Annotated in this window: 38 protein-coding genes, 1 tRNA gene, 1 pseudogene and 1 riboswitch; of the genes and pseudogenes, 15 read left to right on the forward strand and 25 right to left on the reverse strand. The window is 60.9% G+C overall.

Going from position 1 to position 41,920, the window contains the following annotated elements:
• The coding region (locus tag JKL48_RS20240) for a T9SS type A sorting domain-containing protein (protein WP_201986737.1) at positions 1–1,215 on the forward strand (1,215 nt) is incomplete at its 5' end.
• A gap of 61 nt (positions 1,216–1,276) precedes the next feature.
• On the opposite strand, the gene sdaAA is transcribed toward JKL48_RS20240, so the two are convergent.
• The 3 genes from sdaAA to JKL48_RS20255 all read right to left on the reverse strand — a co-directional run bounded on the left by sdaAA (position 1,277) and on the right by JKL48_RS20255 (position 3,551).
• On the reverse strand, positions 1,277–2,179 hold the full coding sequence (gene sdaAA, locus JKL48_RS20245) for an L-serine ammonia-lyase, iron-sulfur-dependent, subunit alpha (protein WP_201986739.1): 903 nt from the start codon (positions 2,177–2,179) through the stop codon (positions 1,277–1,279).
• Positions 2,180–2,451: 272 nt separating this feature from the next.
• Positions 2,452–2,907: a peptide-methionine (R)-S-oxide reductase MsrB gene (gene msrB, locus JKL48_RS20250; RefSeq protein ID WP_201986741.1), complete on the reverse strand. Its 456-nt coding sequence runs from the start codon at positions 2,905–2,907 to the stop codon at positions 2,452–2,454.
• 104 nt (positions 2,908–3,011) lie between these two features.
• Complete coding sequence (locus JKL48_RS20255; protein ID WP_201986744.1) at positions 3,012–3,551, reverse strand: RBBP9/YdeN family alpha/beta hydrolase; 540 nt, start codon at positions 3,549–3,551, stop codon at positions 3,012–3,014.
• 35 nt (positions 3,552–3,586) lie between these two features.
• Between JKL48_RS20255 and JKL48_RS20260 the strand changes: the two genes are divergently transcribed.
• On the forward strand, positions 3,587–5,113 hold the full coding sequence (locus JKL48_RS20260) for an NAD(P)H-hydrate dehydratase (protein WP_201986746.1): 1,527 nt from the start codon (positions 3,587–3,589) through the stop codon (positions 5,111–5,113).
• A gap of 20 nt (positions 5,114–5,133) precedes the next feature.
• Here the strand turns inward: JKL48_RS20260 and JKL48_RS20265 are convergent, their stop codons facing one another.
• The 4 genes from JKL48_RS20265 to pafA all read right to left on the reverse strand — a co-directional run bounded on the left by JKL48_RS20265 (position 5,134) and on the right by pafA (position 9,280).
• On the reverse strand, positions 5,134–6,009 hold the full coding sequence (locus JKL48_RS20265) for a UbiA prenyltransferase family protein (RefSeq protein WP_201986748.1): 876 nt from the start codon (positions 6,007–6,009) through the stop codon (positions 5,134–5,136).
• A gap of 39 nt (positions 6,010–6,048) precedes the next feature.
• Positions 6,049–6,732, reverse strand: a complete 684-nt coding sequence (locus tag JKL48_RS20270) for a DUF6766 family protein (protein WP_201986750.1) — start codon at positions 6,730–6,732, stop codon at positions 6,049–6,051.
• Between the two features lie 80 nt (positions 6,733–6,812).
• A complete protein-coding gene (locus tag JKL48_RS20275; protein WP_201986752.1) occupies positions 6,813–7,370 on the reverse strand; it encodes an inorganic diphosphatase in 558 nt (185 codons plus the stop codon).
• A gap of 194 nt (positions 7,371–7,564) precedes the next feature.
• Positions 7,565–9,280, reverse strand: coding sequence for an alkaline phosphatase PafA (gene pafA, locus JKL48_RS20280; protein ID WP_236668946.1), 1,716 nt, complete (start codon positions 9,278–9,280; stop codon positions 7,565–7,567).
• 170 nt (positions 9,281–9,450) lie between these two features.
• Here pafA and JKL48_RS20285 point away from each other — a divergent pair, with 170 nt between their 5' ends.
• The gene (locus tag JKL48_RS20285; RefSeq protein WP_201986754.1) at positions 9,451–10,143 is read left to right on the forward strand and encodes an HAD family hydrolase; all 693 of its coding nucleotides are present in this window, start codon (positions 9,451–9,453) and stop codon (positions 10,141–10,143) included.
• On the opposite strand, the gene JKL48_RS20290 is transcribed toward JKL48_RS20285, so the two are convergent.
• Both JKL48_RS20290 and JKL48_RS20295 read right to left on the reverse strand, forming a co-directional pair.
• Entirely contained in the window at positions 10,080–10,586 is a 507-nt protein-coding gene (locus JKL48_RS20290; protein WP_201986756.1) for a hypothetical protein, read from the reverse strand. The two genes, JKL48_RS20285 and JKL48_RS20290, sit on opposite strands and share 64 nt — an antisense overlap.
• On the reverse strand, positions 10,583–10,945 hold the full coding sequence (locus JKL48_RS20295; RefSeq protein WP_201986759.1) for a hypothetical protein: 363 nt from the start codon (positions 10,943–10,945) through the stop codon (positions 10,583–10,585). Before JKL48_RS20295 ends, JKL48_RS20290 begins: the two co-directional genes overlap by 4 nt.
• Positions 10,946–11,178: 233 nt before the next feature.
• On the opposite strand from JKL48_RS20295, the gene JKL48_RS20300 reads away from it, so the two are divergent.
• The 3 genes from JKL48_RS20300 (at position 11,179) to JKL48_RS20310 (ending at position 17,207) form a co-directional block, all read left to right on the forward strand.
• On the forward strand, positions 11,179–12,264 hold the full coding sequence (locus JKL48_RS20300; RefSeq protein ID WP_201986761.1) for an efflux RND transporter periplasmic adaptor subunit: 1,086 nt from the start codon (positions 11,179–11,181) through the stop codon (positions 12,262–12,264).
• 157 nt (positions 12,265–12,421) lie between these two features.
• Positions 12,422–15,613 carry an efflux RND transporter permease subunit gene (locus tag JKL48_RS20305; protein ID WP_201986764.1) on the forward strand — a complete coding sequence of 1,064 codons (3,192 nt, stop codon included), beginning with the start codon at positions 12,422–12,424 and terminating at the stop codon, positions 15,611–15,613.
• 145 nt (positions 15,614–15,758) lie between these two features.
• Positions 15,759–17,207: a TolC family protein gene (locus JKL48_RS20310; protein WP_201986766.1), complete on the forward strand. Its 1,449-nt coding sequence runs from the start codon at positions 15,759–15,761 to the stop codon at positions 17,205–17,207.
• Positions 17,208–17,329: 122 nt separating this feature from the next.
• Here JKL48_RS20310 and JKL48_RS23300 read toward each other — a convergent pair whose 3' ends face one another.
• The 3 genes and pseudogenes from JKL48_RS23300 to JKL48_RS20320 all read right to left on the reverse strand — a co-directional run bounded on the left by JKL48_RS23300 (position 17,330) and on the right by JKL48_RS20320 (position 18,407).
• A complete protein-coding gene (locus JKL48_RS23300; RefSeq protein ID WP_236668950.1) occupies positions 17,330–17,575 on the reverse strand; it encodes a GDCCVxC domain-containing (seleno)protein in 246 nt (81 codons plus the stop codon).
• Positions 17,576–17,596: 21 nt separating this feature from the next.
• Positions 17,597–18,022: pseudogene (locus tag JKL48_RS23835) on the reverse strand (MerC domain-containing protein); the annotation flags it as partial.
• Positions 18,023–18,146: 124 nt separating this feature from the next.
• Positions 18,147–18,407: a GNAT family N-acetyltransferase gene (locus JKL48_RS20320; RefSeq protein ID WP_236668947.1), complete on the reverse strand. Its 261-nt coding sequence runs from the start codon at positions 18,405–18,407 to the stop codon at positions 18,147–18,149.
• A gap of 67 nt (positions 18,408–18,474) precedes the next feature.
• Between JKL48_RS20320 and JKL48_RS20325 the strand changes: the two genes are divergently transcribed.
• Positions 18,475–19,296, forward strand: coding sequence for an IS982 family transposase (locus JKL48_RS20325; protein ID WP_201986770.1), 822 nt, complete (start codon positions 18,475–18,477; stop codon positions 19,294–19,296).
• 280 nt (positions 19,297–19,576) lie between these two features.
• Here JKL48_RS20325 and JKL48_RS20330 read toward each other — a convergent pair.
• Positions 19,577–19,649 (reverse strand) — tRNA-Gly (locus tag JKL48_RS20330).
• Positions 19,650–19,741: 92 nt separating this feature from the next.
• Here JKL48_RS20330 and JKL48_RS20335 point away from each other — a divergent pair.
• The 3 genes from JKL48_RS20335 to JKL48_RS20345 are packed head-to-tail and all read left to right on the forward strand — an operon-like array spanning position 19,742 to position 21,668.
• Entirely contained in the window at positions 19,742–20,011 is a 270-nt protein-coding gene (locus JKL48_RS20335) for a hypothetical protein (protein WP_201986773.1), read from the forward strand.
• Between the two features lie 29 nt (positions 20,012–20,040).
• Positions 20,041–20,586: a GNAT family N-acetyltransferase gene (locus JKL48_RS20340; protein ID WP_201986774.1), complete on the forward strand. Its 546-nt coding sequence runs from the start codon at positions 20,041–20,043 to the stop codon at positions 20,584–20,586.
• Between the two features lie 17 nt (positions 20,587–20,603).
• Positions 20,604–21,668 carry an alpha/beta hydrolase family protein gene (locus JKL48_RS20345; RefSeq protein WP_201986776.1) on the forward strand — a complete coding sequence of 355 codons (1,065 nt, stop codon included), beginning with the start codon at positions 20,604–20,606 and terminating at the stop codon, positions 21,666–21,668.
• A 275-nt stretch (positions 21,669–21,943) separates the two neighbouring features.
• On the opposite strand, the gene JKL48_RS20350 is transcribed toward JKL48_RS20345, so the two are convergent.
• Positions 21,944–24,268, reverse strand: coding sequence for a B12-binding domain-containing radical SAM protein (locus tag JKL48_RS20350; RefSeq protein ID WP_201986778.1), 2,325 nt, complete (start codon positions 24,266–24,268; stop codon positions 21,944–21,946).
• 136 nt (positions 24,269–24,404) lie between these two features.
• Positions 24,405–26,075: a hypothetical protein gene (locus JKL48_RS20355; RefSeq protein WP_236668948.1), complete on the reverse strand. Its 1,671-nt coding sequence runs from the start codon at positions 26,073–26,075 to the stop codon at positions 24,405–24,407.
• Positions 26,076–26,290: 215 nt separating this feature from the next.
• On the opposite strand from JKL48_RS20355, the gene JKL48_RS20360 reads away from it, so the two are divergent.
• The gene (locus JKL48_RS20360) at positions 26,291–26,644 is read left to right on the forward strand and encodes a four-helix bundle copper-binding protein (RefSeq protein WP_236668949.1); all 354 of its coding nucleotides are present in this window, start codon (positions 26,291–26,293) and stop codon (positions 26,642–26,644) included.
• A 91-nt stretch (positions 26,645–26,735) separates the two neighbouring features.
• On the opposite strand, the gene JKL48_RS20365 is transcribed toward JKL48_RS20360, so the two are convergent.
• The 3 genes from JKL48_RS20365 to JKL48_RS20375 are packed head-to-tail and all read right to left on the reverse strand — an operon-like array spanning position 26,736 to position 28,327.
• Positions 26,736–27,305 carry a helix-turn-helix domain-containing protein gene (locus tag JKL48_RS20365; RefSeq protein WP_201986780.1) on the reverse strand — a complete coding sequence of 190 codons (570 nt, stop codon included), beginning with the start codon at positions 27,303–27,305 and terminating at the stop codon, positions 26,736–26,738.
• Positions 27,306–27,310: 5 nt separating this feature from the next.
• Positions 27,311–27,670 (reverse strand): hypothetical protein, encoded by a 360-nt coding sequence (locus tag JKL48_RS20370; protein WP_201986782.1) that lies wholly within the window; start codon positions 27,668–27,670, stop codon positions 27,311–27,313.
• Between the two features lie 54 nt (positions 27,671–27,724).
• Positions 27,725–28,327 (reverse strand): thioredoxin family protein, encoded by a 603-nt coding sequence (locus tag JKL48_RS20375; RefSeq protein WP_201986784.1) that lies wholly within the window; start codon positions 28,325–28,327, stop codon positions 27,725–27,727.
• 304 nt (positions 28,328–28,631) lie between these two features.
• On the opposite strand from JKL48_RS20375, the gene JKL48_RS20380 reads away from it, so the two are divergent.
• Both JKL48_RS20380 and JKL48_RS20385 read left to right on the forward strand, forming a co-directional pair.
• Positions 28,632–29,468 (forward strand): glycosyltransferase family 25 protein, encoded by an 837-nt coding sequence (locus JKL48_RS20380; protein ID WP_201986786.1) that lies wholly within the window; start codon positions 28,632–28,634, stop codon positions 29,466–29,468.
• 63 nt (positions 29,469–29,531) lie between these two features.
• A complete protein-coding gene (locus tag JKL48_RS20385) occupies positions 29,532–30,632 on the forward strand; it encodes a glycosyltransferase family 61 protein (protein ID WP_201986788.1) in 1,101 nt (366 codons plus the stop codon).
• 141 nt (positions 30,633–30,773) lie between these two features.
• Here the strand turns inward: JKL48_RS20385 and JKL48_RS20390 are convergent, their stop codons facing one another.
• On the reverse strand, positions 30,774–31,859 hold the full coding sequence (locus tag JKL48_RS20390; RefSeq protein ID WP_201986790.1) for an acyltransferase family protein: 1,086 nt from the start codon (positions 31,857–31,859) through the stop codon (positions 30,774–30,776).
• 181 nt (positions 31,860–32,040) lie between these two features.
• Entirely contained in the window at positions 32,041–33,060 is a 1,020-nt protein-coding gene (locus JKL48_RS20395) for a glycosyltransferase family 2 protein (RefSeq protein ID WP_201986792.1), read from the reverse strand.
• Positions 33,061–33,959: 899 nt separating this feature from the next.
• Here JKL48_RS20395 and JKL48_RS20400 point away from each other — a divergent pair.
• Entirely contained in the window at positions 33,960–34,232 is a 273-nt protein-coding gene (locus JKL48_RS20400) for a hypothetical protein (RefSeq protein ID WP_201986794.1), read from the forward strand.
• A 91-nt stretch (positions 34,233–34,323) separates the two neighbouring features.
• Here JKL48_RS20400 and JKL48_RS20405 read toward each other — a convergent pair whose 3' ends face one another.
• The 5 genes from JKL48_RS20405 to JKL48_RS20425 form a co-directional block, all read right to left on the reverse strand.
• A complete protein-coding gene (locus JKL48_RS20405; RefSeq protein ID WP_201986796.1) occupies positions 34,324–35,388 on the reverse strand; it encodes a YncE family protein in 1,065 nt (354 codons plus the stop codon).
• Positions 35,389–35,493: 105 nt separating this feature from the next.
• Entirely contained in the window at positions 35,494–37,479 is a 1,986-nt protein-coding gene (locus JKL48_RS20410; protein WP_201986799.1) for a TonB-dependent receptor, read from the reverse strand.
• 160 nt (positions 37,480–37,639) lie between these two features.
• Positions 37,640–37,854: riboswitch (cobalamin riboswitch) on the reverse strand.
• 279 nt (positions 37,855–38,133) lie between these two features.
• Entirely contained in the window at positions 38,134–38,451 is a 318-nt protein-coding gene (locus JKL48_RS23450) for a hypothetical protein (protein ID WP_317191977.1), read from the reverse strand.
• Between the two features lie 26 nt (positions 38,452–38,477).
• On the reverse strand, positions 38,478–38,696 hold the full coding sequence (locus tag JKL48_RS20420) for a carboxypeptidase-like regulatory domain-containing protein (RefSeq protein ID WP_201986801.1): 219 nt from the start codon (positions 38,694–38,696) through the stop codon (positions 38,478–38,480).
• Between the two features lie 284 nt (positions 38,697–38,980).
• A complete protein-coding gene (locus tag JKL48_RS20425) occupies positions 38,981–40,342 on the reverse strand; it encodes an Nramp family divalent metal transporter (protein ID WP_394368873.1) in 1,362 nt (453 codons plus the stop codon).
• Positions 40,343–40,574: 232 nt separating this feature from the next.
• On the opposite strand from JKL48_RS20425, the gene JKL48_RS20430 reads away from it, so the two are divergent.
• Positions 40,575–41,561: a cation diffusion facilitator family transporter gene (locus JKL48_RS20430; RefSeq protein ID WP_201986803.1), complete on the forward strand. Its 987-nt coding sequence runs from the start codon at positions 40,575–40,577 to the stop codon at positions 41,559–41,561.
• Positions 41,562–41,920 lie beyond the last annotated feature (359 nt).

Consider the following 41,920-nt stretch of genomic DNA (forward strand, 5'->3'; position numbering starts at 1 on the left):
AGCGGCACCACCAACCCCAGCGTGGTGCTGGGCGCGGGGGCTTCGGCCGGCACGTTTAGCTCGACCACGGGCCTGACGCTGAACGCCACGACGGGCGCCATTACGCTGGCTTCGTCCACGCCCGGCACCTACACCGTGACCAACACGGTGACGGGCGCGTGCGGCAGTTCGGCCACCACCACGGTGACCATCACAGCGGCGCCGGTAGCCAGCTTCAGCTACGGCACTGCTGCTACTTACTGCGTGAGCGGCACCACCAACCCCAGCGTGGTGCTGGGCGCGGGGGCTTCGGCCGGCACGTTTAGCTCGACCACGGGCCTGACCATTAACGCCACGACCGGCGCCATTACGCTGGCTTCGTCCACGCCCGGCACCTACACCGTGACCAACACGGTGGCAGCCGCCAACGGCTGCGCCGCCGTCACGGCCACTTCGACCGTGACCATCACGGCAGCGCCGGTGGCCGCCTTCACCTACCCGGCCACGACCATCTGCGCCGGGCAAACCGCCACGGTGACGCCCACGCTCGGCGCGGGCGCCACGGCCGGCACGTTTACTTCCACCACGGGCCTGACCATTAACGCCACGACCGGCGTTATCTCGCCCTCGACCTCCACGGCCGGCACCTACACCGTGACCAACACCATCGCGGCCGCCAACGGCTGCGCTGCGGTCACGGCCACGGCCACGGTCACCATCAACGCCCTGCCCGCCACCCCGACCGTCACCGTGAGCTACCCCGCCCCCGGCACGGCCCTGCTCACCAGCAGCGTGGCTCCGGCCGGCACCACCTACCAGTGGTACCTGGGCGGCACCACGCCCATTCCTGGCGCGACTGGCCAGACCTACACGGCCAACGGCGCCACAGCTCCGGGGTCCTACACCGTGCGCTTTACCAACACGGCTACCGGTTGTCAGTCGGCGGCTTCTGCCCCTGCAACGGTAACGGCCTCGGCTAAGCCGCTGGCCGGCGCGTCGTTGCGCCTGTTCCCCAACCCGACCACAGACGGCAAGCTCACGCTCCAGCTCAGCGGCTACACCAACGCCGTGCAGCTGACCGTGTTCGACGCCCTGGGCCGGGTTGTGCTCACCAAACAGGTGGCCGCCGGGCAGACCGAAACCCAGCTCGACCTCTCGGGCCAGGCGACCGGCGTCTACCTCATGCGCGCCACCTCCAACGGCGGAACGGATATCCGCCGCATCGTGCGCGAGTAGCGCTTGCCCACTAAAAAGCCCCGCTGGCGATGCCAGCGGGGCTTTTTGTTTTTAGGATAGTTTAGACTTCCGTGTCGGGCAAAATATTCACGTCCTGCACCAGCACCAGGTTCTCGATTTCCTTGCCGCGCTTGGTGGCGGCCAGGCCGCCGAGGGCCGTTTCCTTGTAGCGGGTTTCCATGGACTGGCCCACTTCGCCGAGGGCGGCCACGCACTGGTCAACGGGAATCACCGGGTCGATGCCCGCAATGGCAATCTGGGCCGAGCTGAAGGCGATGGCGGCGGCTGAGGCGTTGCGCACCACGCAGGGTACCTCCACCAGCCCGGCCACGGGGTCGCATATCAGCCCCAGCATGCACTGAATGGTGACGGCCACGGCGGCAAACACCTGCTCCACGGGCCCGCCCAGGCAGTACACAATGGCGCCGCTGCCCATGGCCGCCGCCGAGCCGGTTTCGGCCTGGCAGCCGCCCACGGCGCCGGCCAGGGAAGCATTCTGCTCGATGATGAGGGCGATGCCGGCCGCCACGAGCAGGCCTTCCAGAACCTGGCGGTCGGTTAACTTGTGCAAGTCCTGAAGCGTGACCAGCACGCCGGGCAGGATGCCGGAGGCGCCGGCCGTGGGCGCGGCCACCACGCGGCCCATGCAGGAGTTCACCTCCTTGGCCCCCAGGGCGCGGGTGATGAGTTGCTTGAACTCGGGCGAGAGGACGGTGACGGGGGAGGCGGCAATTTTCTTGGCCCCGTTGTTTATCATGCCCGAGCGCGAGGTCATGTCGCCGGTCAGGCCTTCCTTCACGGCGTCGCGCATCACGTCGTAGGCCCGTTGCAGGCCGGCCCAGATTTCGTCCTCGGTACGGCCCTTCTGCTCAATTTCGTAGTCGAGCACGGGTTGGTGAAGCGGCTGGCCGGTGCTGGCGCAGTGCGCTTGCCAGGAGGCAAAATCGGTGAAGAGGAGCGACATGGTGGGTGGGAAGGAGACGACGGGGAAGAGTAAACGTAAAGCCCCGGCCAAAGGTGTCTTTGACCAGGGCTTAAAGCTACGGGATTGCAGAACGAGTACCCCGAATTTCCAATTCGGCCCGTGCAGCTTAGAGCGGTTTCGGGGTCGCTATATAGTAGCGCGAACTTTGTAGTTCGCGTACCCCGCGCCGTCCGGGTGTCGTTCGGGTACGCGAACTACAAAGTTCGCGCTACTGCTGTTGCTCCGGACTATACACTGATGCAGAAACCGCTCTAGACCGGCGCGCTTTCCGTCACCAGCTTGATGCTGGCCGAATTGATGCACAGACGCAGGCCACTGGGCGCCGGGCCATCGGGGAACACATGGCCCTGGTGGGCGTCGCACACGTTGCAGAGCACCTCCACGCGCACCATGCCGTAGCTGGTGTCCTTCTTGTAGCGAATGGCGCTTTCATCGACGGGCTGCGTGAACGAGGGCCAGCCGGTGCCCGACTCGAACTTGGTGCGCGAGTCGTAGAGCGGGGTGCCGCAGCACACGCAGGCGTAGAGGCCGGCCTCGTGGGCTTCGCAATACTCGCCGGTGAAAGCGCGCTCGGTGCCGTGCTCGCGGGTGACGTGGTACTGCTCGGGCGTGAGCTGGGCCCGCCACTCAGCGGGCGTTTTCTCCACGCGGTGGGGCGCGGGAGTGGGGTGGTTGGCGAGGCGGATGACGTCGTTCCAGGTTTGCATATCGGAAAGGTAAATGGAAGAAACTAGCGAGGAATAAGCTAAACGCGACCGGAGCCGGGAGGTTTAACCGTTGGCGAAGGATAGACGCCGCCCCGCGGCCGTCCTTACAGCAGCCCCTGCAGCAACGCCAGCCCGGCCGGCCACTCGCCGTAGCCGCTGTAGGTGTTGATGTGGCCGGCCTCGCCGATGTCAACCAGCTCGCTGCCCCAGGCGGCGGCAATCTGCTGGTAGCGGGCGGAGGTTGTCCAGTCGTCTTTCTGGCTCGCTACCACGATGCTGGGGAAGGGCAGCCGCTTCATGGGCATGGGCCCAAACCCCTCGATGCCATACGCTGCAAAACGGGGCGTATCGGCGTCGGGCGGCGCCACCAGCAGGGCCCCTTTGATGCGGCGGCCGTACTGCTCAACCCAGTGCGCAATGGTGACGCACCCCAGGCTGTGGGCTACCAGCACCACCCGGTTCAGGTCTTCGCCGGTCAGGGCCTGCTCCAGGGTGTCGACCCATTCCTGCCGGTCGGGCCGTTGCCACTCGCGCTGCTCGATGCGCGTAAAATCAGGATTCAAGCGTTCGAAATAGGTTTGCCAATGGCCGGGGCCGGAGTTGCCCATGCCGGGCACGATGAAGACGCGGGTTGTTTCTTGCATACTCAAAAGTAGCTTTCCCGCCCTTTCCATCCGCTATGAAAATCTTGTCCGCCGCCCAGACCCGCCAGCTCGACCAAGCCACCATCGCCGAGCAACACCTCCTTTCGGTGGAGCTGATGGAGCGCGCCGCCCAAGCGTTTGCCCGGTGGTTCTCTAGTCGCTTCAGCACTGCGGAAGCTGGCGAAATCATGGTATTATGCGGCCCCGGCAACAACGGCGGCGACGGCCTGGCCATTGCCCGGCTGCTGCTGCAAGCCGGCTACGCGGTGTGCGTGGCCCTGCTGCCGGCCGCGCAACACTCGCCCGACTGGACCTACAACCGCCAGCGGCTCCCCAAAGCCGTGCCTGTTGCCGACCTGGCCCCCACCACGCTGCCGGACCTAGCCGCCGGCAGCGTGGTCATCGACGCGCTGTTTGGTACCGGGCTGAGCCAGCCGCTGGCGGGGGTGGCGGCCGCCGTGGTGCAGCACCTGAACGAAGCCAATGCCCGCGTTATTGCCGTGGACCTGCCCAGCGGCCTGTTTGCCGATGCTCCTCAGCCGGCCGATAGCCCGGTGGTGCACGCCCGGCACACCGTCAGCTTCGGGCTGCCCAAGCTGGCTTTTCTGCTGCCGCAAAACGCCGAATTCGTGGGCGAATGGCAGGTGGAAGACGTCGGCCTGAGTGCCCAATTCATTGCCGACGCTCCTACTTCGTGGCACTACACCGACGCCGCCACGGTGGCCGGGACCCTGCCGGCCCGCCCCAAGTTCAGCCACAAGGGCACGTTTGGGCACGCGCTGCTGCTGGCCGGCAGCCGGGGCAAGATGGGCGCGGCCGTGCTTTCGGCGGGGGCCTGCCTGCGCAGCGGCGTGGGCCTGCTCACGGCCCACATTCCGGGCTGCGGCTACGACATCTTCCAAACCAGCCAGCCCGAAGCCATGTGCCTGACTGATAAGGAAGCCGATTTTATCAGCGAATTGCCGGCTTTGACACCGTACCAGGCCGTGGGCATCGGACCGGGGCTGGGGCAGCATGCGGCTAGCCTGTCGGTGCTGCGCAAGCTGCTAAAAGCCGCAACCGAGCCCATTGCAAAGCGCCCGCACCCCCTGCCGCTGGTCGTCGATGCCGACGCGCTGAACCTGCTGGGCCAGCACCGCGAGCTCCTGAAGCTGCTGCCCGAAAACACGGTGCTCACGCCCCACCCCAAAGAATTTGAGCGCCTCACCGAGCCGGCCCGCGACGACTACCACCGCCTGGACCTGCTGCGCGACTTCGCCCGCCAATACCGCTGCCTGGTGGTGCTCAAAGGAGCCTATACCTGCTTGGCCACCCCCACCGGCGACCTGCACTTCAACAGCACCGGCAACGCCGGCATGGCCACCGGCGGCAGCGGCGACGTGCTCACCGGTGTGCTGCTGGCCCTGCGCGCCCACGCCCAGCTCCCCGCCTTCGAAGCCGTGCGGCTGGGCGTGTATGCCCACGGCCACGCCGGCGACCTGGCTGCCGCGCAAACCGGGCAGGCCGGGCTGGTGGCGGGGGATATTGTGCGGCACATCGGGCCAGCTTTGGCTGAATTGTAGGGACGGGGCAGGCACCGCCCCTACAGAAAATACAGCGCGGCTGGCACCAGCAGCACCCCATCGGCCAACAGGGCAAAAAAGTAGTCGCTCCGGTATTCTTGGGCCAGCAGGATGACCGAGGCTGCCGATAGCCCGGTGAGCGCCAGCCCCACATGCGGCACGCCGCGCTCCAGGCCCAGCAGCATGGCCCCGGCCAGAAACGCCAGCGCCACCGCCTTGGCCCCGGCCGCCCCCAGCACCACCGGGAAAGTGCGGGTGCCCGCCGCCCGGTCGCGGCTCAGGTCGCGGACATCAAACACAATGGCCAAGGACAGCACCAGGCAAAACCGCTGGGCCAGCAGGGCGGTGGCTTCGGCCAGGGGGCGGTGCCGGGCCAGCGTGGGCAGCCCCACCGTGATGGCCGACCACACGCCCGCAATCAGAAATATCTTGAGCAAGGGCACTTCCCGCAAGGCGCGGCGCTGCCCGCGCCAGCGGCCCAGCGGCCAGGAGTAGAGCAGCGCCAGCGCCGCCAGTGGCAGCAGGGCGGGCAGGTAGCGCCACCAGCCATCGGCCAGAAACAGCACCCCGGCCACCGCCGCCGAGCCCGCCGCCAGCCCCGCCAGCCCCCGCCGGTGCCGCTGCTGCCAGGCCTTGCGCCCCGAAGTGCCGGCCGGCTGCCGGTGCTTGAAAGGCAGCACCGCGTCGAGGTTGTAGACGAGCAAAGTGGCGGCAAACACCAGCGCCACCACCCGATAGCCCACCGCGCCGGCCGCCGGGCCCTGCCGGAAGGTGGCCGCCGTTTGGGCGGCGGCGGCCCCGGCCAGCCACCCGCTGCTGTAAAGCAGAGCATCGAGCCCGCGCCTCAACAGGGACGGACGGGGCGCTGCGGACAAGGTTTCGGGGCGGCCGGGCATTGGGCGAAAGTAGCGCCAGCGGCGGGAATGTGGGCCACGCTATTTGCCGGTTTCGGCGTGGGAGGCATCCACGGGCTTGCTTTCGGGCGAGCCGTGCTGGCGCAGGAAAATGCTGAGCCCCACAATGCTCAGGATGCTGAGAAACTCGCTTTGCCAGTTCTGCAACGACTCAAACCAGAACCGCGACGTGCCCATGTACTCCAACGTACTGCTGGGGGCCTTGCCGTCGTGCACCTGCTCAATGCTGAACACCTCGGCCCCACCCTTGGCGTGCAGCCAAACCGAGGCCAGAAACAGCACGAAAAAGGCAATGCTGAGGGAGTTTCTATACAAGACCAGCACCCAGCCACCTTGCCGAACAGGCCAGGGCGCGTCCTTTTTGGACGTGTCAGGCTCGGCATCTACTTCCTCTTCTTCGTACAGCTTTTTCGACTCGGAGGAACCGCGCTGCCGCAGCCACACCGTGAGCAGCACGTACAGCGCCATTTGCAGGAACTCGCTTTCCCAGTTCTCGAACGTGGCTTCCAGGAAGTGGCCGGAGCGGAAGTACTGCGTGGCCGTAAGCGCGGCCAGGCCCATTTCCTTCAGGTCGTCGTTGTATTCGTGCCAGCCGGTCACGAACTGCCCGGCCAGCGAGAGCAGCACCAGCCCGGCAATGACGAGCAGCAAGCTGTTTTCGTATAAAAAACGCCAAAAAGGCGAAGCAGGACGCTGAATGGTCATGCTTCGCCTTTACGGAAATGACGGGCGAATGAGCCGCTTCGGCCGGCCCTACTGTCCGGCACGGCCTCATCGCCAAACGACTATTTTAGCACGGCTTCCTTGCCGAAGGTCTTTTCGTACAGCGTCACGCTGTCGTTGATGATGCGGTAGGCGTCTTCGCGGCCCATGAAGCGCTCCACCACCACGTGCTTGTTGTGCTCCAGAGCCTTGTAGTCTTCAAAGAAGCGGCGCATTTCGAGCAGCGTGTGCGGGGGCAGGTCGGAGATGTCGTTGTAGTGGTTCACGGAGATGTCGTGGGCAGCCACGGCAATGATTTTATCGTCCTCCTCGTCCTGGTCCACCATCTGCATCACGCCGATAACCTTGGCCTCTACTAGGCACATGGGCACGATGTCGACCGAGCAGAGCACCAGAATATCCAGCGGGTCCTTGTCGTCGCAATAGGTTTGGGGGATAAAGCCGTAGGCGGCGGGGTAGTGCACGGCCGAGAACAGCACGCGGTCGAGCTTCAGCAGGCCGCTGTCTTTGTCGAGCTCGTACTTGCCCTTGCTGCCTTTGGGGATTTCGATGATGGATTGCACGATGGTGGGCGTTTCGTCGCCGCGCGATACATCGTGCCAGGGGTTAAAATGGGTCATATAAAAAATAAAACAAGTGCCTATCTGGCAGTTGGGGGTCAAAAATACAAGGCAGTTGGGGAGTTTGGTACTAAAAGCCGGGCGATAGTTAGTAGCGCGAACTTTGTAGTTCGCGTACCATAACGGCACCCGGACGGCGCAGAGACGGCGCAGAGACGGCGCAGGAACGCGAACTACAAAGTTCGCGCTACTAGCTACCGGCCCAGCACCTCGCGCAGCGGCACCCCCGAGCAGCCGCTGGGCTCCTGAATGTGCAGAAACTGCGCAAGGGTGGGCGCAATGTCCACGATGCGCACGGCGGCCGACGACTGCCCGCGCTTTACGCCCCAGCCCCAGAACAGCAGCGGCACGTGCGTATCGTAGGCCCCGCTGGAGCCGTGGGTGGTGCCCTTCACCACGGGAAAGGCGTAGGCCTCGAGCCAGCCGGGGGCCAGCACGGTGAGCACGTCGCCGGAGCGCGGGGCGTAGAAACCGTTTTCCTGGTACATGCCCAGGCCCTCGCTCCAGTGGGCGCGCTGCAAATCGAGGGCGGTGAGGGCCTGCGTCACGCCGGGCAGCGTGAGCAGGGCGGCGGCCACATCCTGCTGCGCTTTGCCGAGGTCGATGTTTTTCTTTTTGAGCAGCGGGCGGTTGAGGTACACCTGCTGGTTTTCGTAGCTGAGCACCCACTGGCCGGCCCCGTACTGCCGCACCAGGGCGTGCTGCACCGAGTCGCGGATGACGGACGGGCCCACGCCGCCGCTGGGCAGGCGGTGGGCCTGGGCAAAACCCACGGCGTGGGCGGCGGCGTGGTCGGCGGTGAGAAACACGAGGGCCTGGCCCTTGCCCACTTGCTTATCCAGCGCGTCGAACAGGCGGGCCAGCTCGCGGTCGAGGCGCAGGTAGGTATCTTCGGCTTCGATGGAATTGGGGCCGAACTGGTGGCCCACGTAGTCGGTGCAGCTGTAGCTCAGGGCCAGGAAATCGGTGATGCCGCGCTGGCCCATTTGCTCCTGGCGCAGGGTTTCGAGGGCGAAATCGGTGGTGAGGCTGTTGCCGAAGGGCGTGCTGCGGATGAGGTCGAGGTTTTGGGTGGGCGCGGGCACGGCCTTGGTTTCGCCGGAGTTTTTCAGCGCCGGCGTTACCGCGGCAGGAGCCCCGGCCGAAAGCGTGGGCAGGTCGTGCGGAAACACGGGGTTGGTTTCGCCCTTGAACGCGGCTTCCCAGGGCACGTCATCGGCCGAGCTTTCGGTGTACTCGCCAATGGGCAGCAGCGTGTTCCAGGGCTGGGCCAGGTAAGCGGCGGCGTGGCCGGCGGCGTTGAACCGGGCCACCCACTCGGGCAGGGCGGCTTGGTAAAACGTGCTGCTCACAAAGGCGCCGTTGGTGCCGTCGTACCAGTAGGCGGCATTCGCCGCGTGGCCGGCCGGCAGGATGCTGCCCCGGTCCTTCATGCTCACGCCAATGGTTTTGGCCTGGAAGTTCGTGGCCAGCCGCAGCTCGTCGGTGATGGTGGTGCTGAGCAGGTGGCGCGGCGACATCTGGCCCGCCGCCAGGGCGCCGCCCACGGGCTGCACGGTTTTGTCCTCGGTCACGTAGGTTTCGCGGCCTTCCTCGCGCACCCACCAGTTGTTGCCGATGATGCCGTGCACGGCCGGCGTGGTGCCGGTGTAGACGCTGGCGTGGCCGGGGCCGGTGTAGGTGGGCACGTAGTTGTAGTGGCAGCTTTCGTAGCTAAAGCCCTCGCCCAGCAGGCGCCGGAAGCCACCGGCCGGGTACTTGCTCCAGTAGCGGTAGAGGTAGTCGTAGCGCATCTGGTCCACCACAATGCCCACCACCAGCCTGGGACGCAGCAGGGGCTTACCGGACTTCTGAGCAAGGGTAGGCATGGCGAGCAGGGCCACCATGGTGAAGGGCAATATCTTTTTCAAGCAAAAACAGGTAAGGCTACACAAGGCGCAAAGATACCCCGGTGGCGGGGTCATACAGAGCGGAGCGAAGCAACTCGCTTGTGATAATAACCCAATCACCATCCGAAGGAAATATTGCAGCACGCGAGATGCTTCGCTCCGCGCTGCATGACCTTCTACCCATCCCCCCATTGAAACCAGCCCTCATCTTCGATATGGACGGCGTGCTTGTCGACAACACGCCCGTGCAGGCCCGCGCCTTCCAGCTGCTGTTCCGCGACCTCGGCCTGACCACCAACGCCCGCCAGCTCCTCAGGCGCCTCAACGGCATGCCGGCCGGCGAGATTATTCAAGGCGTTTTTCGCCATCCCATCCCCCAGAAGCAACTTGAAATTTACGCCGAGCAGCGCGAGTTCCTCTACCGCACGCTGTACTGGAGCAAGCGGCGGGAGCTGCCGGGCCTCACCGCGTTTCTGAAAGCCGCCCGCGCCGAGGGCTTTAAAATCGGGCTGGGCACCGGCTCGGGCGGCTCCACCCTCAGCTACATCCTCGACCACCTCGACCTGCGCCGCTATTTCGATGCCATCATCGGCAAAGACGACGTGCCCAAAGGCAAGCCCAGCCCCGACACCTACACCCTCACGGCCGCCAAGCTGGGTGTGCAGCCCGAGCGCTGCATCGTGTTCGAAGATGCCTTGCTGGGCGAGCAGGCCGCCTATCGCGCCGGAATGCGCTGTGTGGCCGTGGCCACCACCCTCAAAGCGAAAGACTTTCAGGCCCCGCTCACCGTCATCAAGGACTTCACCGAAATCAGCCCCGCTCATCTGCTGGCGCTGCTGGCCACCCAGCCCGAAACACCCCAGCCGCAAAAAAGGCCCGGTTGAAGTCCCCTCCCGGCGCGGCCCGCAACACAGCAGGCTCTGACGTTGAAGTTGAACGACTGGCCTGCGGCTTGTCGGGCTGAGAGCCCAGTGCGTCGAGCAGTTCGGCGCTCGTGGCAGCGAGCGGCGCGATGAGCTGCACTCAGCCGGTGGCGGGGTTGGGGCAGCGGGCCCGTGCCGCCGTTGAAGCGCACACTCACCGAATTGCCCAGGCCCTTGCTGGTCAGCAGGTCAAGGTCACCCTCGGCAGCCATACTGCCCAGCACCAGGCCAGGGGGTTGGGCCCGGTATTCACCAGTTGGCTGGCGCCCAAAGCCCCCAGGCAATTGTTGAGCCCCCCTCATCGTACTGGCCACGCCGTTGTTGGAGTTGGCCGCTAGCAGGTCGAGGTCGCCGTCGGCATCTACACCGGCCACGGCCAGGCTACTGATGATGCCTATGCTCACCTGCTGCCCAGCCCCGAAGGCACCCCGACCAATTCTTTTTTTAGCCCGGCGAATTGCTCAACAGCTTCATGATATTTCGTTGCTGGCTTCCACTTCTCCCAGCATAACCCGGCAGAAAATTCATCATCCACTGCCTGATTCCCATCCCCAAAGTGCCTGTGGGCGCGGCAGATGCGGACAGAAAAATTAAAAACATTGCAAAAAAGCTTCATTTCCGCTTCATGCCGGTGGGGGCAGATTTGTACTGTCAACCCCCGACGCAAGCCGCGCAGCATCGCCCCTCCCACCCTCGATGTTGCCTCTCCCGGCTTGGATTGGCACCGGCATTGCCGCCGGTAACCAATGGCTTTCTGCTGCATGAGCGAAGCCCCTGCAAAATATGTATCGCCCCGTCAGGCACTCCCGGCCAATAGATGGATTTCGTGGCCTGGCCACGGTTTCAGCCGTTTTGCCAACTACACCTAACCGCAGAAATCCCGCCTGATTCACCGTTTCCCTCTTCTATTGCGGGTTAGGCCAGCCACTCAGCGCATTTCCCTGAACTACAATTTCTATGCAATCCCCCCCGCTTGTCACGTTACCCCAGGTTCTTATGAAAAGAGTATTCATGCTGCTGAGCTGCGGCGTTTTGTGCTACACCACCGGCTGCAAGGAAGAGAAAAAACAAGTCGAAGAGCAGATTAGACTGGTGGCCACCAGCCCCTTGCAGAGGGACACCACCATCACGAAGGAGTACGTGGCCCAGATTCACTCCTACCAGCGCATCGAGCTGCGGGCGCTGGAGAAGGGCTACCTGGAGAAGATTTTTGTGGACGAAGGCCAGAAGGTAGCGCAGGGCCAGACCATGTTCCAGATTAAGCCCACCGTGTACCAGGCCGAGCTGAACAAGTCGAAGGCCGAGGCGCACTACGTGCAGATGGAATACCAGAACACCAAGAACCTGGCCGACAAGAACATCGTGTCGAAGAGCGAGCTGGCGCTGGCGCAGGCCAAGTACGACAAGGCCAACGCCGACGTATCGATGGCCCAGGCCCACCTGCAATTCACCACGGTGAAGGCCCCGTTCAGCGGCATCATGGACCACTTCCAGGCCCGGTTGGGCAGCCTTGTAGATGAAGGTGATTTGCTGACCACGCTTTCGGACAACAGCAAAATGTGGGTGTACTATAATGTGCCCGAAGCCGAGTACCTCTCTTATAAGGAGCACGCTAAGTCGAACGACAAGGCCGCGCACGTGAAGCTGCGCATGGCCAACAACGAGGTGTTCGACCAGACCGGCATCGTGCAAACCATTGAGGCTGACTTCAATAACGAAACCGGTAATATCGCCTTCCGCGCCACCTTCCCCAACCCCGACGGGCTGCTGCGCAACGGCGAAACCGGCAGCGTGCTCATGACCGTGCCGCTGAAACACGCCCTCATCATCCCGCAGAAAGCCACCTTCGAAATCCTCGAAAAGAAGTACGTTTTCGTGGTCGACAAAAATAACGTGGTGCACCAGCGCGAAGTCAGCATCGCCTCCGAAATGCCTGACCTCTACATCATTGGCTCCGGCATCACGCCCAACGACCGCATCCTGCTGGAAGGCCTGCGCAAAGTGAAAGACGGCGACAAGGTGACCTACGACTACAAGGCGCCGCAGGGGGTTCTCTCGAATTTGAAGGTGACGGCCGAGTAAGCGTCAGGGCGCGAAACCTCACCCCCGGCCCCTCTCCAAAAGAGAGGGGAGCCTGACGCCGGCGCATAACCGGTGCCCCCTCTCTTTTGGAGAGGGGGTCAGGGGGTGAGGTTTTGCGTCTGAGCCCTTCCCATAATATCCACACAGCCAGAAGAATATGTTTAGTAAATTCATTCGCAGGCCCGTATTTGCCATTGTTATTTCGGTGTCCATTCTGCTCATGGGCGGGCTGGCCATCATGCAGCTGCCGACGTCGCAGTTTCCGGAGATTTCGCCGCCCCTAGTGATGGTGAGCGCCTCCTACCCCGGCGCTAGCGCTAAAGTGCTGACCGAATCGGTGCTGATTCCGTTGGAACAGGCCGTGAACGGGGTGCCGGGCATGAAGTACATGACCTCGGACGCCGTATCGGCCGGGGAGGCCAACATTCAGATTGTGTTCAACCTGGGCACCAACCCCGACCAAGCGGTGGTGAACGTGAACACCCGCATTGCCCAGGTACTCAACCGCCTGCCGCTGATTGTGCAGCGCGAGGGCGTGATTGTGAACCGCGTGGTGCCTAACATGCTGATGTACGTGAACTTGTACTCGAAAGACAAGAACACGGACATGAAGTACCTGTTCAACTTCGCCGGCGTGAACATGATACCCGAGCTGCAACGCCTCGGCGGCATCGGCCGGGCCAGCATTCTGGGTAGCCGGCAGTACGCCATGCGCGTGTGGCTGAAGCCCGACCGCATGCGGGCCTACAACATCTCGGTGGACGACGTGATGAAGGCGCTGGACGAGCAGAGCGTGATTGGCTCGCCGGGCCGTATCGGCCGGGCCGATGGCAAGAATGCGCAGTCGCTGGAATACGTGCTGAGCTACCAGGGCCGCTTCAACGACGTGGAGCAGTATAAGAACGTGATTCTGAGGGCCAACCCGAACGGGGAAAGCCTGCACCTGAAGGACGTGGCCAACGTGGAGCTGGGCTCGGAATACTACGACATCTACTCCAACCTGAACCAGTATCCTTCGGCCGCTATCGTGCTGAAGCAGACCTACGGCTCGAACGCTTCGGATGTGATTAAAGAAGTGAAAGCCAAGCTGGAAGAGCTAAAAAAGAGCAGCTTCCCGCCCGGCATGGACTACAAAATCACCTACGACGTGTCGAACTTCCTCGACGCTTCGATTGAGAACGTGATTCACACCCTGCGCGATGCCTTTATTCTGGTGGCGCTGGTGGTGTTCATCTTCCTCGGCGACTGGCGCTCGACGCTGATTCCGGCGCTGGCCGTGCCGGTGTCGCTGGTGGGCTCGTTCATTGCGATGCAGGCGTTCGGCCTCACCATCAACATGATTACGCTGTTTGCGCTGGTGCTTTCGATTGGTATTGTGGTCGACAACGCCATTGTGGTGATTGAGGCGGTGCACGCCAAGATGGACGAGCAGCATCTATCGCCATATAATGCAGTCCGACAAGTCGTTGGGGAAATCAGCGGCGCTATTATCGGTATCACCATCATGATGACGGCCGTGTTCATTCCGGTGTCGTTCATGAGCGGCCCGGTGGGCATTTTCTACCGCCAGTTCTCCATTACAATGGCCACGGCCATCGTGATTTCGGGCCTCGTGGCCCTGACCCTGACGCCGGTGCTTTGCGCCATGATTCTGAAAAACCACCACGGCCAACCCAAGAAGCAGACGCCGCTGCAGCGCTTCTTCGACTGGTTCAACCGCGGCTTTGAGAAGCTGACGAATGCGTATGTGGGCCTGCTGCAGCGCATTGTGGCCAACCGCATTGTGACGTTTGTGATGCTGGTGGCCTTCGGGCTGGGCATCTGGGCCATCTCGGCGGGGTTGCCGGCCGGCTTTATTCCGAGCGAAGACCAGGGCCTGATTTACGCCATTGTGCAGACACCGCCCGGCACCACGCTGGAGCAAACCAACGCCGTATCGAAGCGCCTGCGCGACCTGGCCAAGGACGTGCCCGGCATCGCCAACATCTCGACGCTGGCCGGCTACGAAGTACTGACCGAAGGCCGCGGCTCGAACGCGGGTACTTGTTTGATTGACTTGAAGCCGTGGTCGGAGCGCAAAGAATCCATTGCCGAGATTGTGGAGGCGCTGGAAAAGAAAGCCCACGAAATTCCGGGCGCGACCATCGAATTCTTCGAGCCGCCGGCAGTGCCGGGCTACGGCGCGGCGGGTGGTTTCCAGCTGCAGATGCTTGACAAAACCAGCACCGGCGACTACAAGGCCCTGGAACGGGTGAACAACGAGTTCATTGCCAAGCTGAAAAAGCGCAAGGAGTTGGCGGGCGTGTTCACCTTCTTCTCGGCCAACTACCCGCAGTACGAGCTCAAGATTGACAACGAGCTGGCCATGCAGAAGGGCGTGAGCATCGGCAACGCCATGAACACGCTGAGCATCCTGGTGGGCTCGACTTACGAGTTGGGCTTCATCAAGTACCAGCGCTTTTTCAAGGTGTTCGTGCAGGCCTCGCCGGAGTACCGCAAGCTGCCGGAGGACATCCTGAACATGTGGGCCAAGAACGACAAGGGCGAGATGGTGCCGTTTTCGGCCTTCATGAAAATCGTGAAGTCGCAGGGCGCCAACGAAATCAACCGCTACAACATGTACCCCACCGGCTCCATCCGGGGCGGCGCCGCGCCGGGCTACAGCTCGGGCGAGGCTATCAAGGCGGTGCAGGAAGTGGCCGAAACCCTGCCCCACGGCTACGGCATCGACTGGGGCGGCCTGTCGAAAGACGAAGTGGGCCGCGGCAACGAGTCGACCGTGATTTTCCTCATCGTGCTGGTGTTCGTGTACCTGGTGCTGGCCGCGCAGTACGAAAGCTTCCTGCTGCCGCTGGCCGTTATTCTCTCGCTGGTAGCGGGCGTGTTTGGCTCGTTCCTCTTCATCAAGATGTTCGGCCTGGCCAACGACATCTACGCCCAGGTTGGTCTGGTAATGCTGGTAGGTCTGCTGGGTAAAAACGCGGTACTTATCGTAGAATTCGCGGCCCTGAAACACGAAGAAGGCATGAGCGTCCGCGACGCGGCAATCGAAGGTGCCAAAACCCGTTTCCGCCCGATTCTGATGACTTCGTTCGCCTTCATTGCCGGTCTGATTCCGCTGGTGGTGGCCACCGGCGCCGGCGCCATCGGCAACCGCACCATTGGAAGCTCGGCCCTGGGCGGCATGCTGTTCGGCACCGTGTTCGGGGTAATCATCATCCCCGGCCTGTACTACTTCTTCGGCACCCTGGCCGGCGATAACAAACTGATTCGCGACGAAAACGAAGCCCCCATCCTGGAAGGCGTAGAGCCCCGCGTGACGCTGGAAGAAATGGAGCCTTATGCTTAAGGTCTGAACGATGTAGGGGCGGGGCTTGCCCCCGCCCGCTCGTTGAACGGAATCGTTGCAAATGCGCGAACGTCCGGGCAAGCCCCGCCCCTACCGCATACAATCATTTGAATAATCCGGTAAGCCCAAGCTTACCGCACCTAGTATGCTTAAGAAACGAATTTATCAAGCCCTCGGCGCGGCCGGCCTGGCCCTCGCCGTGGGCGCCTGCAAAACGCCCGAGCTGGTGGTGAAGAACGAAAGCCGCAACGTGCCGGCCAGCTACTCCACCGCTACCGCCGCCGCGTCGCTCGACAGCGCCAACACGGCCCGTGTGCAGTGGAAGCAGTTTTTCACCGACCCCAACCTGCAGGCGCTCATCGAAACCGCCCTGCAAAACAACCAGGAGCTGAACATCACACTCCAGGAAATTGAGATTGCGAAAAACGAAATCCGTGCCCGCCAAGGCGAGTACCTGCCCTTCGTGAGCCTGGGCGCCCGCGCCGACGTGGAGAAAGTGGGCCGCTACACCCTGCAAGGCGCCACCGAGGAGCAGGTCCAGATTAAGGAAGACCGCCGCACGCCCGACCCGCTCACCAACTTCCAGCTGGGCGCGTTTGCCACCTGGGAGGTCGACATCTGGCACAAGCTGCGCAATGCCAAGAAGGCGGCGGCCATCCGCTACCTGGCCACCGTGGAGGGCAAAAACTTCATGGTGACCAACCTGATTGCCGAAATTGCCAACTCCTACTACGAGCTGCTGGCCTACGACAACCAGCTGGCCATTGTGCAGCAGAACATCGGCATCCAGAGCAACGCGCTGGAGCTGGTGCGGCTGCAAAAGGAGTCGGCCCGCGCCACCGAGCTGGCCGTGAAACGCTTCGAGGCCCAGGTGGAACACACCCGCGCCCTGCAGTTCAAGCTGCAGCAAAGCATCGTCGAAACCGAGAACAAGCTGAACTACCTGGCCGGCCGCTACCCGCAGGCGGTAACGCGCAGCACGCAGTCGTTCAACGAATTGGCGCCGCTGGCCAGCCAGGTGGGCTCGCCCGCGCAGCTGCTCAACAACCGCCCCGACATCCGGCAGGCCGAGCAGCAGCTGGCAGCCGCAAAGGTCGACGTGCAGGTGGCCCGGGCCAACTTCTACCCCTCGCTGGGCCTGACCGGCGGCGTTGGGCTGGCGGCCTTCACGCCCGGCCTGCTGGTGAGCACGCCGCAGTCGATGCTCTACGCGCTGGGCGCCGACCTAGTCGGCCCGCTCTTCAACCGCAACGGCATCAAAGCGGCCTACTACACCGCCAACGCCGCCCAAACACAGGCCGTGTACCAGTATGAGAAAACGGTGCTGAACGCCTACATCGAGGTATCGAACCAGGTGGCCAATATCAGCAACCTGGCCAAGAGCTACGACGCGAAAGCCAAGGAAGTGGCCGCCCTCAACCAGTCGGTGGACATTTCCAACAGCCTCTTCCGCTACGCCCGCGCCGACTACACGGAAGTCCTCTTCACCCAGCGCGACGCCCTGGAGTCGAAGTTCGACCTCATCGAAACCCGCATGCAGCAGCTCAACGCCTCGGTGAACGTGTACCGCGCCCTGGGCGGCGGCTGGCAGTAATCTGGGATAGCTGAAGCAGCTTAGGCCGCAAGAGAAACGCCCCGCAACTGGTTGGTTACGGGGCGTTTTTGGGTTGTAATAATCCGGCATTTCACAATGCCCAATTTATGTTTTCACGCACGCTAGCAGCATTTTTCTCCCGCTTGAATCGGTGGGCATTTTACCGTTGCGTAACTACAATAAACGCAGCAGTCACCTTGTAATGGCTTAAGCCGAGTTTTACATTGTGCACATTCGTAAAAATATACACAGGCATTCGTTGGCATAATATCCGTCTTCTGGTACCCGCAATTGGGGCAGGTTAATGTTGATTCTGTTTCAACTACTTTGCCATTATACGTGGTGCAAGTATCACAATTCCCATTCATTTTATTTCGTTTGTAATTCCAGATTGTTGCCACGAGTAGGCCAAGCATACCAGCATAAAGAAAATACACCCAATAGTCGCTATTGTCGACGTAATAGGCATAAAATATTGCAAGGCCACTAATACTGGCGACCAGCAAAGGAAATATGCACTGGTGGCTGCGATATGAAATGTAAAGTCCCGCTACTGATACTAAAACCATTGCCTGGAAAACCCACATTGTCCACCCGCCAAAAAGCTCGAAGCTACCAAGTCCCAGGGCCGACGCGGCGAGTGCAAAAATCGGAAAGCAACAAGGCGAGCATATTGCGGTCAAAAAAAGCCCTGCCGTTCCAAGCTTGTCAATGTTACGTGTTAGCTGCATTGTCCTGATTTTAGCTATTTGATTGTTGCAGCACATTTTGGGCGAGCGTGCACCCGGCAAAGGTCGCAGTATTGCCGCATTCATTAGAGCGAGGCGTTTGGCTATTCCGGGACATGCCCCTGCCACTCGGTGACCTCGCCCGCCTCCTGTAGCGGGTGGCGGGAGCGCTAGGATTTGGTGAGATGCCCGAGAAATTTAAAGCTGCTTTTCAGGTCGAAAGCTTGTAAATATATTCTTCAATTTCTGCCTGCCGCGCGTTGGCGAAGCCCTTATCCGTTCCGGTTTTTACAAACCCGCACTTCTCCAAAACCTTTTGTGAGCCTTGATTATCGAAGGCTGTGCGGCCGTAGATGGGGCGGGCTGGTTCGAGTTGCAGGAACTCATGCAGTGCAGCTGTGGCAATCCCTTGGCCCCAGAATTCCTTGTCAATCCAATAAGTAACCCAAGTTACGGAGTAGCTCTGGGACAAAAAAAGTCTGTTCCGGCAGGGAACAGCTAGGTTTGAAGTATCTGACGCTTCACGCCTTGCTTTTCCCATGACAGAACAGACCGTTGCAATGTACTGCTTCATCGACGATTTTCTGCGCCTGACCCGCCCCCAGGCCCCGCACCGGCGGCATCTCTCCGATGCCGAACTCTTAACCACGGCCTTGCTCGGGGCGCGTTTCTTCGGCGGCAACCTGGCTGCTGCCCGGCGCTACATGCAGCAGCATTGGGGCATGAAGGCGCTGGACAAAAGCGGTTTCACGCGCCAGCTGCACCGCTTGCACGACACCCTCAAGGCCCTGTTCCTGGCCTTGGGCCAGCACTTGAAATACCTCAACACCCAAGCCCGCTACGTCATCGACTCGTTTCCCGTCGCCGTGTGCGACAACGTGCGCATCGGCCGCAGCCGGCTGGTGCACGGGGCGGCGTACCGGGGCTATTCGGCCAGCAAGCGGCGCTATTTCTTCGGGTTTAAAGTGCAACTGCTCATGACCCACGACGGGCTACCGGTCGAGCTCTACATTCACGCCGGCAGCGAGGCCGACATCACCGGCCTCAAGGCCCTGGGGCCGCAACTGCCCGCCGGCAGTGTGCTCTACGCCGACGCGGCCTACACCGACTACGAGTGGGAAGACGCCTGGCGCGAGGTCGAGCACGTGGACTTGCAGGCCGACCGGCGGGCCAACAGCAAACGGCCCCGCGAACCGTGGGAAACCTTTCTGATTCACCACTTTCGAAAAGGCGTCGAAACGACCATCAGCCAAATCACCGAGCGCTTTCCCAAGTCCATTCATGCCGTCACGGCCCAGGGCTTTGCCCTCAAACTTTTGCTCTTCGTTTTCACCCACACCCTTGCCGAACTTGGCGCATAAGCCGCAACTTGGGTTAAGTAATTCCGGCTTCCCCATGCAAAATGCATTTTGCTATACTGCCTACAATCTTACCGTTACTTTTTATAGTCCGCATATTTATTGTCGGGTCGGCTAAGTGCTTGGCGTATTTTTCGATGTAGGCCGCTTTGTGGTTTGGGTCTTTCGGGGTGAACGCGGCCAAACGAATGGCTTCTTCGTCAAGTCGAAATTAAATATCCACTGCAGGCACCAAAAGCAAAACAGCCACTCAGACTTTCATCTAAGTGGCTGTTCATCAATGAGCGAGAAACGAGGTTCGAACTCGCGACCCTCAGCTTGGGAAGCTGATGCTCTACCAACTGAGCTACTCTCGCGGGGTGTGCTTGGTAAGGCGAAATTACGGCAAAGAACCGGATTCGCAATTACTTCCAACCTCAGGTTTCAGGGCTTCGTATGATGGAGCACGATGGCTACAACTCCCCTTCCTCCTGCTACGCGCCGCCTGGTGGGCCTGTTACTTATGCTAAGCGGCGGGCTGCTGGGGCTGGGCTTGCTCCTGAAAGTAGCGGTGGGCGTGTATAGCTGGAACACCGGCGGTGCCCAAAGCCTTTCGGCCGTTATGCTGTCAGTCAACTTGTTGGGGCTATTGGCCAGCGGGCTGCTGATGCGGTGGGGCTTGCAGATGCGGCGCGGCACCAACAGCGCCCGCAACCCCGACGCTGACGAAATACTGTAATTCGGCGCCGGTAGCCCGACCTTTGCGCCATGTCATCCCCCCTTCGCATTTCGCTGGCCAAGGCCAATGCCCCCACTGCTGCTCAGCTGGCCGACCTGGGCCGGCGGACTTTTCACGATACGTTCGCCGCCACCAATTCGGCAGCCGACATGGCGGCTTACCTCGACGCTAACTTCGGTCCCGAGCTGCAGCTAGCCGAACTACAGGACCGCGACAACACCTTCCTGCTGGCGCACATGCAAAACGAGTTGGTGGGCTACGCCAAGCTGCACGACAACTCCGCGCTGGGCCTCGCGGAAGGTCAGAACCCAACCGGCCGCCTCGAAATTGAGCGCCTCTACGTGCGCGACGACTGGCAGGGTACCGGCCTGGGTGCAGCCCTGATGCGCGGCATCCTCGCCCTGGCCGAGCAGTTGCACTGCACGGCCGTGGTTCTCGGCGTGTGGGAAAAGAACGAGAAAGCCCGCGCTTTTTACCAGCGGTTTGGCTTCCGTGAAATTGGCCAGCACGAGTTCTTCCTGGGGCAGGATGTGCAAACCGACCTGATTTTGCGTAAAGGGATGGCCGGCCGCTAATCCATCAATTTTTGCGAATGCCTATTCCTCGCCTTCAGCGCACACCGCCTAGCCGCTTCATACGCAAATGGCTTCCCGGCGCGCTGGGGCTGGGAATGCTGGTGCTGGGCTGCCAGCCGCAACACGACGCGGAAACGGCTGCTTCTACCCCGCCCGTGGGCCACTACGAAGGCAGCCTGAGCCCCGCCGGGCAGCCAGAAGTGCGCGCGGCGCTCGACATCCGGCATCCCAGGCCCGGCCACTACGCCGCCGAACTTACCGTCCCCACGGCTCCGGGCCTGAGCTTCGTGGCCGATACCATGTTGTTCAGTACCAACCAACTGCGCCTGCCGCGTCCGGCCCGCCCCGGCCAAACCCTGGCCCTGACGCTGGATGGCGACTTCTGGCGCGGCACGCTGGCCCTGAACTCGGCCAAAATACCGGTCATTCTGCTTAAACGGGGCCTGCCGGCCCCCAGCAATTACCAAATTGAGGAAGTGCCGCAGGCTAACGGCTCCGCTTGGCTTTTCGCTCCGGCTGATACCAGCACCCCCGGCGCGGCAATCGTGCTGCTGCCCGACGTCACATCGGCTGGCACGGTGGCTTTGTGGGGCGATGCATTGGCGCGCGAGGGCCTCGTGGTGCTGGCCCTGCCCGCCGTCGATTCGGCCACTGCTCCCACCGAAACGCCCCGCTTGCAAGCCGCCTTCCGCTTGTTGTGCAGCACAGCCGGGGTCGATACCGCCAACATTGGCACTTGGGCTACCGGCCTCCGGGCCGCGGCTCTGGCCCAGGTACTCACCAGCGCAAACGGCCCACGCATCGCATTTTTGGTGGCACAAAATGCTGACTTTGACGCCGAAGGCCGCGCGGCGTTTCGGGAACTGGCCAACCGGCGGTTTCCGGTGCTGGGCTTGTATGGTGGCGCAACGGCGCCCCAGCGGGCCGCTGCGCTGCGCAATGCCCTGGGCGGGCGCCGCGGAACCGCCGTGCGCACCTACCGCACGCCGGACCTCGACCTGCTCGTACCCGGCGGCCCTAGCGCAGCCCTGGCACCGGGGCTACCGGGCGATGTAGTCCAGTGGCTCAGGACTCGCCAGTAAAGTGTGGATGGAGTTACCTAAAAGGCCGTGCAGGTAATCTGACCGGCGGAGCGCCGCGCGTGTTGAGGTCGATATTGGCTTGGTCGGCATCACATGCCCAGGTGCCGACTACCGTTTAGGGGTCAGAAGCGGAGCACTTGGTTGCGCTTTTGTCCTTGCCGTACTGGTTCGGAACATTGAAGCGGCAGAAGGCGTCGCGTGCGCAGGCGGGCATTTTCGCATCAACATCCACCGCGCCGTTGGGGAGATTGGCTTGCGGTGGCTTCGGGCGGTGCTTACAAAAGCAACAGGCCCTTCTCGCGCAGCAGCAGCCAAGCCGGAGTTTGTAAAAAGGCTTCGAACGCCCCTTCGGCTTTGGGGAAGCTGGCCGCCACGTCTTTCAGCAGCACTTTGGTATCGAAGTCGTGGCTGAGTTGCGTGAGGAGCTGGTGCAGCCAACGGCCGGCGGCCTCGGTGGTTTTCACTTCAAAATCCTCGGCTTGCTCATAGCAGGTAAGCACAGCGCGCGGCGCTTTTTTGCCCGGCTCGGTGCGGATTTCAGGGGCGTTGCCGAGCCAGAACAAGCGCTGGTTCTGCTTGGCGAAATCGGACTTTTCGGGCGCTTGCAATGCCTGTTGCACCAGTTGGCGCGGGGTGGTGGGCCGGGGCGTTTTGAAGTCGAACCAGCGGGCCAGCGGCTCATCCAGCGCCACGCCGTGCAGGTAATTGTAGAGCGATTTGGCCAGGCCGGGGCCGAAGGCTTCGTGGTCGGTGCCGAGGGGGTCGTCGTGCCACAGGTCGTTCCAGGCAAAGCCGGCGGGCTCGGGGCCAATGGCCTGTACCTGATACTTCGCCGGGTTCTTGCCCACGGGCGAGTGGGCCGTCATCGAGAAGCGGTGCCAATAGCCGCTTTGCACCACGCCGGCCGCGAAGAGCTGGCGCACTACCTCCAGGCTGTCAATAGTTTCCTGCGCAGTCTGGGTAGGGAAACCGTACATCAGGTAAGCGTGTACCATGATGCCGGCTTGGGTGAAACCATCGGCCACGCGGGCCACCTGGGCAATGGTCACCCCCTTTTCCATGAGGGCCAAAAGCCTATCCGAAGCCACTTCCAGCCCGCCCGAAATGGCAATGCAGCCAGAGGCTGCCAGCAGGCGGCAGAGGTCGGCCGAGAAGGTTTTTTCGAACCGAATATTGCCCCACCAGGTAATGGGCACGCGGCGCTTGAGCAGTTCGATGGCCAGGTCGCGCAGGGCCAGGGGCGGCGCAGCTTCGTCCACGAAGTGAAAGCCGGTCTGGCCGGTTTGCCGAATGATTTGCTCGATGCGGTCCACCAGCAGGGTGCTGGGGGCCGTTTCGTAGCGCGCGATGTAGTCCAGCGTCACGTCGCAAAACGAGCAGCGCTTCCAGTAGCAGCCGTGGGCCACGGTGAGCTTGTTCCAGCGGCCGTCGCTCCAGAGGCGGTGCATGGGGTTCAGCACTTCCAGTACCGAGAGGTACTCCGTCAGGGGTAGGTTGGAGTAGTCGGGCGTGCCCACTTCCTGGTGCGGCACGTCGGCGTGCGGGTGATTGACGTATTGAATTTGGCCGGTTTCGTCGCGCAGGAAAGTGCGTTGGAGCAGGCTGCGGTCCGGTAGAACGTCTTTTTGAACGTCATGCAGAGCGCAGCGAAGCATCTCGCTCGCTTCGTTGCCATCAGTTGTGATTAGTGGTAGCACGCGCGATGCTTCGTTCCGCTCTGCATGACGACCTTTTCCTTCGTTCAAACCGCCCAGATACTCCAGCAGCCTTAGCCACGGCCCTTCGCCATCGTCCAGCGTCAGGTAGTCAATGTAATCGAAAAAACGTGGCTCCTGAATGGTGCGCAGTTCGGTATTGGGGTAACCGCCACCCATCACCGTCACCGTTGCGGGACTGATTTCTTTGATGTACTTGGCCAGCCGGAGCGCGCCGTAGAGGTTGCCGGGGAAGGGCACGGTAAAGCCCACCATATCCGGCTGCACGCGCGCCAGCAGCGGCTGCAGTTCCTCCAGCAGCATGCGGTCGAGCAGGGTGGGGGCGGCTTCGAGCTCTTGGTGCAGGGGCTCGAAGCTGGTGGCGGATAGCGCCAGTTTCTCGGCGTAGCGCGAGAAGCCGAAGTGCGGGCCCACGGTTGCTTTGATGAGGTCGGCAAGGTCTTCGAGGTAGAGCGTGGCCAGGTGCCGGGCCTGGTCTGTCAGGCCCATGGTGCCGAAGGCCGTTTCCAGGTCGGCCACGTTGTCGAAGCGACTGGCTTCGGGCAGGAAACGGCCGTGGCAGATGCGCGGCGCTAGCGTGAGGTCTTTGTTCTGCAAAAACCGCATGACCGGCGCAATGGTGGCCAGGTAGCGGTTTTGCAGCCGCAGCATGCGCCGGGCATTATCGCTCAGGTCAAAATCTCCGGCTTCGATTGCCTGAAAAACCCGCTTCAGGCCCGCTTCCGAAAACAGCCGCAGCACCAGCTGCAAGCCCATATCGGCCTGCGTCACGGCGTAGCCGCGCCCACCCAGAAAGCCCTTGATGTAGGCCGTGGCCGGGTACGGGGTATTGAGCTGCGTGAGCGGCGGCGTGAGCAGCAGGATGCGGGGCGAAGCAGAAGACACAGTGGGGACTAACCCGGCAAGGCCCGCCGGGGTTCATTTCCGGCAAAGGTCGGGCTCCGTAGCGCGAACTTTGTAGTTCGTGTTCCCGCGCCGCTTCAACGGTTGATGCTCTGGGACGCGAACTACAACGTTCGCGCTACTTCATCCACGGTGCGGTCAGGCGCAGGTACACCGAAGCCGAGAGCGGCAGCTTGCCGTAGCCGGGGCCAAAGTAGGCAAGCCCATACCGGTCACCCTGTAGTGCAGCCGGAATAAAATAGCCCGTGAGCTGCCCGCCCAGGCTTAGCTCCGGGCCGCGGGCACCGCCCAGGCTGGCCAGCCGGTAGCTGGCGCCCAGCGTGAGGGCGTGAATGTTGAATACCCCCGCCAGCAATTGGTCGGTAGGCCCGGAGTAATAGAATTCCAACTCCTCGCTGTCTTTTTGCACAAATTCGTAGCGACCGTAGAACGTGGGGCGGCCCAGCGTGAGATTGGTTTCGGCCAGCACGGCGTGCTCCTTGCCGGCGTGGCCCTCGTTGAGGCCCCACACCAACGCGGAGGCCAGGTAGCGGCGCTCGCCCCAGGTGCGGCTGTGCAACAGGCTGGCCGTGGTGCGGGTCACGTCTTCGTCGGGGTGCAGGTCTTCGGGGCTCTTGATGAAGGCCCGGCTGACTTGCAGCGCCAGCTCGCGGCTGGGGTTCCAGCTCAGGCGGGCGGCCCAGGAATCGGCGCGGGGCTTGTCGAAATCGTAGCGGTGCTCGTCGGGCTCGCGGCCGGTGAAGTTGCTGCCTTCCAGCTTAAACTGCTTGTAGCGCACGCCCAGCGTAGCCACCCCGAAGGTGATGTGCGTGGCATCAGTCCAGTGGTGCGAGAGGGGTGCATCGGGGTTGGGCATGGCCGAAATGCGGTGCATGAAGGCCACCGGCCCGATGGCCGGCTCGCCGGGATAGCCCAGGTAGAGGCTCACGTCCACGTCCTCGCTCACGGCGTGGGTGTAACCCACGCTCAAGCCCGAAATCAGGTCGTGCGGGTGCTGCTTATCAATCAGCGGCTGCCCTTTATACGACTCGCCGGTCTGAAACAGCAACGGGTAGCCGCCGTTGGTTTCGGTGAGTGGGTCGAGGCTCACCATCAAACTCAGGTTGAGCAGGCCGCGCGCCCCTATTTCTCGCTGGGCCATGGCCATGCCCCAGTTCGGCCCGTCGATGGCATTGGCGTGGCCGCGCTTGCCGTTGTTGTTGAAGTTCTGGCTGGTGTAGCGGCCATAAGCTGCGCCGTGATACATTAGCATCCAGGGGCCCTTGTGCTGCATCCACATGTACATGGGCGTGGCGTCGGGCTGCCAGCTGGTGGCCGAGCCGTTGCGGTTCATGGGCAGGTGGCGCGAGTAGGCGTGGCTCATGCCGGGCATGGCCATGCTGCTGTCGTGAGCCATTCCCATGTGCATACCGGGCATGGCGGCATGGTCGGCTGCAGGCATCGATTCGCCGGGTTTCAGGCCATCCAGCTTGGCGCCGCTTCCCATCGGCATTTCACCGTCCATTTTCATGCCGTCCATCGAATGGGCAGGGGCGGGCAGCCGGGCTGTATCGGCGGGCGCCCCATCCGAAACGGTGGTTGCCGCTTTGGGCGCTGATGCTGCTTTAGAAACGACAGTCCTGGGCTTCGGGGCGGCGGAGTGGGCGGCTTTGGCAGGCCGAGGCTTCGGCTTGGCCGGAGCCGGCATGGGCATGGTCATGTCCATGTGCTCGTGCGTCTGGGCGGTGGCCGCCAGCACCGGGGCAACCGTCAGTAAACCAAACAGAAGGAGTTTGTGTAAACGGAGCATAGCAATTGAATGGAGACAACAGGAATAAAGTACTATACCCGGTAGGCAAGGCAAGGGTTGAAGCAGTTTTTGGCGGAAAACGTACAGCATCCCGGCCCGCCCCCAAATTGTGTAGCCTGAAAGCAGGAATCCTGCACCTACCCGCCGTCGCCGGGCACCGTATACCCCAGGGCCGGTCCAGGTACCGCTTTTCTTCACTTATTTCCTTCTTTCCCATGCAAATGCCCGCCGCTGCGCCCCGCGCCCGCCAAAACAACCAAACCGTCCTCGATGCCCTCAGCCGCTGTATTGCCGCCTGCGAACTATGCGCCGATGCCTGCCTCGACGAAAAAGATGTGCCCATGATGGTGCCCTGCATCCGGCTCGACCGCGACTGCGCCGACATCTGTCGCCTCACCGCCGCCTTCATCGCCCGCGGCTCGGCCCACGCCCAGCATGTTCTCAAAGAGTGCATCGAAATTTGCCAGAAATGCCACGACGAATGCGCCAAGCACCCGCACGACCACTGCCTGCAGTGCGCCAAAGCGTGCCAAGCCTGCGCCGAAGCCTGTCAAGCATATGGTAAGTGAGTAAGTGGGTAAATGAGCAAGGGCCCGGCACCGGTGGATTTACACACGGTGCCGGGCCCTTGCTCATTTACCCACTTACTCACTTACCTCCCTACAGCGCATCGAGCGACATGCGCTCGGGCAGCATCAGGCGGCGGAATTCACTCACGGAGTAGCCCGTCACCTGGCGGAACTGGTTGCTCAGGTGCTGGCCGGAACTGTAGCGCATCTGGTCGGCTATCTGGTTCAGCGTCAACTCGCCGTAGCTGAGCATTTCCTTCACGCGCTCAATTTTGAGGCGGATGAGATACTTCTCGATGGTGAGGTGCGCAGTGCGCGAAAACACCTTGCTCAGGTGCGAATAAGTGGCCGCAAACCGGTCGGTGAGGAAAGCCGAGGTGGTGAGCGGTGAGCGGGCCGTGCGCAGGTGCTCCAGGTACTCAGCCAAGGTGGTTTTTATTTGCTCGGTGAGCTGCTCGGCCCGGCCGCGCAGCAGCTCGAAGCCGGCGGCGTGTAGCAGGGGGGCCAGCGCTTCGGGGTCGGCGGGGGTGGCTTCGTCCAGCTCGGCCACGCCCAGCGTCACCGCTTTGGGCTGGTAGCCGGCCCGCTCCAACAGGTTTTGTACGGCCTCCACACAACGGGGGCACACCATATTCTTGATATGCAGTAGGTTGGTTTTCAATGGCTTTAACGTGTTTCGGGCCGCCGTGAAGCGGCCGGTGAGGAATAAGAACGAGCTGCTGACGAAGCCGCCGGGGCCCGGCGGGGGCGCGGGGCGGGGGTCGAAACCTCCGCCCAGCCACGCCCAAACCAATGCCCGGTGGCCCAGGTCACAAAAGGCACCACGGCCAGAAACGTAACCGCCAGCAGCCAGACGAATACGAGAAAGGCGAAAAAAAGTCGACTAAAAAAGTGGTCACCCGTCCCAAACAGATATCCGACTAACATTAGTGCCAGTACCAAGCTCACACTGGCCAGCACGCCCACCCGCCGCCAGGGCCAGGCAGCAACGTGTTTTTGGAGGCGACGGCGCAGGGGCAGGAGCATAGATTGGCGGAATGGGAGGGTGAAAATAGGGGAAAATTTGGTTGGGCCAATCCCTTAGCTCAGCAAAGCCAGCAATTCCAGCTGCATGGCCTCGCCGTTATCCGCCTCGTACCAGGTGTTCATGGTTTTGACTACGTAGTTGGTGTGCAGCGATTTATCGGCGTGCAGCTCGCGCGATAGTGCTTGGGCCGCCGCCGGGCGCGGCCCCCACACACCCAACTCAGCGCCGGTCGCGGCATCGAGCCGAATGAGCTTGGGAATGCTGTTTTTGCCCTCGGTCTGGTGCGTAGCCATTATTTCCGGATGCTCGGAGCGCAGCACCACGTGCAGGCTCACGCGGCCGGCGCTTTTTTCGGCCAGATGGGCCAGCACGGGCAGCAGGTGGGCGGTGTCGCCACACCAAGTTTCGCCCAGCACCAGCCATTCTTCGGGGGCGGACAGGTGCTGGATTTTTTCGAGCAGCGCAGGCAGCAAGGGTTCGGCGTAGGCCCGGTCGAGGTGCACCTGGTTCTGGTCGGTGTAGCGGATGAGGCCCGGCGTTTGGTCGGGGCCGGTGGTGCGGTGCTCGGCCGCCAGAATGGCCACCAGGGAGCGGAATTCGGCGTAGGTATAGGCGGGCGTGGGCAGCAAGGCGGGCGAAACGAGCGGAGTGGACATCAGGAATATGCGTAATAACAAAGCCCCAAGCTACGACCCGCGCAACCTAAGAGGCAAATGCATCGCTACAACCGCAGCCAGGCCCCCTGGTTCGGGTTGCGCCGCATTTGCCAAGCCGGGCACCCAAAGGATTCTTTCTGCTCCCAGCCGGCACAAACAAAAGCAGCTTCCCACGAAGCCCTAAACCGCTTATGAAGAAACGACGACTTGTCAGCCGCTGCTTTACCTTTGCTCAGGCCGGACTGCTTTGGGCACACGGCTCGCAATTCCGGCGGTCTGGCTATCTCTGCTCCCGTTACCTGTTATGAAGGTTTATGTTATCAGTCTGCGTCGAGCTCCCGAGCGGCGGCACTACATCGAACAGCACCTTAGCGCCCTTGGCTTGGTATACGAAATCGTGGATGCCATCGACTACCAAGAGCTAACGCCCGCCGACTTTGCCCGACTCATTGACCCACAGGCAGCGGCCGCCAACCCTTATCTCACCAAAGGGGTGCAGGCGTGCGCCCTCTCGCATGCAAAGGTGTGCGACCTTATTGCCGCCAGCCCCGACCGCATGGCCCTGGTACTGGAAGACGATGCGGCCCTGCCCGCAAACATCAAATCCATTCTGGCCCTTATTGAGCAAGAAATTGCAGACGAGGAAGTGATTTCCCTTTCTTACTACACGCATTTTCACGATGGCATTGAGCTAAGCCTGCAAGGAGCTAAAAAGCTGGCTAACGGCAACAGCCTGTTTTACCCCGTCAACCTCACCGATGTAGGCTCGGCAATGGCCTACGTAATGCCCCGCGCGGTAGCGGCACGGCTGCCGCGCACCGCCGTCCCCGTGCGAGTAGCAGCCGACTATTGGGGCGACCATTACCGCAACGGGGCCTTTCAGTCCTTTCGCTGCTTGCATCCTGTCCCGGTACACACGGCCTCTTTCCGTTCCACCCTCGACTATGCCGCCACCCAAAAAAGTTGGCCCCGGCAGGCGCTGACCAAACTGGCTGGCTATGGGGCCGCACTAGTGCGCAAAACCCGTTTTCCGTTTTTGTTCAGCTACCTCGAAACCCGTGACCGGCAGCGCTTGGATAAGAAACACATTTTGCGCTTTGTAGAATCGGCGCCCTTCAACGCTCCCGCTGCGCTTGCTTAATTGTATTTAGTACCGGGATATTGACCTGGTGGGCGACGCAACTATTTCCCCTTTATTCTTAGCATGGTTTCCTTACGTTCTCTCAAGAATTCTGTCCGTCGGTTGCTTAGCGCGCCTTTTACGCTTTCGACGACCATTGACCCTGCCCGGAACGAAACGTACGAGTTGTTGGGGGTTCACGAGACCGGACTGCGAGCCGATGAGCGGATGATGGAAGACCCGGTCTTCCGCTTGTTTGAGCAACAGCATTGGACGCTAAAGAAGTTTATTTATACCATAAAGGGCAACATTTTGCTTGACACAACGCTCGGCTGGGCAATGGCTGACCGGCGGGTATTGCACTTCTCCAACACCAGCTTGGCCGAGCAAATGTTTACGCCTTACCTGCCCAACTTTTTGCGGTGGGTCACGAACCGTCGGCGGGCAATTCATCACCCCGAACTGATTTGGATGCCCTACGGCCGGGGCAATTACTGGCACTTCCTCAACGATTTCATGGGAGCACTGTATCTGCTCCAAGACGTAATTGCCGAGCGCCGCCCCCCCATCCTCATTCACGAAGGAGTAACCCAGATGGGCTTCTTCAAGGAGATGCTCAGCTACTCGACGTTTCTATCGGGCCTTAACTACGTAACTTACACCAACAGCGATTGGGTAAAATGCGACAGCTTTATCACGGCTCGCACGTACTTTGGCACCCGCGAATCTCTCCAGGACGCCATTAGCTTACTCGACAAGCGTCCGCCGGTTAGCACCCGGCCCCTCGATAAAATTTTCATCTCCCGACCGCATACGGTATCCCGCAATCCCAGCAACCTGGCGGAAGTAGAGGCCTTGTTTAAAGCGCACGGTTTTCGGATAGTATTGTTCGATTCGCTGCGGGTGAGCGAGCAGGCCGACCTTATCAATTCGGCAAAAGTCGTGGCGGCGCTCCACGGTGCCGGCATGGTTAACCTGGCGTTTCATGAGCACCCCACAGAAGTTACAGTTATTGAGATTATTCCCGAGGACTATATTAATCCCTGCTACGCCTTCCTGGCCGAAGAAATGGGGATGAATTACCACGTCGTCGGGGCGGGGCCACGCAATCCGGCTACCCAACACAGCTACCCGGTATCGCTCGATAAGCTGGAACAGGCACTATACCGTTTACACGTAGCATAGTTTCTTGAAAAGCCGCACGCACCAGCTACCTGCTCGTCAACAACACCTTACGTTTGAGGCCAGGTAACTGACGTACGTGTTACAGGCTTGGAGCACTCCAAGGCCTTGCTGGCTCTGGCTGATAAAACAACCGAAGTGCAACTACGCTGTGTGGCGGCGTGTGTGGCGCAGCCAAGGGGCTTCTACCAGGTGCCAACTGACGTAGCCCGCCGTGCCGCTCAGCGCCAGCGCCAGCGGCACCAAGAGCCACAAGGAAGTGTGCGGCAGGTACCAATCCAATAGTTTTTGAATGGGCCAGCCGTACAAATACAGCCCGTACGAAACGTCGTCAATTTTTTGAAAACCGGCCAGGGCCGGCACCCGGGCAAACGCAAACCAAAACAGGGCGTAGGCCCCGGCACTCGCTAGTACGGGTACTGCCAGCACAGGGACAAATAAAGCTGCCAGCACCACCAGCGTAGCTAAGAATGCCCATTTTCCCGCTATCGGAATGGCAGTACGGAATAGATGAAAGCAGGCACCGGCGCAGAAAAACACCAACAACCTCACAAATTCCACTGGATTGCCGATTAATGGCCAAATACCGGGAAAATGTATTCGCCCGACATAGTCGGGGATAAGCTGTAGACCTGTTGATGCCAACAAGAGCGTTAACCATATCCCTTTCTGGCGTTTGCTTCCCAATAGCCCAATTACCAAGACAAGGAGATAGCAGCGGAATTCATAGGATATGGACCACATGGCACCATTTATCGTTGGATACGGACGCCCAACAAAAATATCTGGCACTTCAGGTCGGCGCAGCTGCAAAGCAACCTTAATAAGAAGCGGATAATTCAGGCCCGAGAAATAAGCAGCAACATCCTGCGCGCCAAATGGGGCCAGCACAAACACCGACACCACGAAAGCCACTAAAAACCCCGGTACAATGCGCCGCACGCGCTTTTCTAAAAAATCGCGCAGGTTAGGTTGCCGTATCCAGCTAGAAACGATTAAGTAACCGCTAAGCAAGAAGAATCCATTAACCGCTAAATCTCCAAAGCTGATAGTGCCAAAGATGCGCATAAGCAACTCATGGTTACGATTGCCGTCGCGTATTTCAGGCGCATGCGATACGATGACTAATGCGGCAAAAAGCAGGCGTAAAAAGTTGAAATTGTTGTTCCGTGCATTGGAAATAGTTGCAACACGTGCTTCCGGCTCTACAACAGCATTAATTGGATTCATAGACTAAAAGCAATTTGTTTGATTACGCGCAAACACAACTTAAACACCTATTTAGATTGATGCAATCTGTAAATCGAGACATCGTTAAGTAACCAGTAAAAGTACTTAAACTCTAATTAGGCTTATCAAAAAGAGCTTAAATAAATTATTTTAACTAGATTAAAACAACCCAAATTATTATCTACTTTTTAGCCATTTCTTCCACGATAGAAACTTTTAATGGAAATGCGCTAGAGGCAAAAGATGGCTTAAAATATTTCAGCAGTATTCCTTGGTGACGAACAGCGTACCATGTCCATTTTAGCAAATCTCTATGAGCTTCTTTCGCTTTTTGATTTCTAAACGGCATCAGCAATGAGTTAGTAATAAAATTTAGCATGAATAGCAAATTATAAATAAGTATCCCCCAGTACCCATCTTGCTTAAAAACAAGCAATAGAACAGATAAGTGAAACTGCTTGTCATTGATTGCTCTTTTGGCCGGGTCAGTGGAAGAGCCACCGCCAATGTGTGTAATACTAACGTCCGGAATATACATTAGTCGATAGCCATGGTCATTTATTCGATATCCCCACTCTATCTCTTCACAATACATAAAAAAGTCGGGGTCAAATGGCTTGGACTTTTCTACCGCATCTTTTCTAAGCAAAATAAATGCCCCCAACATGGACTGGACGGCATGTTCTTTTTCGTGCATGGCCTGCACATATTCATCGTCGCGGAATTTACTAATATTTAGCTTGGAGGCTATAAAGCTCATTACTGAATTATTGAGCGCGAGAGAATACGAATGTGTGCGGTAGTCAAAAGCCGACCGTTGCATGCTACCATCCGGAGAGAGTATTCTGCATCCTACTCCTGCCAAGTCGCTTTCGGCTTTGTGCGCGTCCATATAATTTACGCACCTGCTTATTCCAGCATCCAGATTCAGGGTATCTGAGTTTAATATCAAAAGGTACTCGCCTTGAGCTACCGCAATGCCCAAATTATTGCCGCGAGCAAAGCCGCCATTTTCGTTGCTTTTAATCAGGCGTAATGCAGGAAATTCCTGTTTAAAATTCTCAGGGTCGCATTCTACGGAAGCATTATCCACTAATATCACTTCGAAATCAAAATCCCAACTGTTGGCGTAAAGCTCACGCAAACAATCACACGTCATAGCAAACGTGTTGTAGTTTATAATAATAATAGAGAGCTTCATTTACAGCATTGTCTGATTTAAAAAGTTAATGCATTGGCTTTTTTTGGATTGCGAAAAGCTACGCAAGATACACTTGTTTTTATCCTCATGCCACTTAGGCACCCATTATTGCCCTGTCAAGAAGTTGAGGACATTGGGCGTTTGCCCTAGTAATACAGGTCAGCGGGGGGGCTTCGGTGCACGGCTAATGCCGTTCTGGCGGCCGTCTTTACGTCCCGGTTTTTCATTCGTAATCTGTCGGCTACCTGCCATGCGATTCTGTACGAAGCCGCTAGGTGCTCTGCACCTTCGCGGGTCTGGCATTGGTCGACAAAGCCCATCTGCTCGCATTTGTGCGCGTTGGCCGGGTTGTGCGCACGCTTTAGCAACGACTGACTACGCAGGAGTGTCAACAACAAGGTGTGCCTTGCTGCTCCTGCGCCGCTTGCCGTTGTAACCGGCCCCGGTACGAGCGTTGTAGCAATCACTATCGCGCATGGCGATGCCTGCCTGCCTGCGTATTCGGCCATTGCTGGCAAGCTGCCCGCGGCGGCAAGTCGTTCAGGAAGCCGCGCCATCGCTGGCCGGTGTGGCACCGGAAACACAGGCCTCTGAACCAGAATCTACTTGTGCCGCAACCGCCGCGGGGCGCGTCCTTCCGCAGCAGACCCAATACGGGGCTACAAAAGACCATGCGTCGTCATGCAACCCGTTCCGGTAGCTGCGCGTAGCCGTCCATGCCCCGAATTTATGCACCCATTCCTGACAGATTCAAAGGAGCGCAACGCCTACTTCAAAGCCCTCGTTGTCCACATTGCTCCACGTCTTTTGTTTGGCCCCCTGGTTCGGGTTGCGCCGCCGGGGGTTAATTCTTTACCTTGCAGCGTCGCTTCATACTTACTCCTCACCTTCGCGCTTTCATGCTTCTGAAATCCCTCCTCCGCCCCTTCGCCGTGGCCTGCGTTCTTACCGCTACGTTTAGCGCCTGCAGTTCGGGCACCAAAGACGGCGACACCAACGTCGAGCGTGGCTACACCAAAAAGGGACCCGCCGCCACCGCCGACGGCGTGGCCAACGGCGACTCAGCCACCGCGGGCCTGTCCCGCGACACCACCCACCAGCCCACCGGCAAGGACCTCTACAAAGCTGCCGGCGAGGCCAAGGACCGCAACCACGACGGCATTGCCGACTAAGCCCCACGCCGCCGGTTTTCAGCATCAAAAAAGGCCCGTACCTCATGGTACGGGCCTTTGGCTTTCCTTGCAGAGGGAAGGGGGGTTCGTGTTAGTAGAAGACAAAGCCATTCGGGCCGACTTTCACCGTGAATGAATCAAGCGCAACGCCAGTGGCCTGGTAGCGAACGAAGCGGCCGTTGGTGTTGTAGCTGGGCGAGATGCCGCCGTACACGGTATTGTCGCGCGGGTCGATGGCGAAACCCGAAAAGCTGCGCCGAATAAAGGGTGTGGTCGGAAGCGCCGTGGCGGCAATGCTCATGCGGTATTCGGCCCCTCCAAAGCTGTAGTATAGCTGGTCTTTGTCGGTGCCAATGCGCAGTTTGCCGGGACTGGACGTGGCCGGAAACGCGATTTTGAGCTGCGTGGCCGGGCTGCTGGGATTGAAGCGCACCAGGGTGCCTGCCGAAGTTTGCACCACGTAAGGCGGCGTGGCGATGTAGGACACGAAGCCCGTGCACAGCACCCAAATGTTGTTGTCCTTATCGGCCACCATGCTCGATGGGCCATCGCCCACGGTGATGGTAGAAGTCAGGGTGCCGGTGGCCTCGTCAATCACCGAAACGGTGTTATCCAAGGCGTTGGGCACGTAAATCTTGCCGCCCAGAGCCAGGAGCTGCTCGGGGTTGCGGCCCACGGGCACCCGGCTGGTCACGGTGTTGGTGCTCAGGTCGAGGATGCTCAGCACGCCGGGCGTGTAGCCGGTGTAGGTGCCGCGCCACTCCGTGACGTAGCCCCGTGTGGCCGACGTAGACGTAAAATAGCGCGGCTGCGTGAGCCCGCTGATGGTGGCGACCGATTTAAAATCGGGCAGGTTTACCACCTCAACCTTGTTGGAGGCATTGACCACGATGTAGCCGCGGCTGCCCTGCACGCCCATGCTCTGCACCACATCGCCGAGCTTGGCATTGCCATTGGCGCTGCCAAAGGCGTCGAGGGTCAGGCTTTTACTGGCCCGGTCGAACACGCTCACCGCGCCATCGCCCTTGGTGAATTCGCCCTCGCTGAGCACGAATACGGCCGTGGTGGGCGCCGGGGCAGGCGTTTCCTCGGTTTTGGGGCTACAGGCCGCCAATAGGGCCAAGGCCGCCACTAGGGGCGCAAATTGCTTTTTCATAGATTAAAACTACCGGCATTGGCCGGCAACACATTAAGGGTGAAGGAAAAACGAATGAAGGAAAAAGGACTAAAGAAAAAAGGACTATCTGCTCACCAGGCCCGTTCAGCGCCAGCCCACGCGCAGACTGGCGCTGAAAGTCCTGGGCGGTGCCGGCCGGCCGGGGTAACTCTCATAGGCAAGGTTGAGCAGGTTGGTGGCCTGCACCAGCACCAATAGGCTGGTACCCGCCGGCCCGCGCACCGTGCGGCCCAGGGTGGCTCCCAGCAGCCCCGTACCCGGCAGGAAGTCGGTGCCGGAAGCGTTGGTGTAGCGAAAGCTAGTTAGGGCCAGCGTGCTGCTCAGCAGCCAGTCGCGCCAGTGCTGGTCGGTGCTCAGGCTGGCCTGATGCCGGGGCACGAAGGCCAGTTGCACGCCCACGGGGTCGGAGTCGGCAGCCGTACCCTGGGTTTTGCGGGTGTCGGTGAAGTGGTAGGCCAGCTGCGTGCTGCTGCGGTAGCGGCCCTGGCGCAGGCCCAGCGCGGTGCTGATTTCCAGGCCCTGGCTGCGCACCTGGCGCAGGTTGCGCGGGCTCCAGATGCCGTTGCTGGCGCTGGGCAGCCATTGCACCCAGTCGTCTACATCTTGCCGGTAGGCAGTCAGCTCCGTTTCAAGGGCGGCCGCGCGGCTCAAGGCCAAGCGGTGGCGCAGGCCTGCTTCGTAACCCAATCCGGACTCGGGGCGGAGGTCGGGGTTGCCGCCGGGCACCCAGTACCGCTCGTTCAAAGTTGGGGCGCGGTAGCTCCGGGCCGCGCTGGCCTTGGCGGTGAGGGAATGGCTGGTTGCGCGTGCGAGCGAATCAGCATTCCCCAGCAGGTCCCATTCCAAGCCCAGGGTGGGTGTGAGCGGGGCCAGGCCCGCCGGCAGTGCCGCCTGGCGCAGGTTGGCCGACAGGCGCAGGGTCGGGCGTGGGTCGTAGCGCAGCAGGGCAAAAGCCGCCGCGCGGTTTTCGGCTACCTGGGTGGTGCCGTAGCCATCGACGAGGGCGGCGAAATGTTGGGCTTCGGCCCCCAGCCGCAGGCTGCCGTGTGCACCCAAGGCGCGGGTATGCTCGGCTTGGGCCTGGGTGGTGCGCACGCGCGAATTGCTGGGCGTGCCCCCGTCGCGGTAATTGATGATGTCTTCGAACCACGCGCCGCGCACGGCCCATTGCTGCCGGGCGGCTACGTGGCGGTAGCCCAGCGTGAGGCGGCGGCTCTGGTCGCGCTCGCGGGCCTGGCTGCCGGCCACATTCACGCCGGACTGAATTTCGCGGTCCACGTCGGTAAGCCAGGCGGCGGCCGTTACTTCTCCGGCCAGGCCCACGCGCCACGCCACCTCGGGGCCAATGCTCCATTGGTGGCGCAGGGCAGCGTTTTGGAGGGTGTAGCGCACGGGGCCGCGGGCTTCGCGCAGCAGGTAGGTGTAGTTGTTCTGGGCTTCGCGGTAGCTGGCGGCTACACGCACCGCCACGGCGGCCGTGGCGGCGCGGGCGTCGAGGCTGCCGCCAGCTAACCCGAAACTGCCCGCATCGGCCTGCAGGCTGCCGCGCAGGCCGGGCCGCCAGTTGGGGCCGGTGTTCAGAAGCACGGCGCCGCCCACGGCCCCGCTGCCGTAGAGCGCCGCCGCCGGGCCGGGCTGAATGGATACACTGGTGGCCGCGCCTACCGGTAGCAGCGCAAAGTCGTTCTGGCCCAGGGTGGGCAGCATGATGTTCAGGCCATTCCAAAGCACGGCCGTGTGCTGGGCCGACGTGCCGCGCAGGGCAATGGTGGCCAACTGGCCCGGCCCGTAGTACTTGAGAGCCAAAGGGGTGCGGGCTTGCAGCACATCGGCCAGGTTGCCGCCCCGGTACTGGGCCAGCACGGCGGAGTCAAGCTCGAGCCGGGTGCTGCCCACCGCAAAGCGCTCTGGCCCCACGGCGTGCACCCGCACGTCGGCCAGCCGGTGTCGGCGCTGGGAAAGCCGGGCCGAATCGGGTACCGCGGGCCGCTGCTGGGCGCTGGCCCCATTGGGCACAGCCCAGGCCAGCACGACCAGCAGCGCAGCCCAATGAGATAAGAAACAACGCATTAGAATCAAATTTTCGATGAAGAAAATTCGATTCAAAATCTACCGTTGGCGTGCTTCGAGCGGAAGAAAGCCAGCGCCAGACCGAGGCCGAAAAACAGGGGCATTCTGGCCACCCAAAGGCGGCCGCTGTTCTCTTTCTCCATTCGTCCTCCGCGAATGCTGAACCTGTGATGCGCGGGCAGGTCTCCTGGCTTGCTTCGCCAAGCGGACCGCCTTCCCATTTACTCAGTCGATAACCGGCTGACAAACAGTGGCATTTTAGCCCGATTCGATGTGAAGCGTACAGTTGCGGGGACAGCTCCGGCTTGGTACCGAATTCCCTTTTCAGCCGCCCTCCCGGTGTGGGAGCTTGGCACCAGCGCGGCGCAAAGGTACACTGCAGGCGGCGAACACAGGCACCAGCAGCACGCTTGCCTAGCACCTGCTTATGATGCGTCACCGTCGAAACGGGAAGCCAACAAAATACTGGTGGTCGCTCAACCCATTCAGTACCAGGTGGGTGCCCAGGTCAAGCTGTAGGTTGCAGGCACAGACTTACCTAGGCATACAGTCGCTTCATGGCCTGCATACGCAGCGGGAGGCTTTGGGTCGAACGCGGCGGCGTAGCGGTTTGCCTCCTCGCCCCACCCAAAAAACGAAACGGCTGCTTATGGGCTAAAACGGCACCATCACTTTCACGCTGGCGTTGCGGCCAGGGTTGTAGATGCCACTCCGCCCGCCCGGTGTGTAGGTGTAGTACTCGAAGTATTTGAGCCGGTTGAGGTGGGCCTGGCAGGCCGTGTCCAGCACATTATCGACCTGCACAAATACCTGGGCCACGGGCCGCCCGGCCCGGCTCAGCCAGGTGGTGCCCGCGCCCAGGCCCAATAGCGCGTAGCCGGCGGTAGCCGTTTCGGTGTTGTCGAGGGCGTAAAAATGGGTTTCGCGGGCGCTGGCGTCCACGGTGGCCCGGCTCACGCCCGTTACCACCACTTCGCCGAGGTCGGCAGCAGTGGCGGTCAGGGCAAATTCGATATTTTGCTGCTGTTCATGTACCGCCCGCTCGGCGGGCTGGTACCCCAGCTGGCCCGCAGCCGCACCGGCCCAGCGGGTGCACGGGTTAGCTCAAAGCGGCCGGCTTCGTCGGCCGTAGCACCCAGCGCCGTGCCCACCACGCCCACGCTGGCGAATGGGACGGGTTGGCGCCGGGCATCGCGCAACGTCCCGCTAATGGCCATTTGACCATAAACCAACTGTGGCAATCACAACGCCCATAATACTATAATCTTCATAGAGCATGAAGCGGTTCAGGAAAGGGCTCGCTTGCCGGTCCGACGCCTACGGCATCGGACCGGTCGTCGGTCAACAGCCGTTGGCGCCTCGTTCGGGCGGCAGCCGGTCGGACGCCTACGCCGTCGGACCGAGCGGAACCGACTGCCTAAACAACTTCCATTTACCAGATATAGTTGGGCAAAACCCGGCCTTTTAGCTGAAGAAACCGGCGTTTCGCCTCTCCCTAATCTTAGCCCGCCAGGGTTTGCCAGAGCAGGAATACGTTTAGCCCGATGATTAGTCCCGATACGCCCCAAGCCACCGCCTGCACCAGCGGACGGTTGGCAAAGACGCCCATTTTGGCTTTGCTGCCCGTAAAAAGCACCAGCGGCACCACCGCAAAGCTGAGCTGCAACGACAGCACCACCTGGCTAAACACCAGTAGCTGGCCGGTACCTTTTTCGCCGTAGAGCAGGGCTACCACCAAGGCGGGCACCACCGCAATCAGGCGGGTGATGAGGCGGCGCACCCAAGGCTTCATCTTCAGGTCCAGGAAGCCTTCCATCACAATCTGGCCGGCGAGGGTGCCGGTCAGGGTCGAATTCTGGCCCGAAGCCAGCAGGGCAATGGCAAACAGCGCGCTGGCCGCGCCGGCGCCCAGCACCGGGCTCAGCAGTTTGTGGGCGTCGGCAATGTCGGCCACGGCCTCGTAGCCTTTGCCGTGGAAGGCGGCAGCCGCCGTCACCAGAATGGCCGCATTCACAAAAAAGGCCAGAAACAGCGCCACCGTCGAGTCGATGGTGGCGAACTTGATGGCCGAGCGTTTGCCGGGCTCGTCCTGGGGGAAGGCCCGCGTTTGCACAATGCTGGAGTGCAGGTAGAGGTTGTGTGGCATCACGGTAGCGCCCAGAATGCCGATGGCCACGTACAGCATTTTCGGGTTGGTGACTACCTCCAGGCGCGGCACCAAGCCTTTGCTCAGGGCCAGCCAGTCGGGGTGGGAGGCCACGATTTCGTAGAGAAAGCAGCCAAAAATCAGGAAAATCAGGCCCGCCACCAGGCTTTCGATGAGGCGGAAGCCCTTGTTCTGGAAAAACAGCACCACCAGCACATCCAGCGTAGTCAGCACCACGCCCCAGGCCAGCGGCAAGCCAAACAACAGGTTGAGCGCAATGGCCGAGCCAATGACTTCGGCCAAATCGCAGGCCGCAATGGCGATTTCGCACAAGAACCACAGCGCCAGGCTCACCGGGCGCGAGTAATGGTCGCGGCAGGCCTGGGCCAGGTCGCGGCCGGTCACGATGCCCAGCTTGGCGGCCAGGTGCTGGAGTAACATGGCAAACAGGTTGGAAATCAGCACCACCGAGAGCAGCGTATAGCCGTAGCGGGCCCCGCCGGCCAGGTCGGTTGCCCAGTTGCCAGGGTCCATGTAGCCCACGGCCACCAGCAAGCCCGGCCCCCAAAAGGCCATGAGCTTGCGCCAGAACGAAGCATTGGCGGCCGGCACTTTGATGCTGGCGTACACTTCGCTGAGCGAGTTGCCCCGGCGGGCGTGGCGCCACCCCGTCTCGGCCACGGCCGGGGTAGCATCGGTAAGGGTGGAAGGCGGCACGTTTGTAAATTGATTCAAAGCAAATCTAGTAATTTTTAGATTAGTCTAAAAATAAATTTCGACTACCTTAAATACTTGTTTTCCCTGAAAAGGTTTCCTTATCCTCCAGGGTTTCTATAAGGAGCAGTTGCTTCGTTGTCTGGCACCTACCCGACATTTGCCCATACGCCAATAACCGAGAGCCGGCGTGCTCGCCGCCGGTAGCCGACCTTTGCGGTGAAATATCTTTTGCATGACGTCTTCTCAAACCAAGCGCCGCCTGGGTCTGCTTTCCCTCGTGGTAAGCGTGGGGCTGGTGATTATCAAGTTCTACGCCTACCGCCTCACCCGCTCGCAGGCCGTCCTCACCGATGCGCTGGAAAGCATTATCAACGTGTTTACGAGCGGCTTTGCCCTCTATAGCCTGCACCTAGCCGGCCTACCCAAGGACGAAAACCATCCCTACGGCCACGGCAAAGTCGAGAACCTTTCGCTTGGGTTTGAGGGGGGATTGATTTTTATGGCCGGGGCTTTCATTCTGTACTCGGCCTCGAAGGGACTGCTGCACCCGCATCCGGTGGCGCGGCCCGACTGGGGGGTGCTGCTGCTGGCCAGCACGGCCGTGGTGAACCTGGCGGTGGGCCTGCTGTTGGTGCGCAACGGCAAGCGCCTGAACTCGGTGGCGCTGGTCGGCGATGGGCAGCACCTCTACATCGATGCGCTCACGTCCATCGTGTCGTCGGGGGCGCTGGTGCTGGTGGCGGCCACGGGCGTTGTGCGCTTCGACTCGGGCGCGGCCCTGCTGCTGGGCGGCTTCATCCTCGTAAATGGCTGGCGTATGCTGCGGCGCTCCATCTCGGGCCTAATGGACGAAACCGATACCGCCATCGTAGCCGAAGTCATTGCCGAGCTCCAGGCCCAGCGCCGGGCTCCCTGGATTGATGTGCACAACCTGCGCGTGCAGCGCTACGGGGCCAACCTGCACATCGACTGCCACATGCAGATGCCCTATTACTTCACCCTGGAGCAGGTGCACACCCAACTGCACCAGATAGAAGAGCTCATCAGGGCGCGGTTTGCCGTGGAAGTGGAGATGTTTGTGCACGCCGACCCTTGCACGTACGCGGCGTGCTCGCTTTGCCTGATGCCCGACTGCCCGGTGCGGCAGCACTCGTTTCAGCACGAGGTAACCTGGGATATTCACAACGCGGTGCGGAACGAGCGGCACCACCTCCAATAGATGAGCGACCCAGGGCGGGGGTGTAACGGCAGCTGTGGCGGTACGCTTGTTTTGCCCCGCACATCTTTAGAGCAGTTTCGGGGTCGTTGTATAGTAGCGCGAACTATGTAGTTCGCGTCGCCGCGCCGTTTGCCCTTTCCTAACGGCACGAGTTAACGGCGCGGGGTGCGCGAACTACACCGTTCGCGCTACTCCTGCCGTTGCTTCGGAATATACACTGATACCAAAACTGCCCTAGAATACCTGCAATGGTTTTCCGTTAAGCACTCATGTAGAAGCAACCGTCATCATATGTTTGTGGTGGTACCCCATTGGGCCAAGCCACAGTTTGTCATTGGTCTTAAAGACCGTTCAGCATG

The organism is Hymenobacter rubidus, assembly GCF_016734815.1.
GTDB lineage: Bacteria > Bacteroidota > Bacteroidia > Cytophagales > Hymenobacteraceae > Hymenobacter > Hymenobacter rubidus.

Coding starts and splice junctions, on each gene's coding strand:
- JKL48_RS20260 (WP_201986746.1), top strand. CDS start 3,587: ATGAAAATCTTGTCCGCCGCCCAGACCCGCCAGCTCGACCAAGCCACC.
- JKL48_RS20375 (WP_201986784.1), bottom strand. CDS start 28,327: ATGTCCACTCCGCTCGTTTCGCCCGCCTTGCTGCCCACGCCCGCCTAT.
- sdaAA (WP_201986739.1), bottom strand. CDS start 2,179: ATGTCGCTCCTCTTCACCGATTTTGCCTCCTGGCAAGCGCACTGCGCC.
- JKL48_RS20380 (WP_201986786.1), top strand. CDS start 28,632: ATGAAGGTTTATGTTATCAGTCTGCGTCGAGCTCCCGAGCGGCGGCAC.
- JKL48_RS20355 (WP_236668948.1), bottom strand. CDS start 26,075: ATGCTCCGTTTACACAAACTCCTTCTGTTTGGTTTACTGACGGTTGCC.
- JKL48_RS20360 (WP_236668949.1), top strand. CDS start 26,291: ATGCAAATGCCCGCCGCTGCGCCCCGCGCCCGCCAAAACAACCAAACC.
- JKL48_RS20390 (WP_201986790.1), bottom strand. CDS start 31,859: ATGAATCCAATTAATGCTGTTGTAGAGCCGGAAGCACGTGTTGCAACT.
- JKL48_RS20295 (WP_201986759.1), bottom strand. CDS start 10,945: ATGCAGCAGAAAGCCATTGGTTACCGGCGGCAATGCCGGTGCCAATCC.
- JKL48_RS23300 (WP_236668950.1), bottom strand. CDS start 17,575: ATGAATGGGAATTGTGATACTTGCACCACGTATAATGGCAAAGTAGTT.
- JKL48_RS20300 (WP_201986761.1), top strand. CDS start 11,179: ATGAAAAGAGTATTCATGCTGCTGAGCTGCGGCGTTTTGTGCTACACC.
- JKL48_RS20420 (WP_201986801.1), bottom strand. CDS start 38,696: ATGGCCATTAGCGGGACGTTGCGCGATGCCCGGCGCCAACCCGTCCCA.
- JKL48_RS20335 (WP_201986773.1), top strand. CDS start 19,742: ATGGCTACAACTCCCCTTCCTCCTGCTACGCGCCGCCTGGTGGGCCTG.
- JKL48_RS20305 (WP_201986764.1), top strand. CDS start 12,422: ATGTTTAGTAAATTCATTCGCAGGCCCGTATTTGCCATTGTTATTTCG.
- JKL48_RS20395 (WP_201986792.1), bottom strand. CDS start 33,060: ATGAAGCTCTCTATTATTATTATAAACTACAACACGTTTGCTATGACG.
- msrB (WP_201986741.1), bottom strand. CDS start 2,907: ATGCAAACCTGGAACGACGTCATCCGCCTCGCCAACCACCCCACTCCC.
- JKL48_RS20255 (WP_201986744.1), bottom strand. CDS start 3,551: ATGCAAGAAACAACCCGCGTCTTCATCGTGCCCGGCATGGGCAACTCC.
- JKL48_RS20385 (WP_201986788.1), top strand. CDS start 29,532: ATGGTTTCCTTACGTTCTCTCAAGAATTCTGTCCGTCGGTTGCTTAGC.
- JKL48_RS20340 (WP_201986774.1), top strand. CDS start 20,041: ATGTCATCCCCCCTTCGCATTTCGCTGGCCAAGGCCAATGCCCCCACT.
- JKL48_RS20370 (WP_201986782.1), bottom strand. CDS start 27,670: ATGCTCCTGCCCCTGCGCCGTCGCCTCCAAAAACACGTTGCTGCCTGG.
- JKL48_RS20310 (WP_201986766.1), top strand. CDS start 15,759: ATGCTTAAGAAACGAATTTATCAAGCCCTCGGCGCGGCCGGCCTGGCC.
- JKL48_RS20410 (WP_201986799.1), bottom strand. CDS start 37,479: ATGCGTTGTTTCTTATCTCATTGGGCTGCGCTGCTGGTCGTGCTGGCC.
- JKL48_RS20325 (WP_201986770.1), top strand. CDS start 18,475: ATGACAGAACAGACCGTTGCAATGTACTGCTTCATCGACGATTTTCTG.
- JKL48_RS20345 (WP_201986776.1), top strand. CDS start 20,604: ATGCCTATTCCTCGCCTTCAGCGCACACCGCCTAGCCGCTTCATACGC.
- JKL48_RS20275 (WP_201986752.1), bottom strand. CDS start 7,370: ATGACCCATTTTAACCCCTGGCACGATGTATCGCGCGGCGACGAAACG.
- JKL48_RS20265 (WP_201986748.1), bottom strand. CDS start 6,009: ATGCCCGGCCGCCCCGAAACCTTGTCCGCAGCGCCCCGTCCGTCCCTG.
- JKL48_RS20270 (WP_201986750.1), bottom strand. CDS start 6,732: ATGACCATTCAGCGTCCTGCTTCGCCTTTTTGGCGTTTTTTATACGAA.
- JKL48_RS20430 (WP_201986803.1), top strand. CDS start 40,575: ATGACGTCTTCTCAAACCAAGCGCCGCCTGGGTCTGCTTTCCCTCGTG.
- JKL48_RS20405 (WP_201986796.1), bottom strand. CDS start 35,388: ATGAAAAAGCAATTTGCGCCCCTAGTGGCGGCCTTGGCCCTATTGGCG.
- JKL48_RS20400 (WP_201986794.1), top strand. CDS start 33,960: ATGCTTCTGAAATCCCTCCTCCGCCCCTTCGCCGTGGCCTGCGTTCTT.